The sequence below is a fragment of the Pseudomonas sp. SF2 genome, assembly GCF_036858055.1.
In the GTDB taxonomy this organism is placed as follows: domain Bacteria; phylum Pseudomonadota; class Gammaproteobacteria; order Pseudomonadales; family Pseudomonadaceae; genus Aquipseudomonas.
The window spans coordinates 171026-227444 of the sequence record NZ_JAMBDI010000018.1 but is presented as its reverse complement, the minus strand read 5'-3'; the positions used below and the strand labels follow the sequence as shown (position 1 = coordinate 227444).

Sequence of the window (56419 nt, the reverse complement as noted above, 5' to 3'; positions counted from 1 at the left end):
ATGGAGCTGGACCAGACTGTTAGGGACCTACTTAATGACAATCAGCAGCACCTATGCCGAAGCGCCTGCCGCGCCGGTCAACTCGCCCGCGCGGGTAGCCACCGCCAGCTTCATCGGCACCGCCATCGAGTTCTACGATTTCTACGTCTACGCCACTGCCGCCGCACTGGTGATCGGCCCGGTGTTCTTCCCGTCCGGGTCGGGCACCGCGCAGATGCTGGCGGCCTTTCTTACCTTCGGCATCGCCTTCCTCGCCCGCCCGCTGGGCTCGGCACTGTTCGGCCACTTTGGCGACCGTATCGGCCGCAAGTCGACCCTGGTCGCCTCACTGCTGCTGATGGGCGTATCCACGACGGCCATCGGCGTGCTGCCGGGCTATGACAGCATTGGTGTATGGGCGCCGATCATCCTCTGCCTGCTGCGTTTTGGCCAAGGCCTGGGCCTGGGCGGCGAATGGGGTGGTGCGGCCTTGCTGGCCACCGAGAACGCGCCGGAAGGCAAGCGAGCCTGGTTCGGCATGTTCCCGCAGTTGGGCCCGTCGATCGGCTTTTTGGCCGCCAACGGCCTGTTCCTGACCCTGGCCCTGGTGCTCAGCGACGAGCAGTTCCGCGAGTGGGGCTGGCGCATTCCGTTCCTGCTCAGCGCCGCGCTGGTACTGGTGGGCCTGTATGTGCGCCTGAAGCTTGAAGAAAGCCCGGTGTTCGCCAAGGCCGTCGCCCGCCACGAGCGGGTGAAAATGCCGGTGGTCGACCTGTTTTCAAGATACTGGCTGCAGACCCTGCTGGGCGCAGCGGCGATGGTGGTGTGCTACGCGCTGTTCTACATCTCCACGGTATTCTCGCTGAGCTATGGCGTGACCACGCTGGGCTACAGCCGCGAGACGTTCCTTGGCCTGCTGTGCTTCGCGGTGGTGTTCATGGCCCTGGCCACACCACTGTCGGCCTGGCTCAGCGACCGCTACGGGCGCAAACCGGTGCTGATCGTCGGCGGCCTGCTGGCGGTAGCCTCGGGCTTTGCCATGGAACCGCTGCTGACTTCGGGGTCGACCGCAGGCGTGGCGCTGTTTCTGGCCATCGAGCTGTTCCTGATGGGCGTGACCTTTGCGCCGATGGGAGCACTGCTGCCTGAGCTGTTCCCGACCCACGTGCGTTATACCGGCGCTTCGGCGGCGTATAACCTGGGCGGCATCGTCGGGGCCTCGGCGGCACCGTTCTTTGCCCAGAAGCTGGTGAGCATGGGTGGGTTGAGCTGGGTGGGGGGATATGTATCGGCGGCGGCGGTGATCAGCTTGATTGCCGTACTGTGCCTGAAAGAGACCCGCAATACGCAGCTGTAAGTAATTGGGGCCGCGTTGCGGCCCTTCGCGGGCACGCCCGCTCCCACAGGGGTAGCGCCGAAACCTGTGGGAGCGGGCGTGCCCGCGAAGGGCTGCAACGCAGCCCCGATCGGATCAGAACTCGACCTTGACCGCCTGCGCAGCACGGGTCGCCTTGGCCCGCGCCAATTCGACCGACTCGTCACGCGCCAGGCACACGCCCATGCGGCGGGTACCGTTGATTTCCGGCTTGCCGAACAGGCGAATGGCGGTATCCGGCTCGCTCAAGGCAGCGCCCAGGTTGGCAAAGCTGGTCTGCTGCGACTGCCCCTCAGGCAAGATCACCGCCGACGCCGACGGGCCGAACTGGCGCACGGCCGGAATCGGCAGGCCAAGAATGGCACGGGCATGCAGGGCAAACTGCGACAGGTCCTGGGAAATCAGGGTCACCAGGCCGGTGTCATGCGGGCGTGGCGAGACTTCGCTGAACCACACCTGATCGCCCTTCACGAACAGTTCCACGCCAAACAGGCCACGACCGCCCAGGGCATCGGTGACCGCCTTGGCCACCCGCTGCGACTCGGCCAGTGCCTTCGGGCTCATGGCCTGCGGCTGCCACGACTCCTGGTAGTCACCCTTCTCCTGGCGGTGGCCGACTGGCTCGAGGAAGGTGGTACCGCCGACGTGGCGCACGGTCAGCAGGGTGATTTCGTATTCGAAATCGATGAAGCCCTCGACGATGACCCGGCCCTTGCCGGCGCGGCCGCCTTCCTGGGCGTAGTCCCACGACTTCTGCAGGTCGGCATCGCTGCGCAGCAGGCTCTGGCCCTTGCCCGACGAGCTCATCACCGGTTTGACCACGCACGGGTAGCCGACATCGGCCACGGCCTTGGCGTAGTCTTCGTAGGTGTCGGCGAAGTGGTATGGCGAGGTTGGCAGGTCCAGCTCTTCGGCGGCCAGGCGGCGGATGCCTTCGCGGTTCATGGTCAGCTGGGTGGCGCGGGCGGTCGGCACCACGTTGAAACCTTCGTTTTCCAGCTCGACCAGGGTGGCGGTGGCGATGGCTTCGATTTCAGGGACGATGTAGTGCGGTTTTTCGGCCTCGATCACGGCGCGCAGCGCCACGCCATCGAGCATGTTGACCACGTGGCTGCGGTGCGCCACCTGCATTGCCGGGGCATTGGCGTAGCGGTCGACGGCGATCACTTCGACGCCCAGGCGCTGCAGCTCGATCACCACTTCCTTGCCCAGCTCGCCACAGCCGCAGAGCAGTACACGGGTCGCGGTGGGCGACAAGGGGGTTCCGATACGGGTCATTTCAGGTCCTCGAAGGCGTCCGGGGCCGCACCAGGCTTGGCGCCGCCCGCTGAAAAAGGACCGCTATTCTACACCATCAACCCGCCACGGCGGCCCGCCGGGCGCGAAAAGCCATGGCCAGCCACACGGCGGTGACACCGGCGAATTTCGAGGCCATGGCGGTGCCGATCACGGCTGGGGTCAGGGCACCGATCATGCCGAAGAAGATGAAGGTGTCGACCGGGATGCTCAGTGCCGAGCTCAGCCACAGGCGGTCGCGCAGCGGTCGGCGGGTAATGCTGAACACCAACCAGTCGATCAGTTCGGAAATGAAGAACGCGGTGGCACTGGCCAGGGCGATGGCCGGTTCCGAGGTGACATAGGACAGCACCAGCGCCACCAGCATGGCGACCAGTGCACCATGGCCGAAACGGGTCTGCACCATGTCGCGCAGGATGAACACCAGGCCGCCCCATGCGGACCAGATGATGTCCAGGTGCGGCGCGCTGGAGAAAGCGTAGTTGATCAGCACTACGCTGCTGATGTAGGCAATCAGATAGAACATGGCGGGTAGTCTGTGGGCAAGCCGCACAGATTACCGCTGGCTTGTTCGTGGGTAAACCCGCGCCATCGGTACAACATCAGCTTCGAAGGCTGCGCAATGCCTGTGGGAGCGGGTTCACCCGCGAAGAATCCAACACGGTGGATGGCACCGGCTGCGCCGGTGTTCGCGGGTGAACCCGCTCCCACAGGGGGGGCGCGTCAGCCTACAGGATGAGGCCGGCCTCCACTGCCCTTTCATGGCAACGCCTGAGCACCGCGCGGCGCTCGTCGTTGTCCATCCGCCCCCAGCGGCTGATTTCCGCCACGCTACGCTGGCAACCGGTGCAGATATCCTGCTCGTCCAGTGCACAGATGCTCACGCACGGCGAGGCCACCGGCCGCTCTACGACATCACTCATCGTCAACCACCAACTCCCGTGCATAACGCTGGGCATTGTGCACGTAATGCGCAGCACTGGCTTCGAGCATGCGCTTTTGCTGTTCGGTCAGCTCACGCACCACCTTGCCCGGCGAGCCCATCACCAGTGAACCGTCGGGAATCTCCTTGCCTTCTGCAATCAACGCATTGGCGCCGATGATGCAGTGCTTGCCGATGCGCGCGCCATTGAGGATCACCGCGTTGATACCGACCAGGCTGTAGTCGCCCACCGTGCAGCCATGCAGCATGGCGTTGTGGCCAACGGTCACGCCCTTGCCCAAGGTCAGCGGCGACCCCATGTCGGTGTGCATCACCGTGCCATCCTGCACGTTGCTGCCCTCGCCAATGTCGATCAGCTCGTTGTCCCCGCGCAGCACCGCGCCAAACCACACGCTGGCATTGGCCTGCAGGCGCACCTTGCCGATCAGCGTGGCGTTGGGTGCGGCCCAACTGGTGGGGTGGCTCTCGACCCGCAGGTCGCCCAGGCGGTATTTCATGCTTGCTCCTCAGGCTGCAACGCAGACGACGGGGTTGGCCCCGCTCAGTTTTCGATGTGACGCTCAGGGGGCTGGTGCAGGCTGATGCCGGCATCGAACAGCAGGTTGACCAGTTCGACGATCATGATCGCCGACAACCCCCAGATCTTGTATTCACCATAGCGATAGCTGGGCACATACCAACTGCGCCCCTGGTAATCGATACGGTGGGTATGGTCGCGCGGGTCCTGGCGGAAGAACTCCAGCGGCACGGTGAATACTGCCGCGATCTCGGCATCATTGGCGCGGTATTCGACAAAATCGGGGATAAGCCCGACGAATGGCGTCACTTTCAGGCCATGCAGCGAAATCAGCGGGCTGAGCGGGCCGATCACTTCCACCAGGCCGGGCGGCAAGCCGATTTCCTCTTCAGCTTCACGTAGCGCGGTGAACACCAGGTCGGGGTCTTCCGGGTCGCGGCGGCCGCCGGGAAAGGCCACTTCGCCGCCATGGGTGGACAGGCCTTTGGCGCGCAGGGTCAGGACCAGTTCGGGCGCTTCGCTGCGGGTAATGGGCAAAAGAACCGCCGCTTCGGGGAACCGTCGGTCGGTTTCCAGTGATGCGGGTTGGTGGTTGCTCATTCGGCGAAGTAGCTCGTCCAGCATTGCGCACGCTCGTATCCAAGGCCTGTCTTGCATGATGCACCAAAGGCGCGAAGCACCCAAGCCCTGTGCGCTTGCGGCGGCCCGGCCGGCGCGCCAAGATAGCCCAGAGCAAAAGGAACGACACATGAAATTCTGCAGCGCGTGCGGCCAGCCGGTCACTCAGCGGATCCCCGAGGGCGACAGCCGCCTGCGGTATGTCTGCGAGTCTTGCCAGACCATCCACTACCAGAACCCCAACATCGTCGCCGGCGTGTTGCCGACCTGGCGCAGCCAGGTGCTGCTGTGCCGGCGCGCCATCGAGCCACGCCGCGGTTTCTGGACCCTGCCTGCCGGTTTCATGGAAAACGGCGAAACCCTCGACCAGGCCGCCCGTCGCGAAACCGTCGAGGAAGCCTGCGCCCGGGTCGGCAGCATGAGCCTGTACCAGCTGTTCGACCTGCCACACATCAACCAGGTGCACGTGTTCTTCCGCGCCGAGCTGGCAGACCTTGATTTCGCGGTCGGTGTCGAAAGCCTGGAAGTGCGGCTGTTCGAAGAACATGAGATTCCGTGGGGCGAGCTGGCTTTCCGCACCGTCACTCGCACACTAGAATGCTACTATCGCGACCGCATCGGGCAGCATTACCCCATAGGCCATGAATACCTGCCGCCGATGAACGTCTCGACCACTACCTAGAAGCCTTCAGGGATACCGTTACATGCGCTGGTTGTTTGCCCTTTTCTGCCTTTGCGTTACCTCGGTGTCCCAGGCGGCCTTCACCGAGACCATCCTCCGCAAGCCCCAGCCGGCAGTGCAAGCACCCTCGCCTTCGCAGCAGGCCATGCAGCCGCTGATCGACAAGGTGCTGGTGATCAAGTCCGAGCGCCGCCTGCAGTTGATCAGCCGTGGCGAGCCGCTGAAAACCTACCGCATCTCCCTGGGCAAGCAGCCCAAGGGCGCCAAGGAACGCGAGGGCGACAAGAAAACCCCCGAGGGCCTGTACTGGCTGGACTGGCGCAAGCAGAGCGACCGCTTCAACCTGGCCATACACATCAATTACCCGAACATCACCGATGCCGCCCGTGCCACCCGTGAAGGGGTGAGTGCCGGCAGCATGATCATGATTCATGGCACACCGATCAACGACGAGTACCCGGAGTGGTACTTCCATACCCTGGACTGGACCGATGGCTGCATTGCCATGCGTAACCGCGACATGCAGGAAGTGTGGGACCTGGTGCGGGATGGGACGTTGATCGAGATTCGGCCTTGAGGTTTGTCGGAGCATTTCCGGCGCCTGCACGATCGAGCGCCGCCACTCAAGACTCAAGCCGATCACCTCCCAGCCTCCATGCAATCTCCACGCATTTCCCCTTACCAGCGCAAGTCTCGCTGCCCTGCCAATGCCTGTGGCCCAAGCCACTGCGCCCCACGTAGCAAGGGTGTCAGCGCCGCCTCCGGCTGCAACTCGAACACTACCTGCGCCCGGCGCCCTGGCAGGTCGGCATCCACAGCCAGTTGATGCTGCCCCTGCTGCACCAACTGCCCGCGCAGGCGCCAGCCGCGCTGGCAGTCCATCTCCAGCCAGCCCTGCCCCAGGCCGAGCGACCAGGGCTCGCTCAGGGCAAGGTCGGTTACCGTTATGCGGCCTTCACTGGTAAGGCATTGGCGCCCTGCCCCCTGAATTCGCAATGCCCCCTGCCACTGACCCGCCAGGCGATAATCCGTCGGAACGGTCGCCTGGGCGCCCACCGCAGAGGCGTCGAGCCGCCAGCGCCAAGGCCAGCCCTCGGCACGCAACTGCCAGGCCTGGCCCTGAAAGCCCAACTGCGCATTCGCCTGCAAGCGCCAAGGCTGCACCGTCCAGTGCAAAGGCCCGACCGGGCCCAACTGTCGGGCCTGGCCTTGCCACAGGCTGCCACTGGCGTCACGCATTGGCAGGCCGAACGCACGCACCACCCAATTGGCCGGAAGCTCAACCACTACCGACAGCACGAATACCAGCACAACCCACGCCATGCCCTTGCGGCTCATGGCTGCACCACCAGGTTGAAGCGCAGGCCCTTGGCATCCTGCTCCAGCCCCCATTGCAGTAGCTGGGCACCTTCTGCACGCAGGCTTTGCAACCAGCCTTGCAGCACGCGCTCGTCGGCCACCTGCCCATGCAGTTGCCAGGTTTTGTCGTGCGCATCGACCTCGGCCAGTTCGATCTGCCGCGCCTGAGCCGACTGGCGTAGCCGCTCCAGGTTCAACCCCGGGCCGCGCTGCAGGCTGGCGGCCTGTTCGGCCAGCCCGCGCCACTGGCTGAGCTCGCGCCATTGCGCAAGGCCTGCGCGCAGGGCAAGGAAGGCCAGCAACAAAGCAATCAGTGCCCAGGCGAACTTCAGACGATGACGCTGTAGCCAGTCCCGGTTCATGAGGCCGCTCCCAGGTCGAACACCACTTGGCCATCTTGCACCTGGACGGAGGCCCCGGCAGCTGTAGCCATGTCGCTCCATGGCGGCGCACTGCCCTCGCCCTCCAGCCGCAGGTGCCAGCGCTGGCCATCGAAGCGCACCGCTTGCAGGCGCCAGCCGGGGTGCTCACGCAACCAAGCCTGCAACGTCGCCTGCAGGTCGTCGAGCTGGCGCGTGCGCAGTTGCTGCTGCAGTTCGGTTTCGCGCAGGCGCTTGAGGGCCTGCGCGGCGTGCCGCGGGCTGGCCTGCTCACCGGTCACGGCGATGACCTGACTGCGCCAGCGTTGCGCCTGGCCCCACTGCGTGCTCAACCACAGCCCGCCCCAGATGGCAGCCAGTACCAGGCAGGCAGCGAGCAGCCGTTGCTGCGGCCGGGAAACCGCCGGCAGCGGGCGCACCTTGCGGGTACGCTCGAACAGGCCGGGCAATGTATCGAGCGGTACCAACGTACTTGGCCAGTCGCCGCTCAGCGAGACCTTTTGCAGCGCCGCCCACGGTTGCCGTGGCACCTCGCCCAGTCCCTCCGGCCAGGCCAGCCAGTGCTCCTGCCCGTCTTCGGCCAGCCCTTTGTACAAGGACATGCCGGGTGTGCGCTGCCATTGCCAGGCATAGCCCGCCTCAGGGGGCGGCAGCAGCTGCAGCTCCGCCCAGCAGCGCGCCACCTGCAAGCCCCATTCGGCACACTGCCCGCGCCAGTCGTCCAGTTGCTGACGGGCCACCACCAGTAACCGCAGATGGCCAGGCTCGCGAGCCAGGCAGGCGCATGTCACCTCATCGATGGCCTGCAGCAGGCGGTCTTCGAGCAACAGCGGCCATTCTTCACGTTTGAGGCCGGGCGGTGCCGGCACGCGGAAATGGCTGCAGGCCTGGGCAGGCAGGACCAACGCCACACGGGCCGGCAGGTTCGCCGGGGGCTCGCCCTGGCCTTGGCGTTGCACAAGGTCGCCCTCGACCAGCGCCCAGTGCCAGACAACGCCCGGTCGCAGCAACAGCCATGTCTGGGCCGGGCTGCGCCGCCGCCATTCAAACTTCATGAGCGCCCCCACGGGAGGGCGAAGGTGCAGACATAGGGTGCTCCGTCACGCTGCAGCTCCAGACGCACGCCACGGCCGGGGTGCGCAGGTTGGTCGGAAGGCCAGGCCAGCCAGCGGCCGCCCTGGTAATAAAGAACATTCATGGCACTGACCCGATCGAGCCGTTCGCGCTGGACCCAACCTGGGGCGGCGGCGGCGTAAAGGTCGGCCGAACTTTCCAGCAGCAGGCGCTGCTCGCGTGCCTCGAAGCGCAGGCGCTGGCGTTGCAGGCGCGAGCCGCCTTCGGCTTCCGGCAGGCCGGTGGTGGCGACCCAGAGCAACTGGTTGCTTGCCGGTTGCCAGTCCAGCCAGCGGCTGGCCAGGGGCAGGCGCTGGTCGTAGACACGGCGCATCACCGGGCTGTCGAAGCGACGCTCCAGGGCCAGGCAGAAGTCCAGCACCGAGGTTTCCCGGGTGGTGACCTGCAGGCGTTCGCGGACCTTGAGCCAGCCGTTGACCAGGGCGGCGAGCATGATGCCGAGCACGGCGGTAAGGGCCAGGGCAACCATCAGCTCGATCAGGGTCAGGCCGGCCTGGCGGCGCTTCGTGGGCAGGATACCGGGCTGACGGGTATACGCCGTCCCTGTGGGAGCGGGTTCACCCGCGAACACCGGCGAAGCCGGTGCCACACACCGCGGTGCCTGCTTCGCGGGTAAACCCGCCCCCACAGGGACCGCACAAGCTTCAGGATTTCTGTAACTCATGGCCGCTCCAGGAATACGGTGTACTGGCCCAGCGGCAGGCGCTGGTCGCGGTCGGCGAACAGCAGCAGTTCGCCACGGCGCAGGTCGCGTACGCCGGTGCGGCGCAGTTGCAGTTGCCAGTGGCAGCGCTGGCCACCCTGGCTCAGTTCACCGCCAACCTGGTTTGCAGCTGGCCAGTACTGCTCGACGGCAAAGCGGGTTTGCAGTTCGCGCGCACACAGCAGGCCAAGGCGGTGCTGTTGCAGGTTGTCCTGCACCGCCAGGCGCTGGCGCAGAACCTGGCTGGTGATCACCGCCAGCACTGCGGCGATCGCCAGGGCCACGGTCACTTCCAGCAGGGTGAAGCCACGCTGATGCTGCTTCATGGGGCAACCACCACCTGCAAGCGGCCAGCGCGGCTCCAGGCCCATTGCTGGCTGCCATCGGCCCAGCGCCAGCGCACATTGCCCGGTTGCGCCCAGCCATGCGGGGTGAACAGCAGGCGCGGCTGCGGGCTGGCCGGCCAGTCCGGGTGCAGGCCCTTGGGCCAGTCGCCGAGGGCGACGGCTTCGACCACCCAGCCATTGCCCTCGCGCCGGACGAACTCCGGGCGCTGGCCATTCCAGCGCAGCCCGCGCAGTTGCCCGGCATGCCGAGCCAGCGCGGCCTGTGCCCGGGTCTCGGTCGCCAGCCGTTGCAGGGCCTGATCGACACTGGCCTGGCTGTTGCCGAACCCAGCCACCGCCAGCCCGGTCATCAGCCCGGCGATGGCCAGCACCACCAGCAACTCGATCAGGCTGAAGCCCCGCTGACAACGCACCCGTTACAGCTCCCAGTTACCCAGGTCGGCATCCTGGCCTTCGCCGCCCGGCTGGCCATCGGCGCCCAGCGAGTACACGTCGACCCGGCCATGTTCGCCGGGCATGCGGTACTGGTATGGGGTGCCCCACGGGTCTTCCGGCAGGCGGCGCACGTAGCCGTCACTGCGCCAGGCCCGTGGCAGCGGTTCCTGGGCCGGCTTTTTCACCAGCGCGGCCAGGCCCTGTTCGCTGCTGGGGAAACGCAGGTTGTCCAGGCGATACATGTCCAGCGCCTGCTCCAGGGTGGCCAGGTCGGCCATCACCTTCTGCTTCATGGCCTTGTCCTGGTTGCCCAGCACGCTGGGCGCAACCACGGCGATCAGCAAGCCGATGATGAAGATCACCACCATGATTTCCATGAGGGTGAAACCGCGCTGGCGGTTACGTCGATGCTGCATGGCAGTACTCCTTGTCGTCACAGTTGCAGGCCCTGGTTGAGTTGCATGATCGGCAGCAGCACCGCCAGCACGATGAACAGCACCACGGCGCCCATCACCAGGATCATCAGGGGTTCGAACAGCGCCATGGCGGTATCGACCTGGCGGGCAAAGCCGCGCTCCTGGTCGTCGGCCACGCGCTCGAGCATGTCGGCCAGGGTGCCGCTGGCCTCACCGCTGCCGACCATGTTCACCAGCAGCGGCGGGAATTGCTGGCTGGCATCCAGCGCGCGGTGCAGGCTGGTGCCGCCCTGCACCTGCTGGCGCACCTGCTCCATGGCCAGACGGATACGCCGGTTGCCGACAGTTTCAGTGGCCACTTGCAGGGCTTCGAGCAGGGCCACACCGCTGCCGCTGAGAATCGCCAGGCTGCGTGCCAGGCGCGCGCTTTCCAGCACCTGCAGCAGGCTGCCAATGTGTGGCAGGCGTAGCAGCAACTGGTCGCGGCGCAGGCACCAGTACGGCTTGCGCAACAACCAGCCGCCGAGCACTCCGAGCAGCAGGGCCAGCGCCAACAGCCAGGGCCCGGCCTGCACCAGCCCTTGGCTCAGACCGATCAGCAGCGATGTAATGAGCGGCAGGCTCTGCCCGGCGTGGGCGAACTGTTCGGTGAGCTTGGGCACGACGAAGGTCATCAGGCCTACTACCACGGCGAGTGATACCCCCATCAAAACGGTGGGGTAGATCAGCGCGGTACGTGCCTTGTGCTGTTGTCGTTGTACCTGCTCCAGGTGGTCGGCGAGGCGGGTCAGCACCTGGGCCAGGCGCCCGGAGCGCTCGCCGGCCTCGACCAGCGCGCAATACAGGCCGGTGAACGGTGCCCCCTGACGGGCCAGGCTGCGGGCCAGGCCCAGGCCTTCGGCCAACGAGCCGCGCAAGGCCACCAGCACACTGTGCAGGGCGGGCTGGCGCAGTTGCCGTTCCAGGGTAGCCAGGGCGTCGACCAGAGGGATGCCGGCACCGGTCAGGGTGGCCAGCTGACGAGTCAGTTCGCACAGCTGGGCGCGGCTCAGGCGCTGGCGCCGGGGTTGCCGGGTGCCGGCTTCGTGACGCTGCAACCGGCGAGCGAACAGGCCCTGCTCGCGCAACAACTGACGGGCATGACGTTCGCTGTCGGCCTGCAAGCTGGCCTTGTGGGGCTTGCCGGCGAGATCGACGGCCTGGTAGCGATAGGTCGGCATGGCTCAGCCCTGCACCACACGCAGTACTTCGGCAAAACTGGTCTCGCCACGGGCCAGGCAGCCGCTGGCCATCGCCACCAGGCTCTGCCGGCGTTCGGCCAGGTAGTCCTGCATGGCCAGTTCACTGGCGCCGTCGTACAGCAGGCCGATCAGCCCGGCGTCCAGTTCGATGAATTCATACAGGCCCAGGCGCCCGACATAACCGCTGCCCTGGCACTGCTCGCAGCCCACTGCGTGGTAGCTGCTGCCCAGTGCCGCCAGCTCGGGCCACAGGTCACGTTCCGCCGGTTGCAGTGGGTGCGCCACGGCGCAACTGCACAAGCGCCGCACCAGGCGCTGGGCCAGTACGCCGCGCAGGCACGAGGCGATCAGGAACGGCTCGACGCCCATGTCACGCAGGCGGGTCACCGCGCCCACCGCACTGTTGGTGTGCAGTGTGGATAACACCAGGTGGCCGGTGAGGCTGGCCTGCACGGCGATCTGCGCGGTCTCCTGGTCGCGGATTTCGCCGAGCATGATCACGTCCGGGTCCTGGCGCAGGATGGCGCGCAGGCCACTGGCGAAGGTCAGCCCGGCACGCGGGTTGATGGCGGTCTGGCCGATGCCGGCGATGGCGTATTCCACCGGGTCCTCGACGGTGAGGATATTGCGGCTGCCGTCGTTGAGGCTGTTGAGGCTGGCGTACAAGGTAGTGGTCTTGCCCGAACCGGTCGGCCCCGTGGATAGCACGATACCGTTGGGCCGCGCCAGGCAGCTGCGCAGGCCCTGCAACACCGCTGCCGGCATGCCCAGGTTGCCTAGCGCCAAAAGGCTGGCCTGCTTGTCGAGCACACGCATCACCACCCGCTCGCCATGGATGCCGGGCAGGGTCGAAACGCGCACATCCACTTCACGTCCCGCCGCACGCAGGGTGATACGGCCATCCTGGGGCTGGCGCTTTTCGGCGATGTCCAGGCGCGCCATGACCTTGATCCGCGACACCAGCATGGCCGACAGTGCACGCGGTGGGCGCAACACTTCGCGCAGGTGACCATCGATCCGCAGGCGCACCACCAGGCTCTGCTCGAAGGTTTCTATATGAATGTCCGAGGCGCGCAGGCGCAGGGCCTGGCCGAACAGGCCGTTGATCAGGCGGATTACCGGAGCTTCGTCGTCGCTTTCCAGCAGGTCCTCGATGCGCGGCATTTCGCTCATCAGGCTGTCCAGGTCGACATGGTCACCAATGCCTTCGATCAGCGCCTCGGTGGCGGCATCACCGGCCTGGTACAGCTGGCCAAGGCGTTCGTCGAACAGCGCAGGCTCCAGGTATTCGAGCAGGCTGGGCTGGCCGTGCACGCGCAACAGCTCCTGCAACTGGGCACTGTCGGCGTCGCGCCGCAGCCACAGCTGCCAGCCCTGCTCCGCCGGGGCCATGGCCACCCCGCTCTGCCGTGCCTGGCGATAAGGCAGCATCACCAGGTACCGCCTTCCAGCCGTGCGCGGCTGGAGGGAAACACTTGCAGCAGCGGCGTAGCGCCTTGTGCATCAGCCAGGTCAGGCAATTGCAGCGGCGTGGTCTGCTGCAAGGTGCGGTACTTGGCTTCGCTGAGCCCGGCCAGGCTCGGCCCGTCACGCAGGATGCGCGGGCGAATGAACACCATCAGGTTCTGCTTGGTGTTCTTGGTGGCGTCGGAGCGGAACAGCCGGCCCAGGTAAGGGATATCGCCTAGCAGCGGCACGCGCTGGTCGCTGGTGCTCAGTTCGTCGCTGATCAGGCCGCCGAGGATCACCAGGCCGTTGTCCTCGACCATGACCTTGGTCTTGATCTCGCGCTTGTTGGTGATCACGTCGCTGGCAGCGGTTGACTCGGCAATCGATGACACCTCCTGGACAATATCCAGGCGCACGCTGTTGTCGATGTTGATCTGCGGCTTGATGCGCAGCTTCACCCCGACCTCCTTGCGCTCGATGGTCTGGTACGGGTTGGCGTTGCTCTGCGTCACCGAACCGGTGACGAAGGGCACCTCCTGGCCAACCAGGATCGACGCCTCGGCGTTGTCCAGGGTCAGCAGGGTGGGCGTGGACAGCAGGTTGAAGCCGCTCTTGCCCTTCAGCGCATTGACCAGCATGGCGAAGTTGAAACCGCCACCGAAATGGCCGATACCCGCCATGGCGCCGGTGGTGCTGGACAACAGGTCGCTCAGGGCCTCGTTGTCGCCACTGGCGGCGGCCCCGGCGATGTTGGCGATGTTCACCCCGTTGCTGCCGAAATTGACAATGCCGGCACCGAACTTCTCGTCGGCGAACAGCCACTGCACACCCAGTTCCTGGGCGCTGCTGTCGGACACCTCGGCGATGATCGCTTCCACCACGACCTGGGCACGGCGAATGTCCAGCTGCTCGACGATGGCGCGGTAGGCGGCCAGCTCGCTGTCGGGGCCGACCATGACCACGGCGTTGGTGCCTTCTTCGTATTCCAGGCGGATGCCCGAGCCGCCGGCAGCAGCCACCACGGGCCGGTCCTTGCCCTCGCCTTCGCCCGCACCTTCAGCGGGCGCCATGCCTTCCTGGCTGAGCCCGCGCAACACCTTGACCACTTCGCCAGCATTGGCATGCCGCAGGTAGATGACCTGAGTACTGCCGTTGCCGGGTGTCTCCTGGGGGCGGTCGAGCTGGCGCAGCAAGCTGGCGATACGTTCCAGGTTGCTGCGCCAGTCGGTAACGACCAACTGGTGCGCCGCCGGGTAAGGTGTGATAACACCGACCCGAGGGTCGATCAGAGGCTTGAGAATGCCCAGCACCTGCTCGCTGGCGGCGTTGCGCACATTGAATACCCGAGTAGCCACGCTGTCGCTGCCTTCCCCCTGCTGCCCTCCGGCCTCCACCGGCACGGGTTCCAGGCGAGCGGCCTGGTCGGGAACGATCTTCACGCTGCCGTTGGGCAGGTCGACAGTGGCGTAGCCCTGGGCGCGCAACTGGGCCAGGAAGATGTCGTAGATGGCATCGGCGTCGTGCAGGTCGACGGTGCGCACGGTGACCTTGCCTTTGACTCGGGGGTCGACAATGAAGGTGGTCCCGGTGATGCGCGACACGCTATCGATGAACTCGCCCAGTTCGGTGTCGACGAAGTTGACCTCGTACAGGGGCGTGCCGTTGTCATCGAACACCGGCTCTTCGGCACAGGCCATGGACAGGGTCAGGCTCAGCACGGTCGCCACGCAATATCTAACAAGCATCGTTCATCCTTGCCGCTTGAAGCCGGTCACGGCGGGGCGTGGCGGCCAGGGCAGGCGCTCACGCCGCCCCTGGTTGTTGAAAATCAGGCCATCGCTGTCGATGTCCTGCAGCACGATCCCTGGCGCCAGGCGCTGGCCGCGGGCCAAAGTGCGCACCTGCTCGCCATAGCGCAGCACTACCACGCTGGAGGCCAGCGGCTGGGCCTTGAGGCCGCCGAGGTATTGCAGCGGCAAGTGGGTGATGGCGATGGCACCGTCGTCGACGGGTACCTGCCAATGGCCGACCATCAAGCCAGGCAGCGGCCTGTTGGCCGCTGCGGGCGCAGTGGCCGGTTGCGGCTGGCGGCCCAGTTGCAGCACGCACTGGGCGGCCAGCCAGCCGGCCAGGGTCAGGCCGGCGCCAGTCAGCAGGCGCGAGGCGAGCATCACGAGGCCAGCTGCCTTGGGTGCCAGCCCGGGTGCCCCTGTACGTAGCGCACTTCGGGCAGTTGCAGCGGCACCAGTTGCCAGTCGGCCGGCTGCCGGGCGAGCCAGGCTTCGACCCGTTGCCACAGCGGCTCGCCAGCCTGGGTTTCGAATTGCAGGCCAAAGGTGCGGCACAGGCCCTGCACCGGCTCCAGGCCACTGATGCGCTTGCCTTGCGGGCTGTAGCTGACACGCCAGGCCTGGCCCTGCCAGCGCGGCAGGTCCTGGCTGTTGTCCAGCAGCAGCGGGTCGCCGAACAGTTGCTCCGCGGCGTTTTCCAGCACTTGCTCGACCTGCCGGGCCGGCGCTTCGACCACCGGTGCCGGGTAGCCACCGGTGAGACTGATCAGGTGTTCACGGGTGATGGCCGCCCCGGCGGGCAGCGGGTAGTCATAACGCAGGCCCGGCAGCAGCACTGGCATGCTGCTGTCGTCGGCCAGGGCCTGATGCAGCAGGCGGTCCCAACTGCCGCCGCGGGTGTCGCGGCGCCACAGCGCCTGGGGCGCGCGGGCCAGCGGTTGGTCGAGCCAGGCCGCATGGCCGGCGCGCTGCTGGCGCAGTTCTGCCTGCAATGCCCCGACACGCTGCTGTGCGGCGGGTGCCAGCTGTTGTTCAAAGGCCGGGAAGAAACGCCCGTCGAACTGCCACAGCCCGGCCACGCGCTGGCAGCGCAGGCGAAAGGCGCCGCTGCCCCGGCACCCGGCGAACAGCACCGGCACGCGGCGGCCGCTGGCCTGGCTCACCTCGACCGGCGCCGGCCACAGGTCCTGGCCACGAGCGCACAGCAGCACGTCGATCTGCGGCACCCGCTCGGCCAGCCACAGGCCCGGCCCGGTACCGACATCGGCCATGGCCACCACCAGGTCGGCCTCGCGCCGGGCCTGTTCGAACACTGGCTGCAATGACTGGTACCACTGTTTAAGAGAGGCCTTCTGGTCCTGGGCGTAGGGGTCGGTCACGCCGACCACGGCAATACGTGCGCCGCCGCGTTCGAAGATGTGCAAGGCTTCCAGGCCCAACGCCTGACGTTGCGTGTCCGCCAGCCCGGCGCCCAGGGTAACGGCGGTAGCCTGGCGATACAGCGCCGGGCTGCGCTGTGGCCACAGCACGCGCTCGTCGCTGCTGACCCGTGCTTCGATGCCCAGCAGCTGGCTGCCCTGCAGGCCGCTTTCGCCCTGGGTCAGGTAAGCCAGGCCACTGCCATTCCAGCCTTGGCCGTTTTCCAGGGTCAGGCTGTTGCCCGCCCCAGCCTCGCCGCGCAATTGCTCCAGCAACGCCGCCAGCACCGCGTAGCCGCCCAGTTGGGCAGATGCAGCCTGGCTGGCATCGAGCAGTGGCGCCAGTCGCGGGTAGGCGATACTGGCGCTGCTGCCGGTCATCCAGGGGGCGCGGCCCAGGTGGCTGACCGGCCCCAGGCGGGTGGCCGGCACCACGGCCTGGCCAGGCTGGCGGGCATCGAGGGTATCGGCCACGTACAGCAGGTCGAGGCGGGCGTTGCCGCCCTGCTGGCCAGGGAAGGCGGAGCAGGCGCCGAGCAACGGTGCCAAGGCACCGACACCCATCCAGCCAATCACTTCGCGCCTGTGCACACTGCTTGCCATCGAACCTGCCATCCTTATCCATGTTCATTCAGGGACCCGGATGTTGCGGCGTTGGCATTACAGTTTGATGGCAGAAATCCGACAGTCATTCCAAATGGATCTGTAGGCCATGCTTCTAAGAGCGAGTTGTTTTAAAACCCCCTTAACATTTCTGCCAATGAATCATCATATTTGCGCACTAAAGTCGCGGTTTCCTCTAACTCAGCCAACATAAGGACACCCTGATGAGTCGAGATACCGGCGACAACCTGGACCGGAACCAAAGCGGCAACCTGCCGATGGCCAACGTCATGGATGCTTACCTGAGCCGCCGCAGTGTGATGCGCGGCAGCCTGGGCGCCGCCATCGCCATGATTGCCGGTACCGGCCTGACAGGCTGCTTCGACGGTGGTGGCTCCGATCACGATGATCCGGTCACCGAGCCACCCGTGACTGAGCCGGAAGTGCCGAAACTGGCACTGGGCTTCCAGTCCATCCCGGGCTCGCGCACCGACGCCTGCGTGGTTGCCGCCGGCTACAGCGCCTACGTGCTGGCGCCCTGGGGCACGCCGATCAACAGCAACGGCAACCCGTGGAAGCCCGACGGCAGCAACACCTCGACCGACCAGGCCAACGCCATGGGCATGCACCATGACGGCATGCACTTCTTCCCCATCAACGGCAGCTCCGAAGACGGCCTGCTGGCGATCAACTTCGAGTACATCGACACCGCCGCCCTGCACCCTGCCGGCCCGACCACCGATGTCAACGGCAAGCGCCCGGCCGAGGAGGTGCGCAAGGAAATCAACGCCCACGGCGCCGGCGTGGTGCGCCTGCAGAAAATCGGTGGCCGCTGGCAGGTGGTCGACAACGACCCGCTCAACCGCCGCTTCACTACCGCTTCGCGCATGGAAATCACCGGCCCGCTGCGGGGTACCGACCATGTCAAGACCAAGTATTCCACCGCCGGTACCCACTGCCGCGGCACCAACAACAACTGCGGCAACGGCTACACCCCGTGGGGCACCTACCTGACCTGTGAAGAGAACTGGCCAGGCATCTTCGTCAACAAGGGCACCCGCCCCGAAGACCAGCGCCGCATTGGCGTGGGCACTTCCAGCGGCCAGTACAAGTGGGAAACCGCAGCCGGTGACAGCAGCGAGGTGGCCGACGAGTTCGCCCGTTTCGATGTCACCGTCAAAGGCGCCAGCGCCACCGACGACTACCGCAACGAAGCCAGCACCTACGGCTACATCGTTGAAATCGACCCGTACAACAGCAGCACCCTGGCCACCAAGCGCACCGCACTGGGCCGCTTCCGCCACGAAGGCTGCGCCCCAGGCCTGCCCATCGCCGGCAAGCCGCTGGTGTGGTACATGGGTGACGACTCGAACAACGAGTACCTGTACAAGTGGGTGTCCACCGCCGTGTGGGACGCCGCCGACGCCAACCCGGCCGACCGCCTGGCCACCGGCGCCAAGTACCTCGACCAGGGCAAGCTGTACGTGGCCCGCTTCAATGCCGACGGCACTGGCGCATGGCTGCTGCTGGACGTGGCCACCGCCACCACTGGCGGTAGCACCCTGGGCGCGCTGTTTGGCGACCTGCCGGGCATCATCCTCAACACCCGTGGTGCCGCCGATGCCGTGGGCGCAACGCCGATGGACCGCCCGGAGTGGACCACGGTCAACCCGCTCAACGGCGACGTGTACCTGACCCTGACCAACAACAGCGCGCGCACGCCAGAAAAGGCCGATGCAGCCAACCCGCGCGGCCCGAACCGTCATGGCCACATCATCCGCTGGCACGACAGCGACGACCAGCTGAGCTTCACCTGGGACATCTTCGTGTTCGGCGCCAACGCTGCCGGCACCGCCGACATCAACCGCTCCGGCCTGACCGAACTGAACCAGTTCGCCAGCCCGGACGGCATGAGCTTCGATAGCCGTGGCGTGCTGTGGTTCGAGACCGACAACGGCGAGAGCACCGTGACCGACTACACCAACGACCAATTGCTGGCGGTGATCCCTACCCAACTGGTGGATGCCAGCGGCAAGCAGGTGCCGGTGAACGCGCAGAACCAGGTGGACCTGCGCCGCTTCTTCGTCGGGCCGAACGAGTGCGAAGTGACCGGGATTACCTTTACCCCGGACAACAAGACACTGTTCGTCAACATCCAGCACCCGGGTAACTGGCCGTATACCGACAAGGCCACCGATGCCACCCCGGCAGGCACCACGGTAAGGCCGCGGGCTGCGACGGTGGTGATTCAGCGTATCGATGGTGGGGAAATCGGGACTGTCTGACCGATCTTCCCACAAGAGTCGCTTTGCGGCCCTATCGCGACATAAGGCTGTTCCTATAGAGGTTATGCAATCCTTTGTAGGAACGGCCACCTGATAATTCTGCCAGTAGACAGCCGCCAGTCTGTAGAAAATCATTCCACCACCTACGACTCCGCGGCCCAAGCATATGCAACTAACAACGCTCCAGCCAAAAAGGAAAAACTTTTTCTTTCAAGGTGACCAATTGGTTTGCCAAGCAAGTGACAGCACACGTCACCTGCTCTGGGCCAATGGTATTGCATTAGCAGAACTGGATACAAAAAGAACAACCAGTCAAATCTTGCAATCTGACAATGCAAACACCGCATTGCGCGGTATTCCTGGCAGCACGCAGCAGAACTATTCACCCTATGGTTTCCTGCACACAGCTCCATCAGCACATCTTGTTGCCTTCAGTGGGCAGCGGCTTGATAGAATGCTGGACTGTTATGCACTCGGCAATGGACACCGATTCTACAGCCCCAGATCAGGGCGATTTCTCCAACCTGATACTCAGTCTCCGTTTCGCAAGGGCGGGCCTAACGGCTACTGCTATTGCCAGAACGATCCCATCAACCGGAATGACCCAAGTGGACAATGGTGGGAATGGCTGAAGCGGGGAGTAAATTGGCTGACCGGTCAGCTTCCAACTCTTTCTGTAGATAGACCACAGCTACGTATCGGAGGCAGCAACTGGCAAAGCTCAAGTTTACGAATAAACTTACATAGAACCGGACAAACACCAGCACCGGACTCACCTCATATTTCTCTACACATTGATGACCTCGAGTTTGCTGCAACGATAGGAAACAATATCATTAATAGCCCCGAAGTGCTGGAGCCCTTATCAACCACAGTGGTTAACCGCGTCGAAAATTTTGCCGCCGGCGTTACAGCTGCTTATGTAACACACCATGCGACAAATAGCATCGGCCTCGCTTTGGCCGCCCAAATCTCAACCCAGCTTTATCTCGAAAGAGGAGCCTTCGAAGCATCTATATCGACCATTCGAGGCAGACCGCCTGAAGATCTCTTTCATATGATTAACCGTAATTAGACTTGATTCTACAGTCCAGAGGGGCTGTCGCGTCCCCTTGGTATACCGGTGGCAAGCAGATGCCGGTAAACGCAAGACCAGATAGCGGGGAGATTAGATCGGCGTACAGGGGCCGCTTTGCGGCCCCGGCTATTTAAAGCTTTACCAGGCCATCGGCTCGCGGCTGCGCACCCGCACCTGCTGCGCCGGCACCCGGGCATGCCATTGCACCACCCCCAGCGCCTCCACCTGGAACTCGCTGCGTATCACCCGCCCTTCCTCCGCGAACGACAGCTGCAACAGGAAATACCCACTGTTCAACAGCAGCCCTTCGCTCAACCGTTCGAAGGTTTCGTCATCCACTGCCCCCAGCGCCTGGCGTAACGCAGCTGCATCCACATACCCCGACGCCGGCCGGCCGCCGATAATGCGGCTGAGCAACGAGCGCGGATAACGCCCTTCATACAGCGCCTCCAGCAACGGCAGATGCTCCAGCCCCAGGGCATTGGCATTCAGCCGCCAACCAGTGGTCTGCGGCAAGGCACACAGCATCGGGTAACGGCTCTGGCGGCTGGCGTCCGGCTCGAGTAGCAGGTTCAGCTCGCTGGTATCGAGCATCGGCTGGTTGGCCGCCAGGCGCGGTGGTTGCTGGCGCAAATACTGGGCGCTTTCGGCGCCCTGCAGGCGGGCATCGCTGTCGGCATCGAGCCAGTCAGCCAAGGCATCGACCAGGCGCTCGGCAGCCATGTCGTCACCCAGCAGATAACGCAACTGGCGCGCGGCACGCTCGCCATCAGCGCCGAGCAGCGCATTGACGTTGAAGCAGGTGTGCTGGTCGCGCACCCGCAACTGCGCCTGGCCAGCGCCAAAATCATAGTTCAGCGGCTGCCCGCGCAAGGCCTGCCAGAACAGCGGGCTAAGCCGCCAGCTGGGGTCACGCAGGGCCTGCCCGGCATAGGCCAGGCCGGCCTGTTCCATCGCCCGCGCTTGCACCCGCTGGTGCAACAGGCGCACGTCTTCGACCTGGCGCCGGCCATCTTCCACCAGCCAGGCCATGCCCGCCGCCAGCATCGCCAGCACCACCATCACCATCAGCAGGGCCACGCCCCGCTGTTGCCTGCCACCCATCCTTGCCTGCCTCTGTCGCCAAATAAAGACGCCAGTCAACACGCCAGGTGTTGCAGGTAGATGGCAGTGACCGTTCGTCATGTGCACGTCATCTACGCGAGGCAGGATTGCCCTTCCTTTTCATGACCTTACAGGAGTGGTCGCAATGGGTGGCATTGGAATCTGGCAACTGGTGATCGTACTGCTGATCGTATTCCTGCTGTTTGGTACCAGGCGCCTCAAGGGCCTGGGTAGCGATGTGGGCGAGGCGATCCAGGGCTTTCGCAAGTCCATGGGCGGCGACAATGACGCCAACGCCCCTGGCCAGGCGCACGTACAGAAGCAGGCCCCGCTGGCTGGCCAGGCCACGCAACAGCCTCAAGCGGATCGTCAGGCCTGATGTTCGAGGTAGGCTTCAGCGAGTTGCTGCTGGTCGGCATCGTCGCGCTGTTGGTGCTGGGCCCGGAACGTCTGCCGGTGGCGGCGCGCACGCTTGGCCGTGGCCTGGGCCAGGCGCGCCGGGCCATGCACGCCTTGCGCACGCAGGTGGAGCGGGAGATCGACCTGCGCGCTGTCGAGCTACCCAATCTCGACAGTGCGCCTTTGCAGCGCCTGGAACAGGAGATCCGCCAGGGCATCACCCTGAACGCGGAGCCGGCCAATGATGCGGCTACGGTTACTTCCCCCAAGGAAAACGCTTCATGAGTATTGCCATTGACCCGGCGGCGAGCATGCCGCTGACCGAACACCTGCGCGACCTGCGCAAACGACTGGTGCGTTGCCTGGCACTGGTGGCGCTGGTGTTCGCCGGGCTGTTCCCCTTCGCCCAGACGTTGTACACGCTGATTTCCGAACCGCTGCGGCGCTTCTTGCCGGAAGGCGCGAGCATGATCGCCACCAGCGTCACTTCGCCGTTCCTGACGCCGTTCAAGCTGACCGCGATGTGCGCACTGTTCGTGGCCATGCCGCTGCTGCTGCACCAGGCCTGGGGCTTTCTGGCGCCGGGGCTGTACCGCCGCGAACGGCGCATTGCCCTTCCGCTACTGGTGTCGAGCATCGTGCTGTTCTATGCCGGCATGGCCTTCGCGTTCTTCCTGGTGTTCCCGATGATGTTCGGCTTCTTTGCCAGCGTGACACCGGAGGGCGTGGCGATGATGACCGATATCAGCCAGTACCTGGACTTTATCCTGGCGCTGTTCCTGGCGTTCGGGCTGGCGTTCGAGATCCCGGTGGCGACGTTTATCGTGGTCTGGGTGGGGTTGGCCGATGTGGCTATGTTGCGGCGCAGCAGGCCCTACGTGATCGTCGGCTGCTTTGTGGTGGGGATGATCCTGACGCCGCCGGATGTGTTTTCGCAGACGATGCTGGCGGTGCCGATGTGGGTGCTGTTCGAGGTGGGGTTGCTGGCTTGTGGGTGGCTGAAGCGGCCCGGGCAGGGCAAGGAGATTGTGCCTGGATTGTAAGGCCTCTTCGCGGGTGAACCCGCTCCCACAGGGATCGCACAATATCCGAGGGTTGTGCGATCCCTGTGGGAGCGGGTTTACCCGCGAATTGCCTTGATGCGGTCTAGAACTCGGCGAGCCGCCAGACTTCGTAGGCTGGCGTCTCGTACGGGTGGCTCTGCTTGAGTGCAGCGACGGCCTGGACAATCAGCTCGTCAGCCACCACCAGCTCCACCTTCCACTCCTCCACCACCTCGACCTGGCCGGTTTGCCCGAGGAACGGCTGGCTGCCGTCCAACGGGCGAAACTGGCCCTGGCCCAGGGTCTGCCAGGCGCAGTGGTCATAGTCACCGATGCGCCCGCCACCAGCAGCGAACACAGCGGCCTTGACCACTTCGACGTGGCTGGCGGGGACGAAGAAGGCGAGCTTGTACACGCCTTAGTTCACCCACACCCGTGCGTTGCGGAACATACGCATCAGCGCGGCATCTTCCTGCCACTCATCCGGGCGCCAGGAGTTCTGCACGGCACGGAACATACGCTCCGGGTGCGGCATCATGATGGTCACGCGGCCGTCGCGGCTGGTGAGGCCGGTGATACCACGCGGCGAGCCGTTCGGGTTGGCCGGGTAGGCTTCGGTGACCTTGCCGTGGTTGTCGACGTAGCGCAGGGCCACGCAACCGGACAGGTCGGCTGCCAGCAGTGCTTCTTCGCTGGCGAACTCGGCATGGCCTTCACCGTGGGCGATGGCGATCGGCATGCGCGAACCGGCCATGCCCTGCAGGAAGATCGAGTTGGACTTCTGCACTTCGACCATGGCCACACGCGCCTCGAACTGCTCCGAGCGGTTGCGCACGAAGTGCGGCCAGTGCTCGGTGCCCGGGATCAGCTCGTGCAGGTTGGACATCATCTGGCAACCGTTGCACACGCCCAGGGCGAAGCTGTCGGTACGCTCGAAGAAGGCCTGGAAGGCATCACGGGCGCGGCTGTTGAACAGGGCCGACTTGGCCCAGCCTTCACCGGCACCCAGCACGTCACCGTAGGAGAAGCCACCGCAGGCGACCAGGCCCTTGAAGGCTTCGAAGTCGACACGGCCGGCGAGGATATCGCTCATGTGCACGTCGATGGCAGCGAAGCCGGCGCGGTCGAAGGCGGCAGCCATCTCGACCTGGCCGTTGACGCCCTGCTCGCGCAGGATGGCCACTTGCGGGCGCACACCCTTCTTGATGTACGGCGCGGCGATGTCGTCGTTGACGTCGAAGCCCAGCTTGACCGACAGGCCCGGGTTGTCCTCTTCGAGCAGCAGGTCGAATTCCTGGTCGGCGCAGTCGGCGTTGTCACGCAGGCGCTGGATCTGGTAGCTGGTCTCGGCCCACTGGCGCTGCAGCATGCGGCGGTCGTCGTCGAACAGCACTTCGCCGTTCAGGCTGATGGACACTTCACCGTTGTTGATCGGCTTGCCGATCACCGCGACGCACTCACCCAGGCCAGCGGCGCTGAACTGTGCCAGCACGTCCGGAGTGGCATCCTGGCGAACCTGGATGACCGCGCCCAGCTCTTCGTTGAAGAGGATGGCCGGTACGTCGCCACGGCTGTCGGTCAGCGGGTCGAGGTGCAGGTCGAGACCGCAGTGGCCGGCGAAGGCCATTTCCAGCACGGTGGTAACCAGGCCGCCGTCGGAACGGTCGTGGTAGGCCAGCAGGTGACCGTCGGCGTTCAGGCCCTGGATCACGGCGAAGAAGGCCTTGAGGTCTTCGGCATCGTCGACGTCCGGTGCCTGGGCAGCGATCTTGCCGTAGGTCTGGGCCAGGATCGAGGCGCCCATGCGGTTCTTGCCACGGCCCAGGTCGATCAGGATCAGGTCGGTTTCACCCTTGTCCATGCGCAGTTGCGGGGTCAGGGTCTTGCGGATGTCGGTGACCGGGGCGAAGCCGGTGATGATCAGCGACATTGGCGAGGTGACGCTCTTCTCGACGCCCTCGTCGCTCCACTTGGTCTTCATCGACATCGAGTCTTTGCCGACCGGAATGGTGATGCCCAGCTCCGGGCACAGCTCCATGCCGACAGCCTTGACGGTGTCGTACAGGCGGGCGTCTTCACCTGGGTGGCCGGCGGCGGACATCCAGTTGGCCGACAGTTTGATGTCGGACAGCTTCTCGATGCGTGCAGCGGCCAGGTTGGTCAGTGTCTCGCCAATGGCCATGCGGCCGGACGCCGGGGCATCCAGCAGCGCCAGCGGGGTACGCTCGCCCATGGCCATGGCTTCACCGGTGTAGACGTCGAAGCTGGTGGCGGTGACGGCGCAGTCGGCCACCGGTACCTGCCACGGGCCGACCATCTGGTCACGAGCGACCAGGCCAGTGATGGTGCGGTCGCCGATGGTGATCAGGAAGCTCTTGCTGGCCACGGCCGGGTGGCTGAGGACGCGCTGAACGGCGTTGTCCAGGTCCAGCTTGCTCGGGTCGAAGTCATCGCCCAGCTCGGCTTCGCGGGTAACCGAACGGTGCATGCGTGGTGGCTTGCCCAGCAGCACATCGAGCGGCATGTCTACCGGCGTGTTGCCGAAGTGGCTGTCGCTTACGGTCAGGTGTTGCTCTTCAGTCGCTTCACCCACTACGGCAAACGGGCAACGCTCACGTTCGCAGATGGCCTTGAAGCGCTCGAAGTCGACGGCGCTGACGGCCAGCACGTAACGTTCTTGCGATTCGTTGCTCCAGATTTCGTGCGGGGCCATGCCCGGCTCGTCATTGGGCACGTTGCGCAGCTCGAAGCGGCCACCACGGCCACCGTCGTTGACCAGCTCAGGGAAGGCGTTGGAGATACCGCCGGCGCCGACGTCGTGGATGAAGGCGATCGGGTTCTTGTCGCCCAGCTGCCAGCAGCGGTCGATGACCTCCTGGCAACGGCGCTCCATTTCCGGGTTTTCGCGCTGTACCGAAGCAAAGTCCAGGTCAGCCGAGCTGGCACCGGTCGCCACCGACGAAGCGGCGCCGCCGCCCAGGCCGATCAGCATGGCCGGGCCACCGAGCACGATCAGCTTGGCGCCGACAGTGATCTCACCCTTCTGCACGTGGTCTTCACGGATGTTGCCCATGCCACCGGCCAGCATGATAGGCTTGTGGTAGCCGCGCACTTCTTCACCGTGCGGGGTGTTGATGGCCTGCTCGAAGGTACGGAAGTAACCGGTCAGGGCCGGGCGACCGAATTCGTTGTTGAACGCAGCGCCACCCAGCGGGCCTTCGATCATGATGTCGAGGGCGTCGACGATGCGCTCAGGCTTGCCGTAGGCCTGCTCCCACGGCTGTTCGAAGCCCGGGATACGCAGGTTGGACACGGTGAAGCCGGTCAGGCCGGCCTTGGGCTTGGCACCACGGCCGGTCGCGCCTTCGTCGCGGATTTCGCCGCCGGAGCCGGTGGAGGCGCCGGAGAACGGGGCAATGGCGGTCGGGTGGTTGTGGGTTTCCACCTTCATCAGGATGTGCACCGGCTCCTGTACCGCACCGTACTGGCGGGTTTCAGGGTTCGGGAAGAAACGGCCGGCAACGTTGCCGACGATCACCGAGGCGTTGTCCTTGTACGCAGACAGCACACCTTCGTTGTGCATCTGGTAGGTGTTCTTGATCATGCCGAACAGGCTCTTTTCCTGAGCCTGGCCGTCGATGTCCCAACTGGCGTTGAAGATCTTGTGGCGGCAGTGCTCGGAGTTGGCCTGGGCGAACATCATCAGTTCGATGTCGTTCGGGTTGCGCTTGAGACCCTGGAAGGCGTTGACCAGGTAGTCGATCTCGTCTTCGGCCAGGGCCAGGCCCAGGTCGATGTTGGCCTTGGCCAGGGCGTCACGGCCACCGGCGAGGATGTCCACCGAGGTCATCGGCTTTGGCTGGGCATGGCTGAACAGGTCAGCGGCCTGCTCCAGCTGGCCGAGCACGCGCTGGGTCATGCGGTCGTGCAGCTCGGCGGCGATCAGTTCGGCGTCGGCTTCGCTCAGGCTGCCGGCAACGTAGTAGGCGATACCGCGCTCCAGGCGCTGGATCGACTGCAGGCCGCAGTTGTGGGCAATGTCGCTGGCCTTGCTGGCCCAGGGCGAAATGGTGCCCAGGCGCGGCACGACCAGGAACAGGCGGCCGCTCGGCTCCTGTACCGGCACGCTCGGGCCGTACTTGAGCAGACGGCCCAGCACCTGCTGCTGGTCGGCGGTCAGCTCGCCGTCGACATCGGCGAAGTGGGCGAATTCGGCATACAAACCAGTAACAGCGGGAACTTTCTGGCTCAGTTGCTCGAGTAATTTACCGTGGCGAAAGGCAGAAAGGGCAGGAGCGCCGCGCAGGATCAACATCGTCGGGACAGCCTCAGGAAGGGGTGTGCTTAGAGGCCGTGCATTCTAGCCTAATTCAAAGGGTTTCGGCACCCGCTCTAAGCCACGGCTGCCGGGCGGCGGAACCGGACTTTCGGGTCAGAAATTCAGGTGTTCGTCGTTGCCGGTCCGGCGCCTGTGAGATCGAGCGNNCGCTCGATCTCACAGGCGCCAAACCTCCATAGGCAGGCACCCACACCACAGAACCCGCTACCAGACAAGCTAACAGTTGTCGAGATATGGTTGGGCCAGTCCTTTGCGTATACTGCAACCTATGTTCGCCCACACTGCTTTGCGCCAGCGTTGCGCCAGATGGCTTTTCGCAACCGGACTCTTTCTGTTGCTCGGTGCCTGCGTTGAAAAACCCAGCACTCTCGAGCGCGTGAAGGAGGATGGCGTGCTGCGCGTGATCACCCGCAACAGCCCGGCCACCTATTTCCAGGACCGCAACGGCGAAACCGGCTTCGAGTACGAGCTGGTCCAGCATTTCGCCGAGGATCTCGGCGTGAAGCTGCAGATCGAGACCGCCGATAACCTCGACGAGTTGTACGATAGCCTCGGCAAACCCTCCGGCCCGGTGCTGGCGGCGGCCGGCCTGGTCACCAGCGAACGGCGCAAGGCCCAGGTGAAGTACTCCCACCCTTACCTGGAAGTGACCCCACAGGTCATCTACCGCAACGGCCGCACGCGGCCCACCGATGCCAAGGGCCTGGTCGGCAAGAAGATCATGGTGCTCAAGGGCAGCAGCCACGCCGACCAGCTGGCCGAGCTGAAAAAGCAGTACCCGGGCCTGGAATACGAAGAATCCGACGCCGTCGAGGTGGTCGACCTGCTGCGCATGGTCGACGAAGGGCAGATCGACCTGACCCTGGTCGACTCCAACGAGCTGGCGATGAACCAGGTGTACTTCCCCAACGTGCGGGTTGCCTTCGACCTGGGCGACACCCGCGACCAACGCTGGGCGGTGGCGGCCGGTGATGACAACAGCCTGCTCAACGAGGTCAACGAGTTCCTCGACAAGGCGCAGAAGAACGGCACCCTGCAACGCCTGAAGGACCGCTACTACGGCCATGTCGACGTACTGGGCTATGTGGGTGCCTATACCTTTGCCCAGCACCTGCAGCAGCGCCTGCCCAAGTACGAGAAGCACTTCAAGAGCTACGCCAAGGTCGAGCAGGTGGACTGGCGCCTGCTGGCCGCCATCGGCTACCAGGAATCGATGTGGCAGCCCGAGGTCACCTCCAAGACCGGTGTGCGCGGCCTGATGATGCTGACCCAGCGCACCGCCCAGGCCATGGGCGTGTCCAACCGCCTGGACCCGAAGCAGAGCATCCAGGGCGGCGCCAAATACTTCATGAAGATCAAGGAAGAGCTCGACGACAGCATCCAGGAACCGGACCGCACCTGGTTCGCCCTGGCCGCCTACAACGTCGGCACCGGCCACCTGGAAGACGCCCGCACCCTGGCCAGGCGCGAGAAGCTCAACCCGAACAAGTGGCTGGACGTGAAGAAGATGCTGCCGCGGCTATCGCAGAAGCAGTGGTATCGGCAGACCAAGTATGGGTATGCCCGGGGCGGCGAACCGGTGCATTTCGTGGCCAACATCCGCCGCTACTACGACATCCTCACCTGGGTGACCCAACCGCAGCTCGAAGGCCAGGTGGCCGAGGGCAGCCTGCATGTGCCCGGGGTGAACAAGGACAAGCCGGCGGAGCAGTCGCCGCCGATGTAGGCCTGTACCGGCCTCTTCGCGGGTAAACCCGCTCCCACAGGTACATCACTGGTTTTGAAGATAGTGGTATTCCTGTAGGAGCGGGTTTACCCGCGAAGGGGCCGGTACAGGTCAAGACTTGGCCCGGCGAGCCTTGAAGAAGTCACTGAGGATCTGCCCGCACTCCTCCGCCAGTACCCCGCCCTCCGCCATCACCCGGTGGTTGAGGAAGCCCTGCCCGAAGAACTGCCCCTGGCTCTGCACGATCCCCGCCTTGGGCTCCAGCGCGCCGTACACCACCCGCATCACCCGCGAATGCACGATCAACCCCGCACACATGCTGCACGGCTCCAGGGTCACGTACAGGGTGCTGCCGGGCAGCCGGTAGTTACTGGCGGATTTCGCTGCCGCGCGAATGGCCACCATCTCGGCATGCGCACTGGGGTCACTGTCGATGATCGGCCGGTTGAAGCCCTGCCCGATCACCTGCCCATGCTGCACCAGCACCGCGCCCACTGGCACCTCCCCCATTGCCGCGCCTTCGGCGGCAAGGGTCAGGGCCAGGCGCATGAATTCCTGATCACGGCTGCGATCGATGATCTGCGGGCGCATCAGACCACCGCGATCGCGGCCATCAGGCCGGTTTCCATGTGGTCGATGACGTGGCAGTGGAACATCCAGGTGCCCGGGTTATCCGCCACCAGCGCCACCTGGGCGCGCTCGTTCTTGCCCAGCAGGTAGGTGTCGGTGAACCACGGTTCCTTGATGTCATGGCGGTTGGAGCCGATCACCTTGAAGCTCATGCCGTGCAGGTGGATCGGGTGCTGGTACTGGGTCATGTTCTTCAGCTCGAAGATGTAGCTCTTGCCCTGCTTCAGCGTGGCGATCGGCCGCTCGGCGCAGGTCTTGTCGGTGATATCCCAGGCCTGGCCGTTGATCTGCCACATGCTCGACGGCCTGTCCTGGTCCGAAGTGACCGAGACTTTCGCCGCCCACTCGAAATTGAAGTTCAGCTTCTCGGCATTCTCCAGGTCCGGCTCGGCGATCGGGTTGGGCGGCAGCGCCGGTGGCCAGTCGCTCGGCGCGTCGTTGCTGGCCACCGAACGCAAGGTGCCCAGGCGCACAAAGCCGTCGCGCAGGGAGACTTCCTCGCCCGCCTCGGGAATACGGATAGCCAGGCAGATGCGCATGCCTGGGCCGAGCCAGTAGTCATCGTCCAATGGGCGCGGGGTTACCGGGTTGCCGTCCAGGGCATAGATTCTTGCCTCGCAGTTGCCCTTGAGGTTGATGCGGTAGGTCCAGGTGTTGTCCAGGTTCAGCAGGCGCACTCGCACCACCTGGCCGGCTGGCAGTTCGGTGACCGAATCGGCCTGGCCATTGATGGTGATCAGGCGCCCGGCGGTGCCGTTGCGCGCGGCCTCACGCGGAATGCTGAAAGGCAACCAGGCGCCCTGCTCGTCCACGTGCCAGTTCTTCAGGCTGAGCGTGCGCTCATGCTGAAAGCCGGTCGGCTCGCGCTCCTCGACAATCAGCGGGCCGACCAGGCCCCGCCCCAGTTCCTCGGAGCTGCTGACGTGCGGGTGGTACCAGTAGCTGCCGGCGTCCGGCACGCGGAACTTGTAGTCGAAGTACTCGCCCGGCTTGACCGGCAGCTGCGACACATAAGGCACGCCGTCCATTTCCAGCGGCAGGCGGATGCCGTGCCAGTGGATGGTGGTTTCGACCGGCAGGTGGTTGATGAAGCGCACCCGCAGCCAGGTGCCCTGGCGTACGCGCAGTTCGGTACCCGGTGCCGACGGGCCGAAGGCCCAGGCCTCGGTCTTGTGCCCAGGCACCAACTCGACGTCCAGAGGGGCGGCGATGAGCTCGTAGTCGTGGCCGGCGTTGTCGTCTTCGACCTTGCCCAGCCAGTAACGCGCTGCGCCACCGGCGCCCAGGCCAACCACAACCAGGCCGGTCAGGCCCTTGAGCATTTGTCGACGGGTGAAGGACATCGGTGCGGGTACCTCGTGTTCTGCGCAATCAAGCTGCCAGCATGGCTGGCGATGAAGGGCGAATACGATACACCTGCAAATGGGAAAGATTAAGTGAAGTCTCGTTTTTGCCTGCGCTGGCCTCTTCGCGGGCAAGCCCGCTCCCACAAGGACACCACAGCATTTGAAAGCTGCGCTTTACCTGTGGGAGCGGGCGCGCCCGCGAACAGGCCGATACAGAGGGCAGATACAACAAGGGCGCCGTGCGGCGCCCTTGTGGCTCAACTTATTCCCACTCGATAGTGGCCGGCGGCTTGCTCGACACGTCGTAGGTCACGCGCGAGATACCGTCGATTTCGTTGATGATACGGCCGCTGACGGTTTCCAGCAGTTCGTACGGCAGGTGCGCCCAGCGCGCGGTCATGAAGTCCACGGTCTCGACGGCACGCAGGGCCACGACCCAGGCGTAGCGACGGCCGTCGCCAACGACACCCACCGACTTGACCGGCTGGAACACCACGAATGCCTGGCTGGTCTTGTGGTACCAGTCGGCCTTGCGCAGCTCTTCGATGAAGATGTGGTCGGCGCGACGCAGGATGTCGGCGTATTCCTTCTTCACTTCACCGAGGATGCGCACGCCCAGGCCCGGCCCCGGGAACGGGTGGCGGTAGACCATGTCGTACGGCAGGCCCAGCTCCAGGCCGATCTTGCGCACTTCGTCCTTGAACAGTTCACGCAGCGGCTCGACCAGCTTGAGGTTCATTTCCTCCGGCAGGCCACCGACGTTGTGGTGCGACTTGATCACGTGGGCCTTGCCGCTCTTGGCGCCAGCCGACTCGATCACGTCCGGGTAGATGGTGCCCTGGGCGAGGAACTGGATGTTTTCCAGTTTGCTGGCTTCGGCATCGAACACGTCGATGAAGGTGCGGCCGATGATCTTGCGTTTCTTCTCCGGGTCGGCTTCGCCGGCCAGGTTGTCGAGGAACTGCTTTTCAGCGTCGGCACGGATGACCTTGACGCCCATGTTCTCCTTGAACATGGCCATCACCTGGTCGCCTTCGTGCAGGCGCAGCAGGCCGTTGTCGACGAATACGCAGGTCAGCTGGTCGCCGATGGCGCGGTGCAGCAGCGCAGCAACCACCGAGCTGTCGACGCCGCCGGACAGGCCCAGCAGGACGTTGGCCGAACCGACCTGCTCACGCACCTGGGCAATGGCGTCTTCGACGATGTTGGACGGGGTCCACAGGGCTTCACAGCCGCAGATGTCCTGCACGAAGCGGGACAGGATGCGACCGCCCTGCTTGGTGTGGGTCACTTCCGGGTGGAACTGCACGCCGTAGTAGCCGCGCGCGTCGTCGAACATGCCGGCGATCGGGCAGCTCGGGGTGCTGGCCAGCACGTGGAAGTTGCCCGGCATCTGGGTGACCTTGTCGCCGTGGCTCATCCACACGTCCAGGCCCAGCACGCCGTCGGCGTCGATGTGGTCTTCGATGCCATCGAGCAGGCGGCTCTTGCCGACCACGTCAACGCGGGCATAACCGAACTCACGCAGGTCGGAACCTTCGACCTTGCCGCCCATCTGTTCGGCCATGGTCTGCATGCCGTAGCAGATGCCCAGTACCGGTACGTTCAGGTCGAACACCGCCTGCGGGGCGCGTGGGCTGTTGGCTTCGTGGACCGACTCGGGGCCGCCGGCGAGGATGATGCCACGCGGGTTGAATTCGCGGATCGCTTCATCGTCCATGTCGAACGGATGCAGCTCGCAGTACACGCCGATTTCGCGCACACGGCGGGCGATCAGCTGGGTGTACTGGGAACCGAAATCGAGGATCAGGATGCGGTGAGCGTGAATGTCGAGGGCCATGACTCAATCTCGTCAGTGGAAATCGGAAACGACGCGGGGCTGTCGTGACAGCCCCGCTTTCTGTTGTAGCTGGAAGCCTCAGCCTACGCGGTAGTTAGGGGCTTCTTTGGTGATCTGCACGTCATGCACGTGGGACTCGGCCATGCCGGCACCGGTGATGCGTACGAACTCCGGCTTGGTGCGCATCTCTTCGATGGTTGCGCTGCCGGTATAGCCCATGGACGAACGCAGGCCGCCCATCAGCTGGTGGATGATCGCGGCCAGGGCGCCCTTGTAGGGAACACGGCCTTCGATGCCTTCCGGTACCAGCTTCTCGGCGCCGGCCGAGGAGTCCTGGAAGTAGCGGTCGGACGAGCCTTGCGCCTGTGCCATGGCACCCAGCGAGCCCATGCCGCGGTAAGCCTTGTAGGAACGGCCCTGGAACAGTTCGACTTCACCCGGAGCCTCTTCGGTACCGGCGAACATCGAACCCATCATCACGCAGGAAGCACCGGCAACGATGGCCTTGGACAGGTCACCCGAGAAGCGGATGCCGCCGTCGGCGATCAGCGGCACGCCAGTGCCTTCCAGTGCAGCGGCAACGTTGGCGATGGCGCTGATTTGCGGCACGCCGACACCGGCAACGATACGGGTGGTGCAGATCGAGCCTGGGCCGATACCGACCTTGACCGCGTCAGCGCCAGCTTCGGCCAGAGCCTTGGCGGCAGCGCCGGTGGCGATGTTGCCGCCGATCACCTGTACTTGCGGGTAGGTTTCCTTGACCCAGCGAACGCGGTCGATCACGCCTTTGGAGTGACCGTGAGCGGTGTCGACCACCACGACGTCAACGCCAGCAGCCACCAGGGCGGCAACGCGCTCGCCGGTGTCCTTGCCGGTGCCGACTGCGGCGCCGACGCGCAGGCGACCCTGGTCGTCCTTGCTGGCCAGCGGGTAGGCCTTGGCCTTTTCGATGTCCTTGACGGTCATCATGCCCTTGAGGTTGAACTTGTCGTCAACGATCAGGACTTTTTCCAGGCGGTGCTTGTGCAGCAGCTCGCGGACTTCGTTCTTGTTGGCGCCTTCGCGGACGGTGACCAGACGCTCTTTGGGGGTCATCACGTCGCGGACCTTGGCGTCCAGGCGGCTTTCGAAGCGCACGTCACGGGAGGTGACGATGCCGACCAGGTCGCCGTTCGCCAGCACCGGAACGCCGGAGATGTTGTTCAGGCGGGTCAGGTCGAACAGGTCGCGCACGGTGGCGTCGGCGTCGATGGTGATCGGGTCCTTGACCACGCCAGCCTCGAACTTCTTGACCTTGCGGACTTCGCTGGCCTGCTGCTCGATGGTCATGTTCTTGTGGATGATGCCGATGCCGCCTTCCTGGGCCATGGCAATGGCCAGGCGCGCTTCGGTCACGGTATCCATGGCGGCGGAAACCAGCGGAATGTTCAGCTCGATGCCACGGGTCAAACGGGTCTTGAGACTGACTTCATTAGGCAGTACCTCGGAATAGCCAGGTACAAGGAGGATATCGTCGAAGGTCAGGGCTTCTTGGCTGATACGCAGCATCGCGGGGGCTCCCGGGCGGGAAAAATGGAAGCGCGCCATTATACTCATGCACGGCGCGCCGCTCAACGCAAAAAAAGGGCCTTCGGTCAGCCTTGTGGCAGTTTTACCTGTACCACGGCCACTGGCTGGTCGAGCCAGTCGGCGAAGCTGTCGAGAAAGGCCTGGGTGAACCCGGCCTCGCCCCAGTTGTTGAAGATGAACCCCAGGTTGGAAAAGGCACATGGCTGAAGGTAAATGAAGCCATTGATGTCATCTTCGAAGCCGCACAGCGGGCAGGTAAAGTTGTCGCTCACCGCCGGCATCCATTCTTCGAGGCTTTCGAACAGCGGCTCGCCCACCTCACGCCGGCACTCGGGGCAACCGGCCTCTTCGAGGAAACCTTCGGTAGGGGTATAGATGCAGCGCTTGAGCATCACCTCCAGGCCGTTGACCTGCTCGCCGAAGGGCAGTTTCTCCGGGTGCAGGGCCACTTTGCGGGCACCTTCGGCCAAGGCATGGGCCATGCGGTTGCCGGTGCGGCCACAGGTGGTCAGCTGTTCCTCGACGACTTTCTCGCGCACCAGCCAGCGCAGGATGGCGCGGGCACGGGCTTCATGCACCGGGACGGTAGACAGCTTGGGAACGATGATGCTCTGGGTGTTCATGAACGGGGCAAGCCTGAAAAACTGCGGTAATGACGCAATTCTACCGCCTGCTCAGGCGCTCAGATAGCGACCGATCAGCGCCAGCCCGCTGGCCAGCACCAGCCAGGTGACCAGGCGCACGAACGCTTCGCGGGACAGCCGGTGGGTCAGCCTGCGCCCTGCCCAGAGACCAGCAAGCATGACCGGCAACAGGCAGGCGGCGAGCAGCAGCAGGCTTTGATCGGCATAGACGCCAGCGGTCAGGAACAGCATCAGGCGCACCACTGTACTGCAACTGATCAGTGCGCTCTGGGTAGCGCGCACCTGTTCCTTTACCTCCAGCCGCGCACTCAGGTACAGGGCATATAGAAAGCCACCGCTGCCGAACAAGGCACCGAACAGCCCGCCTGCCGTGCCCATCGGCACCGCCCAGAAACCGGACAGACTGGCCGGCCGCACCTTCACCGCCAGCCCGTACACGGCATATGCCGTGACGAACAAGCCCATCAGCAGCAGCAACAGGTCGGACTTCAGCTGTAGCAGGAATACCACGCCCAGCGTGCAACCTACGGCCATGAACGGCAACAGCCGCAGCAGCTCGCCCCGCACGACATCGCGGCGCGATGGCAGCAGGTTGCCGAAGGCGGCGACGAAGTCCAGCAGTACCAGCAGCGGTATGATCCGCGACAGCGGCATGAAGTGGATCAGCACTGGGCCGGCCACCAGCGCAGTGCCGAAACCGGCGATACCGAAGACGATGTAGGCAACGCCAACACCCAGCAGGATGGGCAGCCAGTCGAGGCCGGAAAACGACAGTTGAGCGAGCATGGCAGCAGTTCCTGGGAAGACAGGCAAAGGTTAGCCAGCCATGAGCCATGCCGACTAATATGCATTTTCCGCCACAACCATCTCGAAAAGGCATGACATGACGTCGATCCGCCAGTTGCGTTACTTCGTGGAAATCGCCGAATGCGGCAGCTTCAGCGGTGCCGCCGAGCGACTGTACATTGCCCAGTCGGCGCTGAGCCGGCAGATCAAGGAGCTGGAACAGCAACTGGGCACGCCGCTGTTCGAACGCACCGCGCGCCTGCCGCGCCTGACACTGGCTGGCCAGGCCTTTCTGGAGCGGGCGCGGCGCTTGCTGGCCGACCTGGCGCAGGCCGAGCGAGTGACCCGCGACATTGGTGAAGGGCTGCAGGGCAGCCTGCGCCTGAACCACTCCAGTACAGTGCCGCTGACCGGCCCATTGCTGGCTCGCCTGGGCGGCTACTTGCGCGACAACCCGGGGGTTTCGCTGGAAATTGCCCAGCAGTCGTCGGAGGCGCAGCTGGAGGATATTGCTAATGGACGCCTGGATATCGGCCTGCTGCGTTTGCCTGTGTTGCGCCAGCATGAAGGCGTGGTGCTGCATGCGCTGTTCAGTGAGCCATTGCTGCTGGCGGTTGCCGCTGGGCATCCGCTGGCTGACGCACCACAGGTGAAGCTTGAACAGTTGCGCGAGGAGCGCTTCATTTCCATTCCGCATCGGGATCGTGGCGGGCTGAGCTACCTGTCGGCCTCGTTGTGCATGGAGGCAGGCTTTTTTCCGCGCGCGGCGCAGGTGCTGTCGCGCAAGACCACCCAGTTGCAGCTGATTCAGGCGGGGTTTGGGGTGGCGTTGCTGCCGGCGTGCATGCGCGAGATTGCGCCAGCCTCAGTCAGCTTCGTGGCGCTGGAGGGAGGGTGTGAGAGTACTGTGGCGATGGCTTGCAGGCGGGATGCGGGGCAGATGGTCAGGCAATTCGTGGCTGCGATGCAGGGTTGATGGCACCGGCGATGCCGGTGTTCGCGGGTAAACCCGCTCCCACAGGTACAGCGTCAACTCGAAGCCAGCGCAGCCTCTGTGGGAGCGGGCGTGCCCGCGAAACAGGCAGCGCCGTTGATGGCACCGGCTTCGCCGGTGTTCGCGGGCTCGCCCGCTCCCACTGAGATCGCGACAGGGCCGGGACAGACAACCGGGGCCGATGTCCTTTATGATGCCCGCCATGATCAGAGACCCTTTCGAACGACTCGGCCTGGACCGCGAGGTCCTTACCGTCAGCCAACTCAACGGTCGCGCCCGCGTGCTGCTGGAGGACGTGTTCCGCAGCGTGTGGGTGGAAGGCGAGATTTCCAACCTCGCCCGCCCAGCCTCCGGCCACATGTACTTCACCCTCAAGGACAGCGGCGCGCAGGTGCGCTGCGCGCTGTTCCGGCAGAACGCCACGCGGGTGCGCCAGGCCTTGCGCGACGGCCTGGCGGTGCGGGTGCGCGGTAAGGTTTCGCTGTTCGAGGGGCGTGGCGACTACCAGCTGATTATCGACACCGTCGAGCCGGCCGGCGACGGCGCCTTGCGCCTGGCCTTCGAGGCCCTGAAGGAAAAGCTCGGCGCCGAGGGGCTGTTCAGCGCCGAACGCAAGCAGCCGCTACCGGCCCACCCGCAGCGCATCGGCATCATCACCTCGCCCACCGGCGCGGTGATCCGCGACATCATCAGCGTGTTCGGCCGCCGCGCCCCGCAGGTGGAACTGAACCTCATCCCCACCGCAGTACAGGGCCGCGAAGCCGTTGCACAGATCGTGCGCGCCATCCGCCTGGCCGACAGCCTCGGTTTCGATGCGCTGATCCTGGCCCGGGGCGGCGGCTCGCTGGAGGACCTGTGGTGCTTCAACGAAGAAGCCGTGGCACGGGCCGTGGCCGCCTGTGTAACACCAATTGTCAGCGCCGTGGGCCATGAGACCGATGTCTCGATCAGCGACTTCGTCGCCGACGTGCGCGCACCCACACCGTCTGCCGCCGCCGAGCTGCTGGCACCCGACAACAGCGGCCTGCAGCAACGCCTGGACGGCCTGCAACGGCGCCTGCTGCTGCGCATGCAGAACCGCCTGACCCACGACCGCCTGCGCCTGGAGTCGCTGACCCGGCGCCTGCGCCACCCGGGCGAGCGCTTGCGCCAGCAGGCCCAGCGCCTGGACGACCTGGACATGCGCCTGCGCCGTGCATTCATGCTCAACCTCAACCAGCGCCGCGAACGCCTGGCACGCCTGGATACCCGCCTCGCCGCGCAGCACCCTGGGCGTACCCTGAAACTGCTGGGCCAACGCCTGGACAGCCTCGCCGAACGCCTGCCGCGGGCGATGCGCGAAGTGCTCAAGGACCGCCGCCAGCGCTTCCAGGCCCAGTTGCAGACGCTGCAGGTGGTCAGCCCGCTGGCCACCCTCGCCCGCGGCTACAGCATCCTGCTGGACGAACAGGGCCAGGCCATCCGCAGCGCCGAACAGACCCGCAATGGCCAACGCCTGACCGCCCGCCTGAACGAAGGCGAGCTGTTGGTGCGGGTCGAAGACAACCACCTGACCCCGGTCACCCTCTCACTTCTGGACTGACACATGCCTCGCCTGCTCGCGCCCCTGCTTGCCCTTTCCCTCCTGCTGCTGGCCGGCGGCGCCCAGGCCAGCTACATCACCCGCACACTGAACAAGCCGGTACCCGGCGGCGTGGCGGTGGTCGACCTCGGCCCCGCCGCCAGTGCACCCACCGCCAGCTTCGACGGCAAACCGGTGCTGGTGGTGAAGGAGCAGGACAACTGGCTGGCCATCGTCGGCATCCCGCTGACCCAGAAGCCCGGCACCGCTGTGCTGAACCAAGGTGGCCGTACCCTGCCCTTCACGGTCGGCAGCAAGAAGTACCCCGAGCAGCGCATCACCCTGAAGAACACCCGCCAGGTCAACCCGAACCCGGCCGACCTCAAGCGCATCGACCGCGAGCTGGCCGAGCAGATCAAGGCTTACCGCAGCTTCAGCCCGACCCTGCCGAGCAACCTGATCCTCGACAAGCCGGTCAGTGGCCCGCTGTCGAGCAAGTTCGGCGTGCGCCGCTTCTTCAATGGTGAAGAACGCAACCCACACGCCGGGCTGGACTTCGCGGTACCGGCCGGCACGCCGATCAAGACCCCGGCCAATGGCAAGGTGATCCTGGTGGGGGATTACTTCTTCAATGGCCGCACGGTGTTCGTCGACCACGGGCAGGGCTTTATCAGCATGTTCTGCCATATGTCGAAGATCGATGTGCAGGTGGGGCAGCAGCTGCGCCGGGGCGAGGTGGTCGGGCGCGTGGGCTCGACCGGGCGGGCTACCGGGCCGCACATGCACTGGAACGTCAGCCTGAATGATGCGCGGGTGGATCCGGCGATTTTCATTGGCGCGTTCCAGCCCTGAGACCGGGGCGCCTGCTTCGCGGGCATGCCCGCTCCCACAGGTATTGCGCCGCGCCTGAAGGCTGTGCTGTACCTGTGGGAGCGGGCGCGCCCGCGAAGAGGCCAGCACATGAGACATCATGTTCAACCGCGTTGCGCCATCGAAAAAGACTGCGCAAAAATCGAGAAGCACTCAGAAAAATATAGCGATAAAATCTCGCCTATCAGCTTTTTTTAAGCATTCCTCTCAATTTTTGCTGAACGCTTGCCATCCCCCACCCCACTGTTTAAGTTTGAAGGCATGAAAACCTTCAGCACCCTCATCCTGCTCCGACAACATCGCAGCCTCTGCCTGGTCAGCGCCCGACTACCAGGCTGAATCGCGTCGCCTCGCCTTTTCATCTCGTTATCGCTCGGCAGGCCCGATTTCGGCCGCACACAAAAGGATTGCTTCCATGACCATGCTCAAAGACCCTTCGAAGAAATACCGCGCTTTCCCGACCATCGACCTGCCTGACCGTACCTGGCCGTCGAAGACCATCACCGCCGCGCCGATCTGGTGCAGCTCCGACCTGCGTGATGGCAACCAGTCGCTGATCGAGCCGATGGATTCGGAGAAGAAGCTGCGCTTCTGGAAGACCTTGGTGCAGGTTGGCGTGAAGGAAATCGAAGCCTCGTTCCCGTCCGCATCGCAGACCGATTTCGACTTCGTGCGCATGCTGATCGAAGAAGGCCACATCCCGGACGACACCACCATCCAGGTGCTCACCCAGGCCCGTGAAGACCTCATCGCCCGCACCTTCGAATCGCTGCGCGGGGCGAAGAAGGCCATCGTCCACCTGTACAACGCCACCAGCCCGTCGTTCCGCCGCATTGTCTTCAACCAGGACAAGCAAGGCGTGAAGGACATCGCGGTGAACGCGGCCAAGCTGTTCGTCAAGTACGCCGCCCAGCAGCCGGAAACCCAGTGGACCTTCCAGTACTCGCCGGAAACCTTCAGCGCCACCGAGATGGAGTTCGCCAAGGAAGTCTGCGACGCGGTGATCGAGGTGTGGAACCCGACCCCCGAGCACAAGATCATCCTCAACCTGCCGGCCACCGTGGAAGTGTCTACGCCGAACATCTACGCCGACCAGATCGAGTGGTTCTGCCGCAACGTCAGCCGTCGCGACAGCGTCATCATCAGCCTGCACTGCCACAACGACCGCGGCACCGGCATCGCCGCCACCGAACTGGGCCTGATGGCCGGTGCCGACCGCGCCGAAGGCTGCCTGTTCGGCAACGGCGAGCGTACCGGTAACGTCGACCTGGTGACCCTGGCGTTGAACCTCTACACCCAGGGCATCGACCCGCTGCTGGACTTCTCCGACATCGACGGCGTGCGCAAGGTGGTCGAAGAGTGCAACCAGCTGCCGGTGCACCCGCGTCACCCGTACGTGGGCGACCTGGTCCACACCGCGTTCTCCGGCTCGCACCAGGACGCCATCCGCAAGGGCTTCGCCAAGCAGCAGGAAGGCGAGCTGTGGGAAGTGCCTTACCTGCCGATCGACCCGGCCGACATCGGCCGCAGCTACGAGGCGGTGATCCGCGTCAACAGCCAGTCGGGCAAAGGCGGCATCACCTACCTGCTCGAGCAGGAATACGGCATCAGCCTGCCGCGCCGCATGCAGATCGAGTTCAGCCAGGTAGTACAGAGTGAAACCGACCGTCTGGGCCTGGAAATGACTGCCCAGCAGATCTACAGCCTGCTGCACAAGGAATACCTCCAGGCCAACACCCCGTACGCGCTGGTCAGTCACCGCCTGCAGGAAGAGAACGGCCACAGCGCCGTGGAAGTGGAAGTCGCCAGTGAAGGCGAAACCACCCTGCACTGGCGCGGCAAGGGCAACGGCGCGCTGGAAGCGCTGGTGGCCGGCCTGCCGATTGCCGTGGAGATCATGGACTACAACGAGCACGCCATTGGCGCCGGTACCAATGCCAAGGCTGCGGCCTATATCGAACTGCGCGTGGCCGGTGGCCGCCCGGTGCATGGTGTGGGTATCGATGAAAACTTCACCACGGCCAGCTTCAAGGCACTGTTCAGCGCGCTGAACCGCTCGCTGAGCCAGCAGGAAGCCAAGGCGGCCTGAACTGTAGCGTGATGAATGCAAAAGCCCGCATCGTTTGATGCGGGCTTTTTTGTCTGCCTGTGCCGGCCTCTTCGCGGGTGAACCCGCTCCCACAGGGATCGCGCTGCACTCAGCAACTGTACAGTACCTGTGGGAGCGGGTTCACCCGCGAAAGGGCCGGTACAGGCACTGCAAGATCTCCAGGCAAAAAAAAGGGGCGCCGACCAAGCGCCCCATAAGCCGTAAAGCACACAACAAATTCAGTTGGCGTCCAGCAGCGCCATTGCCTCCGCACTGCACGCTTCGATCCGCGCCCAGTCGCCGTTCTTGATCCAGCCACTGTCGAGCATCCAGGTGCCACCCACGCACATCACATTGGGCAACGCCATGTAGTTGCGCACGTTGGCCGGGTTCACCCCGCCGGTCGGGCAGAAGCGAATATCGCCGAACGGGCCACCAAAGGCCTTGATCGCCGCGACGCCGCCGCTGATTTCCGCCGGGAACAGCTTGAAGCGGCGGTAGCCCAGGGCATAGCCCATCATGATTTCGGACGGCGTGCTGATGCCTGGCAGCAGCGGGATCTCACTGTCCACACCGGCTTCGAGAATGTCCTGGGTAATGCCCGGGGTAACGACGAATTGCGCCCCCGCAGCTTCAACGGCCGCGAACATGCCGCGATCGAGCACGGTGCCGGCACCGACACAAAGTTCCGGGCGCTGCTCGCGCAGCACCTGGATGGCCTTCAGGCCATACTGCGAGCGCAAGGTCACTTCCAGGGTACGGATACCGCCGGCCGCCAGGGCATCAGCCAGCGGCAGGATGTCTTCCTCACGGGCGATGGTGATCACCGGCAGGATGCGCGCCTTTTTGCAAATGGCGTCGATCCGTGCGGCTTTGTCGGCCATCGAGAGCTTGGGCTGTGGGCGTTCGAGGGTGGTCATGACTGTGGATCCTTGGCTCATGGGCACCAGTAGATGTCCAGGGGGGCGTGAAGAAAAGCGCGAATCGGCATTTCGGTAAGGTCGTTGCCAGCCAGCGCGGCGCGCAGGGTAGCGAGTTTGCCCTGCCCTTGTACGGACAGCGCGGTAAAGGCGGCACCGGCCAGCAGCGAGCGGGTCATCGACAGGCGCTGGTGCGGCACGCTCGGTGCCAGCAAGGGCAGGCAGCGGCGTGGGCTGGCCAGGTCGAGGCCTGCTTCCAGGTTGGGACTGGCGGGGAACAGCGAGGCGGTATGGCCATCATCACCCATGCCCAGCACCAGCACGTCGATTGGCGGCAGCTCGGCCAGGGCCTGATCGGCCTTGCCCGCAGCAGCATCGAGGTTATCCGCCTGCTGGTACAGGCCAACGAAGCGGGCCTTGGCCGCCGCGCCCTTGAACAGGTGGCGGGCCAGCAGGCCGGCGTTGCTGTCGGCGTGCTCCACCGGCACCCAGCGCTCATCGGCCAGGCTGACGGTAACCTTGGCCCAGTCGAGGTTTTCGCTGGCCAGCTTTTCGAGGAACGGCACCGGGCTGCGGCCACCGGACAGCACCAGGCAGGCCTGGCCCTTGGCGGCAATGGCCGCGCGCAGGCGCTCAGCCACGTCATGGGCCTGGGTTGCGGCCAGCGCCTTGGCATCCGCCAGCTCATGCACCTTCACAACCGCTGGCAGTTTCAGTTCAGATATCCCCATACCACGCCCTCCCATCGCGCGTGATCAGTGCAATCGAGCTCATCGGCCCCCAGGAGCCTGCCGCGTATGGCTTGGGTGCATCACCCGCGTTACGCCAGCCGGCGATCAGCTGGTCGCACCACTTCCAGGCATATTCGATTTCGTCCTTGCGCACGAACAGGTTCTGGTTGCCGCGCATCACTTCGAGCAACAGCCGCTCGTAGGCATCCGGAATCCTTGCACTGCGCCAGGTGTCGGAGAAATTCAGCTGCAACGGGCCGCTGCGCAGTTGCATGCCTTTGTCCAGGCCCTGCTCCTTGGTCATCACCCGCAAAGAAATGCCTTCGTCCGGTTGCAGGCGGATGATCAGCTTGTTACCGATCTGCAAACGCTGTTCCGGGGCGAAGATGTAGTGCGGCGTTTCCTTGAAATGGATGACGATCTGCGACAGCTTCTGCGGCATGCGCTTGCCGGTACGCAGGTAGAACGGCACGCCCGACCAGCGCCAGTTGCGGATGTCGGCACGCAGGGCGACGAAGGTTTCGGTGTCGCTCTGGGCGTTGGCGTTGTCTTCTTCCAGGTAACCGGGCACCGGCTTGCCTTCGCTGTAGCCGGCGATGTACTGGCCGCGCACCACACGGGTGCTCAGCCCTTCGCCGGTGATCGGTGCCAGGGCCTTGAGTACCTTGACCTTTTCGTCACGGATGGCATCGGCGGACAGTTCGCTGGGCGGGTCCATGGCGATCAGGCACAGCAGCTGCAGCAGGTGGTTCTGGATCATGTCGCGCAGCTGGCCGGCCTTGTCGAAGTAGCCCCAGCGGCCTTCGATGCCGACCTTCTCGGCGACGGTGATCTCCACATGGGAGATGGAATTCTGGTTCCACTGGGTTTCGAACAGGCTGTTGGCGAAGCGCAGGGCGATCAGGTTCTGCACCGTTTCCTTGCCCAGGTAGTGGTCGATACGGTAGACCCGGCTCTCGGGGAAGAACCGCGCCACGGCATCGTTGACCCGGCGCGACGACTCCAGGTCGTGGCCAATGGGCTTCTCCAGCACCACCCGGGTGCGCGCGGCCAGCCCGGCCTTGTCGAGGTTTTCGCAGATGGCCCCGTACACCGCCGCTGCGGTGGCGAAGTAGGCGATCAGCGGCAGCTCGCCCGGCAACTGCTCGGCCAGGGCCTGGTAGCCCTCGGGCTGGAGGAAGTCCAGGTGCTGGTAGCTCAGCCGGGCGAGGAAGCGGCCCAGCGCAGCGGGCTCGATATCGGCCTCGGGCACATGCCGGCGCAGGTGCGCTTCGATGCTGTCCAGGTGGTCCTGCGCGCTACCGGCCTCGCGGGCCAGCGCCAGCAGGCGGGTATCCGGGTGCAACAGGTTGGCCCGGTCGAGCTGGTAAAGCGCAGGAAACAGCTTGCGCAATGCCAGGTCGCCGAGGGCGCCAAACAGGGCAAAGGTGCAAGGTTCGACACTGATCGCAGCCATGATGTTGGTTCTTTCCTAAAGTTGGTCTAGGAATACCGCTTTCACATACGGTTTTCAAGGGATAATGTAGTAAAAACCACAACATTACACACAAGTGTTACAGACAAGTGGTACGTCAACCGCGCCGACAGTACGATAGACGACCGTGCAAAAAGCCTGCTGCTCCCACAGCCGGCTGTCTTCCCGACCCAAGGACACACCCATGGACCGCGTGCGAAACCTCCTGGAACAGATCCAGGGCCGCCTCGACGAGCTGAACAAGGCCGAACGCAAAGTCGCCGAAGTCATCCTGCTCAACCCGCAACAAGCCACCCGTTTCAGCATCGCTGCGCTGGCCCAGGCGGCCAAGGTCAGCGAACCGACCGTCAACCGCTTCTGCCGCTCGTTCGGCGTCAGCGGCTACCCCGAGCTCAAGCTGCAGCTGGCGCAGAGCCTGGCCAGCGGCGCCGCCTACGTCAGCCGCGCGGTAGAGGCTGACGATGACCCGGCAGCCTACACCCAGAAGATCTTCGCCAGCGCCATCGCCTCGCTCGACAGCGCCTGCCAGCAGCTCGACCCGCAGCAGGTCAGCCGTGCCGTGGACATGATGATCCAGGCCCGGCAGATCCACTTCTTCGGCCTGGGCGCCTCGGCCCCGGTGGCGCTGGACGCCCAGCACAAGTTCTTCCGCTTCAACCTCGCAGTATCGGCCCACGCCGACGTGCTGATGCAGCGCATGCTGGCCTCGGTGGCGCACACTGGCGACCTGTTCGTGATCATTTCCTACACCGGGCGCACCCGCGAACTGGTCGAAGTGGCCCGCCTGGCCCGCGAGAACGGCGCCTCGGTGCTGGGCCTGACCGCCGCCGGTTCGCCGCTGGCCAATGCCTGCAGCCTGAGCCTGCACATTCCGCTGCCGGAAGACACCGACATCTATATGCCAATGACCTCGCGGATCATCCAGCTGACCGTGCTCGATGTACTGGCCACCGGCATGACCCTGCGCCGTGGCGTGGACTTCCAGCCGCACCTGCGCAAGATCAAGGAAAGCCTCAACGCCAGCCGCTACCCGATCGAGGACGACGAGCTCAACTGAGCCGGTGCGCCTGCAGGCGCAGGTGGGCACGCTGCCCCGGCGCCAGGCTCAGGCCCTCACCACTGCCGCTGGCGGCCTCGACACAGACGAAGTGCTGGCATTCACGCCCGGTCACGCCCATCAGCGGGCGGTTGCCCGGGTGCCAGACCACCGTGTCGTCGCTGTCACCGGTATCGATGCACAGCTCGCGCTGCCAGGCCGGGTCCTGCAGTTGCACCCGCGGCGTGCCGGGGTAGACCTTCTGGCAGCCGCCCTTGAGCTTCAGCGCGCCATCCTCACGGCAGACCTGGCGGTTGAGGCGGTCGTAGCCTTCGATATCCTCGAGCCCGGACAGCGCTATCTCAGCCACGTCACTGATACGCCAGTAGGCCAGCAGGGCATGGCTCAATTGGCAGGGTTCGCTGTCCTGGTGCTCGGTGCTCAGGCTCAGCTCCATGCGGCTGCCCAACCGGGCATGCAGGTCGACCTGCCAGTCGCACAGGTCCAGCCGCCACTTCAGGGTTACGCCCTCCTCGTCCTCGCGGCTGTCCACCAGCTTCCAGTCCAGCAAGCGCGCCCAGCCATGGGCCGGCCACAAGTCCTCGCTGGGGTGGCGGCCATACCACGGCCAGCACACCGGTACGCCACCGCGTATCGCTCCCACCTGCGGCCACTGCTCGGCGCACCACAACCAGGGCCGTTCACCCGCCGGTTGAAAATGCAGCAGTTGCGCACCCTGGCGGCTGAACACCGCCTGGCAACGGGGGTGATCGATGATCAGCACATCGCGCTGCTGGTAACGCTCCCACTCGAATGTCGGCCGGGGCCGCTGCGAGGCAAAGAAGCGATGGAGCGGATGTTCGGGCATGGTTCAGAGCTCTTGTTGTTTGAGATAGCGCTGTCTCGGCCTATCCCCGGCACCCACTGCAGGGCAGTGGGTGCCGACTATCGAAATAGTACCGAAAATGAATTGGCGTAAATTTACAACAATCGCCCTCAGAATGACGACTGAATCTTCAACCCTGCGACCAGCGCGTTGTCCACCTCATCCACCCCGCCGGGGCTCTTGATGTACTGCAGGTTGGGCCGCACGGTCAGCCAGTTGGTCACATGGAAGCCGTAGTAGAGCTCGGCGTTGTACTCGGTACGCTGCAGCGGCACGAAGCCTGGGTTGTCGTAATCGTTGATGCCGCTCTGGGCGTTGAGGAGTTCGGCGCGTTTCTTCACGTCGTCATTCACATGAATGCGCGCCACGCCGAAGCCGATGTCATCCTTGGGCCGGGCATCGAAGGCGCCTTTGTAGACCAGTCCTACCTGCTGGTAGTTGTCGACGACGTTGGTGGCCTGGTCGTGCACGGTGAAGTTGGCGAACAGGCTAAGGCCCCGGTTGACGTCGCCGCCATGGGCAGTGACCTGCTGCTGTGCCACTACCCACCAGCCATGCTTGCTGGAGTGCGACTTGAAGGCTTCGCCCGTCAGCGCCTGCGGGTTACCGTTGACGTCATCGAACACATCATCGGCCTTGGCCGTGCTGTAGTAGTAACCCAGGCGGTACTCGCCCGGCAGGCCGTTGACCTTGGGTGACCACACCGCTTCCACCGGCAGGATCGCGCCCTTGGTGCCGCTGCCACTGAGCTTGAAGCCGTTGCCGGTTTCCAGGTTGGAAGGGTTCTGCTCGAAGGCACCGACCTGGACGAAGAATTCCGGGGTGATGTTGTATTTCACCCGCAGCGCCCACTGGCTGACCGGCCAGTTGTACCAGATGCCGCCAACCCAGTTGCCGACCTGCGAGCCGCAGAAGGCCAGGTTCTGGAAGTCGCAGGGGAAGCTGTTGAAGTCCTCGCCCTCGCCGAAGCGGCCGAATTTCACGTCCAGCGCACCGTCGAAGTACTTCTGCTTGACCCACATCTGGGTCAGGCGCCAGGTCTGGCCACGGCCCCACACTTCCTGCACCGAGCTGAACTGCCCGGCGCGCGGATCGCTGATACGGTCGTTGGACAGGTTGCGGCCGCTACGCTCGGTGATCGCCAGCTTGAACTCGGCATCGTGCCAGCCGAAGATTTTCTGCAGATCCAGATGCGCGCCAAGGGCGAACTGGTCGCTATAGCGCGCGGTCTTGTCGTCGTTGTAGCCGCCGTGCAGGTTGCCAGCGACCTCACCGACATAATCGAGGGTGAAGTCGTAGCCCTTTTCCAATAGTTCGGTACGGGTGCCACCCCAGTCGCCGGTCATCCACTTCGATTCGCTGGAAAAGGCCTCGGCAGCCTGCGCGCCGCTGCTACCGGCCATTGCCAGTGGTGCGAGCAAGGCCAGCGAGCCCAATGTCCTGATGCGTTTGCGCTGTTCCATCCCTTTGCGTCCTCTTTTTCTTATTGATGGTGTAGACGAGTTATCGGCCTTTGAAGTGCGCCACGTTGTCCTTCATGGCTGCGGCAGTGGTGGCCAGGTGCAAACGCTCGCCGCTGGCGGCGTCGAACAGCAGCACCCGGGCCGGGTCGAATTGCAGGTTCAGGCTGTCGCCGACCCGGCACGCCACATCTGGCGCCAGGCGGCAGCAGACCTTGGTCTGGTTGAGGGTGACGAACACCAGCAGGTCTGGCCCGGTGGGCTCGGTCACCTGCACCTCGGCGCGAATGCCCGGCAGGCCATTGCCCTCCGCGGCCCCAAGGGCAATCTGCTCGGGGCGGATGCCAAGGATGATCTCGCGGCCATCCAGTTCGTCAGCGGCCACCCCCAAGGGCAGCTCGCAACGCGCCTGACCGCTGTCGAGCACGGCCAGCAGGCGCCCGTCCTGTTGCGTGAGGCGCACCGGGATGAAGTTCATCGGCGGCGAACCGATGAAGCTGGCGACGAACTGGTTGGCCGGATCGTTGTAGATCTGCTGCGGGGTGCCGAACTGCTGGATGATGCCGTCCTTCATCACCGCCACCTTGTCGCCCAGGGTCATGGCCTCGATCTGGTCATGGGTGACGTACACGGTGGTGGTCTTCAGGCGCTGGTGCATCAGTTTCATTTCGGTACGCATCTCGACGCGCAGCTTGGCATCGAGGTTGGACAGCGGTTCATCGAACAGGTAGATCTTCGGCCGCCGCGCCAGCGCCCGGCCCATGGCCACGCGCTGCTGCTGGCCACCGGACAGCTGCGCCGGCTTGCGCGCCAGCAGGTGCTCGATCTGCAACAGCTTGGCCACCCGCGCCACCTCCTCGTCGATGGCGGCCTGGGGCAGCTTGCGGATCTTCAGGCCGAACTCGATGTTCTCGCGCACGCTCATGGTCGGGTACAGCGCGTAGGACTGGAACACCATGGCGATGTCGCGGTCCTTGGGGCTCATGCCGCTGACGTCCTGCTGGTCGATGAGAATCGCGCCGCCGCTGATCTGCTCCAGCCCGGCGATGCAGTTCATCAAGGTCGACTTGCCGCAGCCCGACGGGCCGACCAGGATCAGGAACTCGCCATCCCTGATCGACAACTGGATGTCCTTGAGGGTGTCCGGCAAGCCGCTGCCGTAGGTCTTGTTCACGTTGCGAAGTTCGAGCGTTGCCATGACTTACCCCTTTACCGCGCCAGCAGTCAGCCCGCGGACGAAATATTTGCCTGCCACCACGTAGACCAGCAGGGTTGGCAGGCCAGCGATCATCGCCGCCGCCATGTCGACGTTGTATTCCTTGGCCCCGGTGCTGGTGTTGACCAGGTTGTTCAGGGCCACGGTAATCGGTTGCGAATCGCCGCTGGAGAACACCACGCCGAACAGGAAGTCGTTCCAGATCTGGGTGAACTGCCAGATCAGGCAGACCATGATGATCGGCGTGGACATCGGCAGGATGATGCGGCGGAAGATGGTGAAGAACCCGGCACCGTCCAGGCGCGCAGCCTTGACCAGGGCATCGGGGATGCTCACGTAGAAGTTGCGGAAGAACAGCGTGGTGAAGGCCAGGCCGTAGACCACGTGCACCAGCACCAGGCCGGTCGTGGTGCTGGCCAGGCCGAGCTTGCCGAGGGTGAACGAGGCCGGCAGCAGCACGGTCTGGAACGGCAGGAAGCAGCCGAACAGCAGCAGGCCGAAGAACAGCTGCGAGCCACGGAAGCGCCACATCGACAGCACATAGCCGTTCAGCGCGCCGATGGCGGTGGAGATCAGCACCGCTGGCACGGTGATCATGATCGAGTTCCAGAAGTAACCGCTGACCGTGCTCCAGGCCTTGACCCAGCCGATACCGGTAATTGCCACCGGCCAGCTCAGCAGGTTGCCGGTGCTGATGTCGTCCGGGGTCTTGAAGCTGGTCAGCAGCATTACCACCAGCGGCACCAGGTACAGCAGCACTGCCAGCAACAGCACCGCGTGGATGGCGATGCGGCTCGGGCTCAGCGCTGGCTTGTCGAGAGGGCTATGCATGGCGTTTGCTCCGCAGCTCCGAGTACAGGTAAGGCACGAGGATCGCCAGGATCGCCCCGAGCATGAGGATGGCGCTGGCCGAGCCCATGCCCATCTGGCCGCGACTGAAGGTGAACGAATACATGAACATCGCCGGCAGGTCGGACGAGTAGCCCGGGCCGCCGGCAGTCATCGCCGCCACCAGGTCGAAGCTCTTGATGGCAATGTGTGCGAGGATCATCAGCGAGCTGAAGAACACCGGGCGCAGGCTGGGCAGTACCACGCGCCAGTAGATGCGCGGCAGGCTGGCGCCGTCGATCTGCGCGGCGCGGATGATCGACGGGTCGACACCACGCAGGCCGGCGAGGAACATCGCCATGATGAAGCCCGAGGCTTGCCACACGGCGGCAATCACCAGGCAGTACACCACCCGGTCGGGATCGATCAGCCAGTCCAGGCGAAAGCCCTCCCAGCCCCAGTCGCGCAGCAGCTTGTCCAGGCCCATGCCGGGGTTGAGCAGCCACTTCCAGGCGGTGCCGGTGACGATCATCGACAGCGCCATGGGGTACAGGTAGATGGTGCGGATGAAACCTTCGCGCCGGATGCGTTGGTCCAGCAAGACCGCCAGCACTACGCCGATGGCCAGGCTGATGGCGATGAACAGGCCGCCGAACAGCAGCAGGTTCTTGCTTGCCACCCACCAGCGGTCGTTGTCGAACAGCCGGGCGTACTGCGCCAGGCCGGCCCACTTGTAGGTGGGCAGGAAGGTCGAGGTGGTGAAGGACAGGACAAAGGTCCAGAGGATGTAGCCGTAGAAACCCACCAGGACGATGAACATGCTCGGCGCCAGCACCAGCTTGGGCAGCCAGCGCTGTAGCGCGTCCAGGGGTGAGGCCCGCAGTTGGGCGGTTGCTGTGGTCATGGTTCACCTCAAAGGCACAACGGCCCGCTTTTGTGGGAGCGGCCTTGTGTCGCGAAAGGGCTGCGAAGCAGCCCCGGGGGCCTGATGAAGGAAGCTGTTCTGGAAGGACTGCGCTGCCTGGTTCTGGGACCGCTTTGCGGTCCTTTCGCGACGCAAGGCCGCTCCCACAGTCAGGCTGCGTTGGCCTCCGAGCCGCTTATTGGGCAGCCTTGATCGCCGCCGCCAGCTTCTTCGCCGCATCGGCCGGGTCGGCCTTGGGGTCGTTGATGTAGTTGGTCACCACATCGAAGAATGCGCCCTGCACGGCCAGCGTGGTGGCCATGTTGTGCGCCATGCTCGGCTGCAGGCCGCCGGTCTTGGCATCGGCGAGGAAGTCGTTGGCGGAGGTTTGCGCACAGGCATCGAAGCCATGCTTGCCCATGTCGGCGAGCATGTCGTTACGCACCGGGATCGACCCTTTGTTGCTGCTGAAGACCTTCTGGAAGTCCTCGCCCAGCACCTTGCGCGCAATGTCCTGCTGGCCGGCGGACGTGCCAGCGTCGTTCTGCTTGAACACCACCAGCGAGTCGATGTTGTACAGGAACGCCTTGTCGGTGCCGGGGAACGGCACGCACTGGTAATCCTTGCCGGCGGTTTTCTTCGCCAGGGTCCATTCGCTCTTGGCCCAGTCGCCCATGATCTGCATGCCGGCCTTGCCGTTGATCACCTTGGCCGCTTCCAGGTTCCAGTCCTGGCCCTTGCCGTCCGGGTCCATGTAGGTGGCGACCTTTTTCAGCTCGGTCAGCGCCTTGACCATCTGCGGGCCGGTCAAGGCTGTGCTGTCGAGATCGACCAGGGCCTTCTTGTAGCCATCGGCCCCCATCACCGCCAGCACCACGTTCTCGAACACGGTGCTGTCCTGCCACGGTTGGCCACCATGGGCGAGCGGGATGAAGCCGGCGGCCTTGAGCTTGTCGGCTGTGGCGTAGAATTCGTCGAGGGTGGCGGGTGCCTTGTCGATGCCGGCCTTCTTGAAGACGTCGGGGTTGATCCATAGCCAGTTGATGCGGTGGATGTTCACCGGCACGGCGACATAGTCACCGTCGTACTTGACGGTATCGGCGACTTTCTTGTCGAGCAGTGAGTCCCACTTTTCTTCCTTGGCCACACCCTTGAGCACATCGGCGTCGAGCAGCCCGGTGGCCGCCCAGTCCTGGATGTCCGGGCCCTTGATCTGCGCGACACCCGGCGGGTTGCCGGCCACGGCGCGGCTCTTGAGCACGGTCATGGCCGTGGCACCACCACCACCGGCGACGGCGCCGTCCTTCCAGGTGAAGCCATCGTTTTCGACCTGGGTCTTGAGTACATCAACCGCCGCTTTTTCACCCCCGGAAGTCCACCAGTGCACCACCTCGACACTGCCTTTGGAGTCGGCAGCCAGAGCACTGAACGGAAGTAAGGAAGCCAGGGAGATGGCGGCAGCGAGACGGAGCGTGGGATTCATTGGGGCACCTTTCTTGTTGTTATGCCGGGCAAGTCTTCGCTTGCATTGCATGAAGTCTAAACAGCGTGTCCGCCTCGCCAGGTAACGAAGCGACGCGCGAATGTCATCGTTTGGTTACATTACCGGCCAGGCCGCTGGCCAGGCTGGGTGCCAGTGGCAAGCCCGGCAGCAGCAGCGCCTGGTAGGCGTGGTAGAGGTCGGGCTTGCCTGGCCAGATGGTCGCGGCCGGGTGGTTGTGCGCATCGAGTTCGTGGTGCCAGCTGCCAGCGCCGTGGTCGATGAAATGGTTAGCGATGAAGTCCCAGCAACGACGGTACCACTGCTCGTAGTGCGCCTCGCCCGTGCGCTGCAACAGGGCTGCGGCGGCGGCGCAGGCTTCGGCATGCACCCAGTGCAGGCGTGCGCGCACCACCGGGCGATCGGCCCAGTCCAGGGTGTAGACGAAACCTGGCGCGCCATCGACGTTCCAGGCCAGCTGGCAGGCAGCGTCGAACAACGCGCGGGCGCTACCTGGCAGCCAGCCGGGTGCGTGCAGCCCGGCCCGTTCCAGGCTGGCCTCCAGGTGCAGCAGCAACCGCGCCCACTCCAGGGCATGCCCGGGCGTGGTGCCATAAGGCCGGAAGTGGTCGGCCGGGTGCGCCTGGTTGTAGTGCGGCAGTGGCTGCCAGAGGGCGTCGAAATGCTCGATGACCCGGTAGCCGTTGGCGGCGGCATGGGTGTGGATGATGCGTTCGGCGATACGCAAGCCGCGTTGCAGCCACAGGCTGTCGCCAGTGACATCCGCCAGGGCCAGGAAAGCCTCGACCGCATGCATGTTGCTGTTGGCGCCACGGTACGGCTCGGGCAACTGCCAGGTGCGGGAGAAGGCTTCCCGCAGGGCACCCTCCTCTTCACTCCAGAAATGCGCTTCAAGTACCTGCACCGCGTCTGCCAGCAGGGCTGTTGCATCCCCAGCACCGGCCATTACCGCCGAACTGGCAGCCAGGGCGACGAAGGCGTGCAGGTAAGCCGCCTTGCCACTGTCGTCATGGCCACCGGGGTGAGCGAACCAGCCGCCGTAGGTGGCATCCTGCAGCGCCCCGCGCAAGGCGGCCACACCGTGTTCGGCATAGGCCAGGCAACCGGGCACGCCCTGCAGGTGAGCCAGGGCGAAGCAGTGGGTCATGCGGGCGGTGTTCAGGGTTTCGGCGCGGGCACCAGGGGCAACCTGCCCCTTGGCATCCAGGTTGCCAAAACCGTCGGGCAGTTTCGCGGCCTTGGCGAAGGTCAGCAGGCGCTGCCCTTCGGCCATGCGCCAGGCGGTGTGGGCCGGGGCGTCGAACCAGCGGGTGGAAGGCAGGTTGGAGGTGTTCATGGGCCAGCTTGATCCTTGCCAGTCGTGTGCGAATTCTAGTGAGCGGGCCTGGATGGGAATGTCACCAAGGAAGGTGGATTTGTCACCAGCAAGTGACATTTGCGTTGCCTGTGCCGGCCTCTTCGCGGGTAAACCCGCTCCCACAAGTTTTTGCATTAGCCTCGGAATCTGTATGGACCTGTGAGGCCTCTGTGGGAGCGGGTTTACCCGCGAAGAGGCCGGCACAGGCAACACAACCCTTCAGTCCATGCTCCGCGGCAGATACAAGGTCACCCGCAACCCGCCCTCACGCAGGTTCAGCAAGCTCACCTCTCCCCCATGGCTATGGGCTATGTTGCGCGCGATCCCCAATCCCAGCCCGTACCCCTGCTGCTGCCCGGCCAGACGGAAGTGCGGCTCGAACACCTGCTCCATTTGCTGCTGCGGCACCCCCGGCCCCTGGTCATCCACCTGCAGCACGAACCCCTCGGCAGTGTCGATGATGCGCAGCCGCGCCCGCTCGCCGTACTTGATGGCGTTGTCGATCAGGTTGCCGATGCAGCGCCGCAACGCCAGCGGCTTGCCCGGGTACGGCGCCAGCGCCCGGCCTTCGAGCGTGATGCGGCCATCGCCCAGGTAAGGCTCGGCCAGGATTTCCAGCACCTGGTTGAGGTCGACCGGCTCGATGTTCTCGTGGATGTCGGTGTCCTTCACGCACTGCAACGCACCTTTGACCAGCAGCTCCAGCTCGTCCAGGTCCTGGCTGAACTTGGCCTGCAGGCGCTCGTCCTCCAGCAGCTCGACGCGCAGACGCAAGCGGGTGATCGGTGTGCGCAGGTCGTGGGAGATGGCACTGAACAGCTGGCTGCGCTCGGTCAGGTAGCGGCTGATGCGCTCGCGCATGCTGTTGAACGCGCGCCCCACCTCGACCACTTCACTGCCACCGCCTTCGGCCACTGGCGCCACATCAGCGCCCAGCGACATCTCCCGCGCAGCCCGCGCCAGGCGCTTGAGCGGCCAGCTCTGCCAGTGCACCAGCAAGCCGATGAACAACAGCAGCAACGCCGTGGTCAGCACGATGAAGCCTATCTGCTGGCGCGGCAGGCGCTCGGCTTCCAGGCTGGTGTAGGGCTCGGGCAGCAGCGAGGCGATGTACAGCCACTCGCCCTCGCCCAGGCGGATCTGCGTGACCAGCACCGGCGGGTTGAGCGGCTCCAGGGTCAGCGAGTAATGGGCCCAGGAACGTGGCAGCTCGTCGAGCTTGAGGCCACTGTTGAAGATGCGCAGGTCGTCTGGCGCGACGAACGCCACGGAAATTTCCATCTGCGAACCCAGGCGCTCATGCAGCACTTGCCGGAACACATCGATTACCGCCTGCTTGCGCGGGGTAACGGGCAATACCGGCATGTCCAGCGGCTTGGCATTGAGCGACACGAAGAAGCGCGTGCCGCCCATGCTGCGCAGCTGGTCGAGGACCATCGGCCGGTAGGCCACCGGCAGCGAGCGGAAGTAACTGACGCTGGCGCTCATCGAATGGGCCAGGCTGCTGGCGCTGGCACGCAGGCCCTGCAACTGGCTGGCGCGTAACTGGGCAACCCAGATGATGCTCGACAAACCCTGGGCCAGCAGCACTACCAGCAGGGTCAGCAGCAGCATGCGCCCCAGTAGCGAACGCGGCAGCAGGCGCCAGCGCCGTTCAGGGCGCACTGCAGACATGGGCAGCCAACAGGTAGCCGCTGCCGCGTACGGTGCGGATCAGCCGGGGTGGTTTGTCAGTATCGCGCAGACGCTGGCGCAGGCGGCTGACCGCCATGTCGACGATGCGGTCCAGCGGCATCGGCTCGCGGCCACGGGTGGCGTTGCCGATGGTGTCGCGATCGAGGATCTGCTGTGGGTGGTCGAGGAACAGCTTGAGCAGGGCGAAGTCGGCGCCGGAGAGAATCACCTCCTCACCGTCGCGATGGAACAGGCGGTGGCTGACCGTGTCCAGGCGCCAGTCGTCGAAGGCCAGCACCGCACTGCCCGGCGCCGCCTGGCCGAACTCGGCGCGGCGCAGCAGGGCCTTGATCCGCGCTTGCAGTTCGCGGGGGCTGAACGGCTTGCCCAGGTAGTCGTCGGCGCCCAGTTCCAGGCCAATGACCCGGTCGGTTTCGTCGGAGCTGGCGGTGAGCATGATGATCGGTACCCGTGCCTGGCGCGGGTGCTGGCGTACCCAGCGGCACAGGCTGAAACCGTCTTCGTCGGGCAGCATGACATCGAGGATGACCAGGTCGCAGGGGGTGGTTTCCAGGGCGCGGCGAAAGCCCTTGCCGTCGGCTTCGGCATGTACCTGGAAGCCGGAGCGGCTCAGGTAGGTTTGCAGCAGTTCGCGGATTTCCTGGTCGTCGTCGACCATCAGGATCGATTTTCCGGCAGTGCTCAAGGTGGTCCGTCCTCTTGTTAGTTACAGGTCTTTGTTGCCTGTTTTTTGGGGGCCGCTTTGCGGCCCCAGTCAGTGATCCAGCGCTTGCTGCAAGGCCACCCCGGCCCCCAGCAACCCGGAAAACTCCGCCGTCACCAGCCAAACGGGCACGCCAGCGAAATAGCCGCTCATGCAACCCTTGTCGGAAAAACTGGCGGCAAACCCGCTGCGCACGAACAGTTCGGCAAAGCGCGGGATCACGCCGCCGACAATATAGACCCCACCCCGTGCGCCCAGCGTCAGAACATTGTTACCCGCGACTCGGCCGAGGAACCGGCAGAACTGCTCGATCACCGCCAACGCCCTTGGCTCGCCGCCCAGCGCGGCATCGGTGATCTGCGCCGGGGTCTTGTGTCGGGGTGTGTCGCCGTCCAGCGCACAGATTGCCTGGTACAAACGCAGCAGGCCACCGCCACTGAGCACGGTCTCGGCGCTGACATGGCCGATCTGGTCATGAATCTGTTGGTGGATCGCAGCCTCGCGGGCATTGCCCACCGGCAGGTCGACGTGCCCGCCCTCCCCCGGCAGTGCCTGCCAGTGCTGTTCGCCCAGGCGCAGCAGCGCGCCCACGCCCAGCCCGGTGCCCGGGCCGATGACCAGGGCCGGCCGCGACAGGTCCGCCTGGCCCGGGCACACTTCGCGGAATTCGCCGGGGCGCAAGCGGGTCATGCCCAGCGCCATGGCGGTAAAATCGTTGAT

The 56419-nt window shown here is 64.7% G+C and carries 53 protein-coding genes (1 of these 53 only partly in view); 14 read left to right on the top strand and 39 right to left on the bottom strand.

What is annotated here, in order from left to right:
• The first annotated feature begins 34 nt into the window (after positions 1-34).
• Positions 35-1336, top strand: coding sequence for an MFS transporter (locus M2S36_RS12635; RefSeq protein WP_233687220.1), 1302 nt, complete (start codon positions 35-37; stop codon positions 1334-1336).
• 114 nt (positions 1337-1450) lie between these two features.
• Here M2S36_RS12635 and purT read toward each other — a convergent pair whose 3' ends face one another.
• The 5 genes from purT to M2S36_RS12610 form a co-directional block, all read right to left on the bottom strand.
• A complete protein-coding gene (purT, locus tag M2S36_RS12630; protein WP_063911450.1) occupies positions 1451-2632 on the bottom strand; it encodes a formate-dependent phosphoribosylglycinamide formyltransferase in 1182 nt (393 codons plus the stop codon).
• Positions 2633-2708: 76 nt separating this feature from the next.
• Positions 2709-3176, bottom strand: coding sequence for a VUT family protein (locus M2S36_RS12625; RefSeq protein ID WP_010952556.1), 468 nt, complete (start codon positions 3174-3176; stop codon positions 2709-2711).
• Between the two features lie 202 nt (positions 3177-3378).
• A complete protein-coding gene (locus tag M2S36_RS12620) occupies positions 3379-3573 on the bottom strand; it encodes a DUF1289 domain-containing protein (protein WP_207835678.1) in 195 nt (64 codons plus the stop codon).
• Positions 3566-4090, bottom strand: coding sequence for a gamma carbonic anhydrase family protein (locus M2S36_RS12615; RefSeq protein ID WP_112250926.1), 525 nt, complete (start codon positions 4088-4090; stop codon positions 3566-3568). The genes M2S36_RS12620 and M2S36_RS12615 overlap by 8 nt, the downstream gene beginning before the upstream one ends.
• Before the next feature lie 44 nt (positions 4091-4134).
• Positions 4135-4734, bottom strand: coding sequence for a CoA pyrophosphatase (locus M2S36_RS12610; RefSeq protein WP_020191180.1), 600 nt, complete (start codon positions 4732-4734; stop codon positions 4135-4137).
• A 124-nt stretch (positions 4735-4858) separates the two neighbouring features.
• Between M2S36_RS12610 and M2S36_RS12605 the strand changes: the two genes are divergently transcribed.
• Positions 4859-5410 (top strand): NUDIX hydrolase, encoded by a 552-nt coding sequence (locus tag M2S36_RS12605; RefSeq protein ID WP_063911448.1) that lies wholly within the window; start codon positions 4859-4861, stop codon positions 5408-5410.
• A 22-nt stretch (positions 5411-5432) separates the two neighbouring features.
• Positions 5433-5987 carry a L,D-transpeptidase family protein gene (locus M2S36_RS12600; RefSeq protein WP_207835680.1) on the top strand — a complete coding sequence of 185 codons (555 nt, stop codon included), beginning with the start codon at positions 5433-5435 and terminating at the stop codon, positions 5985-5987.
• Between the two features lie 101 nt (positions 5988-6088).
• On the opposite strand, the gene M2S36_RS12595 is transcribed toward M2S36_RS12600, so the two are convergent.
• The 12 genes from M2S36_RS12595 to M2S36_RS12540 form a co-directional block, all read right to left on the bottom strand.
• Complete coding sequence (locus M2S36_RS12595) at positions 6089-6748, bottom strand: general secretion pathway protein GspN (protein ID WP_207835682.1); 660 nt, start codon at positions 6746-6748, stop codon at positions 6089-6091.
• Entirely contained in the window at positions 6745-7131 is a 387-nt protein-coding gene (gene gspM, locus M2S36_RS12590; protein WP_063911445.1) for a type II secretion system protein GspM, read from the bottom strand. Before gspM ends, M2S36_RS12595 begins: the two co-directional genes overlap by 4 nt.
• Positions 7128-8204, bottom strand: coding sequence for a type II secretion system protein GspL (gene gspL / locus M2S36_RS12585; protein ID WP_207835696.1), 1077 nt, complete (start codon positions 8202-8204; stop codon positions 7128-7130). The genes gspM and gspL overlap by 4 nt, the downstream gene beginning before the upstream one ends.
• Entirely contained in the window at positions 8201-8797 is a 597-nt protein-coding gene (locus M2S36_RS12580; protein WP_267933469.1) for a type II secretion system protein, read from the bottom strand. The genes gspL and M2S36_RS12580 overlap by 4 nt, the downstream gene beginning before the upstream one ends.
• A 146-nt stretch (positions 8798-8943) precedes the next feature.
• The gene (locus tag M2S36_RS12575) at positions 8944-9312 is read right to left on the bottom strand and encodes a type II secretion system protein GspI (protein WP_207835703.1); all 369 of its coding nucleotides are present in this window, start codon (positions 9310-9312) and stop codon (positions 8944-8946) included.
• Positions 9309-9746 (bottom strand): type II secretion system minor pseudopilin GspH, encoded by a 438-nt coding sequence (gene gspH, locus M2S36_RS12570; RefSeq protein ID WP_207835719.1) that lies wholly within the window; start codon positions 9744-9746, stop codon positions 9309-9311. The genes M2S36_RS12575 and gspH overlap by 4 nt, the downstream gene beginning before the upstream one ends.
• A gap of 3 nt (positions 9747-9749) precedes the next feature.
• A complete protein-coding gene (gene gspG, locus M2S36_RS12565) occupies positions 9750-10184 on the bottom strand; it encodes a type II secretion system major pseudopilin GspG (protein ID WP_063911442.1) in 435 nt (144 codons plus the stop codon).
• A 17-nt stretch (positions 10185-10201) separates the two neighbouring features.
• Positions 10202-11404, bottom strand: coding sequence for a type II secretion system inner membrane protein GspF (gene gspF, locus M2S36_RS12560; RefSeq protein ID WP_063911441.1), 1203 nt, complete (start codon positions 11402-11404; stop codon positions 10202-10204).
• Between the two features lie 3 nt (positions 11405-11407).
• The gene (locus M2S36_RS12555; protein WP_333957232.1) at positions 11408-12856 is read right to left on the bottom strand and encodes a GspE/PulE family protein; all 1449 of its coding nucleotides are present in this window, start codon (positions 12854-12856) and stop codon (positions 11408-11410) included.
• Positions 12856-14619, bottom strand: a complete 1764-nt coding sequence (gspD, locus tag M2S36_RS12550) for a type II secretion system secretin GspD (RefSeq protein ID WP_233693912.1) — start codon at positions 14617-14619, stop codon at positions 12856-12858. The genes M2S36_RS12555 and gspD overlap by 1 nt, the downstream gene beginning before the upstream one ends.
• A 3-nt stretch (positions 14620-14622) precedes the next feature.
• Positions 14623-15048, bottom strand: a complete 426-nt coding sequence (locus M2S36_RS12545) for a pilus assembly protein PilZ (protein WP_333957224.1) — start codon at positions 15046-15048, stop codon at positions 14623-14625.
• Positions 15045-16685 carry a lipoprotein UxpA gene (locus M2S36_RS12540; RefSeq protein WP_207835753.1) on the bottom strand — a complete coding sequence of 547 codons (1641 nt, stop codon included), beginning with the start codon at positions 16683-16685 and terminating at the stop codon, positions 15045-15047. The genes M2S36_RS12545 and M2S36_RS12540 overlap by 4 nt, the downstream gene beginning before the upstream one ends.
• 224 nt (positions 16686-16909) lie before the next feature.
• On the opposite strand from M2S36_RS12540, the gene M2S36_RS12535 reads away from it, so the two are divergent.
• Both M2S36_RS12535 and M2S36_RS12530 read left to right on the top strand, forming a co-directional pair.
• On the top strand, positions 16910-18970 hold the full coding sequence (locus tag M2S36_RS12535) for a PhoX family protein (protein WP_333957223.1): 2061 nt from the start codon (positions 16910-16912) through the stop codon (positions 18968-18970).
• A gap of 166 nt (positions 18971-19136) precedes the next feature.
• The gene (locus M2S36_RS12530) at positions 19137-20045 is read left to right on the top strand and encodes an RHS repeat-associated core domain-containing protein (RefSeq protein ID WP_233687227.1); all 909 of its coding nucleotides are present in this window, start codon (positions 19137-19139) and stop codon (positions 20043-20045) included.
• Positions 20046-20186: 141 nt separating this feature from the next.
• Here the strand turns inward: M2S36_RS12530 and gspK are convergent, their stop codons facing one another.
• On the bottom strand, positions 20187-21152 hold the full coding sequence (gene gspK, locus M2S36_RS12525) for a type II secretion system minor pseudopilin GspK (RefSeq protein WP_233687228.1): 966 nt from the start codon (positions 21150-21152) through the stop codon (positions 20187-20189).
• Positions 21153-21297: 145 nt separating this feature from the next.
• On the opposite strand from gspK, the gene tatA reads away from it, so the two are divergent.
• From tatA to tatC, 3 genes are read left to right on the top strand one after another with little or no spacing between them, the layout of a single operon-like run.
• Complete coding sequence (tatA, locus tag M2S36_RS12520; RefSeq protein ID WP_333957222.1) at positions 21298-21531, top strand: twin-arginine translocase TatA/TatE family subunit; 234 nt, start codon at positions 21298-21300, stop codon at positions 21529-21531.
• Positions 21531-21836 (top strand): Sec-independent protein translocase protein TatB, encoded by a 306-nt coding sequence (gene tatB / locus M2S36_RS12515; RefSeq protein ID WP_241106316.1) that lies wholly within the window; start codon positions 21531-21533, stop codon positions 21834-21836. Before tatA ends, tatB begins: the two co-directional genes overlap by 1 nt.
• The gene (gene tatC / locus M2S36_RS12510; RefSeq protein WP_333957221.1) at positions 21833-22594 is read left to right on the top strand and encodes a twin-arginine translocase subunit TatC; all 762 of its coding nucleotides are present in this window, start codon (positions 21833-21835) and stop codon (positions 22592-22594) included. The genes tatB and tatC overlap by 4 nt, the downstream gene beginning before the upstream one ends.
• Before the next feature lie 103 nt (positions 22595-22697).
• On the opposite strand, the gene M2S36_RS12505 is transcribed toward tatC, so the two are convergent.
• Together M2S36_RS12505 and purL are read right to left on the bottom strand one after the other, a co-directional pair.
• A complete protein-coding gene (locus tag M2S36_RS12505; RefSeq protein ID WP_207835807.1) occupies positions 22698-23009 on the bottom strand; it encodes an NGG1p interacting factor NIF3 in 312 nt (103 codons plus the stop codon).
• Positions 23010-23012: 3 nt separating this feature from the next.
• A complete protein-coding gene (gene purL, locus M2S36_RS12500) occupies positions 23013-26909 on the bottom strand; it encodes a phosphoribosylformylglycinamidine synthase (protein ID WP_063911430.1) in 3897 nt (1298 codons plus the stop codon).
• A 292-nt stretch (positions 26910-27201) separates the two neighbouring features.
• Between purL and mltF the strand changes: the two genes are divergently transcribed.
• Positions 27202-28659 carry a membrane-bound lytic murein transglycosylase MltF gene (gene mltF, locus M2S36_RS12495; protein ID WP_063911429.1) on the top strand — a complete coding sequence of 486 codons (1458 nt, stop codon included), beginning with the start codon at positions 27202-27204 and terminating at the stop codon, positions 28657-28659.
• Positions 28660-28770: 111 nt separating this feature from the next.
• Here the strand turns inward: mltF and tadA are convergent, their stop codons facing one another.
• From tadA to M2S36_RS12465, 6 genes are all read right to left on the bottom strand, one after another.
• Complete coding sequence (gene tadA / locus M2S36_RS12490; protein WP_333957220.1) at positions 28771-29250, bottom strand: tRNA adenosine(34) deaminase TadA; 480 nt, start codon at positions 29248-29250, stop codon at positions 28771-28773.
• Positions 29250-30632, bottom strand: coding sequence for a multicopper oxidase family protein (locus M2S36_RS12485; RefSeq protein ID WP_333957219.1), 1383 nt, complete (start codon positions 30630-30632; stop codon positions 29250-29252). Before M2S36_RS12485 ends, tadA begins: the two co-directional genes overlap by 1 nt.
• 265 nt (positions 30633-30897) lie before the next feature.
• Positions 30898-32475 (bottom strand): glutamine-hydrolyzing GMP synthase, encoded by a 1578-nt coding sequence (gene guaA, locus M2S36_RS12480; RefSeq protein ID WP_013971139.1) that lies wholly within the window; start codon positions 32473-32475, stop codon positions 30898-30900.
• A 78-nt stretch (positions 32476-32553) separates the two neighbouring features.
• Positions 32554-34023 (bottom strand): IMP dehydrogenase, encoded by a 1470-nt coding sequence (gene guaB / locus M2S36_RS12475; RefSeq protein WP_075043910.1) that lies wholly within the window; start codon positions 34021-34023, stop codon positions 32554-32556.
• Between the two features lie 86 nt (positions 34024-34109).
• Positions 34110-34667 (bottom strand): hypothetical protein, encoded by a 558-nt coding sequence (locus tag M2S36_RS12470; protein ID WP_063911423.1) that lies wholly within the window; start codon positions 34665-34667, stop codon positions 34110-34112.
• Positions 34668-34718: 51 nt separating this feature from the next.
• A complete protein-coding gene (locus tag M2S36_RS12465; protein WP_207835817.1) occupies positions 34719-35474 on the bottom strand; it encodes a sulfite exporter TauE/SafE family protein in 756 nt (251 codons plus the stop codon).
• 97 nt (positions 35475-35571) lie between these two features.
• Here M2S36_RS12465 and M2S36_RS12460 point away from each other — a divergent pair, with 97 nt between their 5' ends.
• The 4 genes from M2S36_RS12460 (at position 35572) to leuA (ending at position 40988) form a co-directional block, all read left to right on the top strand.
• On the top strand, positions 35572-36450 hold the full coding sequence (locus M2S36_RS12460; protein ID WP_207835820.1) for a LysR family transcriptional regulator: 879 nt from the start codon (positions 35572-35574) through the stop codon (positions 36448-36450).
• 220 nt (positions 36451-36670) lie between these two features.
• Positions 36671-38050, top strand: coding sequence for an exodeoxyribonuclease VII large subunit (xseA, locus tag M2S36_RS12455; protein ID WP_207835833.1), 1380 nt, complete (start codon positions 36671-36673; stop codon positions 38048-38050).
• 3 nt (positions 38051-38053) lie between these two features.
• Positions 38054-38881 (top strand): M23 family metallopeptidase, encoded by an 828-nt coding sequence (locus M2S36_RS12450; protein WP_233693905.1) that lies wholly within the window; start codon positions 38054-38056, stop codon positions 38879-38881.
• A gap of 433 nt (positions 38882-39314) precedes the next feature.
• Complete coding sequence (gene leuA, locus M2S36_RS12445; protein WP_207835846.1) at positions 39315-40988, top strand: 2-isopropylmalate synthase; 1674 nt, start codon at positions 39315-39317, stop codon at positions 40986-40988.
• 239 nt (positions 40989-41227) lie between these two features.
• On the opposite strand, the gene M2S36_RS12440 is transcribed toward leuA, so the two are convergent.
• The 3 genes from M2S36_RS12440 to zwf are packed head-to-tail and all read right to left on the bottom strand — an operon-like array spanning position 41228 to position 44095.
• Positions 41228-41908 carry a bifunctional 4-hydroxy-2-oxoglutarate aldolase/2-dehydro-3-deoxy-phosphogluconate aldolase gene (locus M2S36_RS12440; RefSeq protein ID WP_207835848.1) on the bottom strand — a complete coding sequence of 227 codons (681 nt, stop codon included), beginning with the start codon at positions 41906-41908 and terminating at the stop codon, positions 41228-41230.
• A 17-nt stretch (positions 41909-41925) separates the two neighbouring features.
• A complete protein-coding gene (gene pgl, locus M2S36_RS12435) occupies positions 41926-42639 on the bottom strand; it encodes a 6-phosphogluconolactonase (protein ID WP_333957218.1) in 714 nt (237 codons plus the stop codon).
• Positions 42626-44095 (bottom strand): glucose-6-phosphate dehydrogenase, encoded by a 1470-nt coding sequence (gene zwf / locus M2S36_RS12430; protein ID WP_063911416.1) that lies wholly within the window; start codon positions 44093-44095, stop codon positions 42626-42628. The genes pgl and zwf overlap by 14 nt, the downstream gene beginning before the upstream one ends.
• A 211-nt stretch (positions 44096-44306) precedes the next feature.
• Here zwf and hexR point away from each other — a divergent pair, with 211 nt between their 5' ends.
• Positions 44307-45170: a DNA-binding transcriptional regulator HexR gene (gene hexR, locus M2S36_RS12425; RefSeq protein ID WP_169774905.1), complete on the top strand. Its 864-nt coding sequence runs from the start codon at positions 44307-44309 to the stop codon at positions 45168-45170.
• Here hexR and M2S36_RS12420 read toward each other — a convergent pair.
• The 10 genes from M2S36_RS12420 to M2S36_RS12375 all read right to left on the bottom strand — a co-directional run.
• Positions 45163-46017, bottom strand: a complete 855-nt coding sequence (locus M2S36_RS12420; RefSeq protein WP_207835860.1) for a D-hexose-6-phosphate mutarotase — start codon at positions 46015-46017, stop codon at positions 45163-45165. The two genes, hexR and M2S36_RS12420, sit on opposite strands and share 8 nt — an antisense overlap.
• A gap of 128 nt (positions 46018-46145) precedes the next feature.
• Positions 46146-47438, bottom strand: a complete 1293-nt coding sequence (locus M2S36_RS12415; RefSeq protein ID WP_233687312.1) for a carbohydrate porin — start codon at positions 47436-47438, stop codon at positions 46146-46148.
• A gap of 100 nt (positions 47439-47538) precedes the next feature.
• On the bottom strand, positions 47539-48693 hold the full coding sequence (locus M2S36_RS12410; RefSeq protein WP_063911413.1) for an ABC transporter ATP-binding protein: 1155 nt from the start codon (positions 48691-48693) through the stop codon (positions 47539-47541).
• Between the two features lie 3 nt (positions 48694-48696).
• On the bottom strand, positions 48697-49542 hold the full coding sequence (locus tag M2S36_RS12405; RefSeq protein WP_207835867.1) for a carbohydrate ABC transporter permease: 846 nt from the start codon (positions 49540-49542) through the stop codon (positions 48697-48699).
• A complete protein-coding gene (locus tag M2S36_RS12400; RefSeq protein ID WP_207835869.1) occupies positions 49535-50443 on the bottom strand; it encodes a carbohydrate ABC transporter permease in 909 nt (302 codons plus the stop codon). The genes M2S36_RS12405 and M2S36_RS12400 overlap by 8 nt, the downstream gene beginning before the upstream one ends.
• 196 nt (positions 50444-50639) lie before the next feature.
• Entirely contained in the window at positions 50640-51926 is a 1287-nt protein-coding gene (locus tag M2S36_RS12395; protein WP_233687240.1) for an ABC transporter substrate-binding protein, read from the bottom strand.
• A gap of 103 nt (positions 51927-52029) precedes the next feature.
• Entirely contained in the window at positions 52030-53280 is a 1251-nt protein-coding gene (locus M2S36_RS12390) for a D-mannose isomerase (protein ID WP_333957217.1), read from the bottom strand.
• A gap of 240 nt (positions 53281-53520) precedes the next feature.
• Positions 53521-54975, bottom strand: a complete 1455-nt coding sequence (locus tag M2S36_RS12385) for an ATP-binding protein (RefSeq protein WP_207835911.1) — start codon at positions 54973-54975, stop codon at positions 53521-53523.
• Positions 54956-55681 (bottom strand): two-component system response regulator GltR, encoded by a 726-nt coding sequence (gltR, locus tag M2S36_RS12380; RefSeq protein WP_054573359.1) that lies wholly within the window; start codon positions 55679-55681, stop codon positions 54956-54958. The genes M2S36_RS12385 and gltR overlap by 20 nt, the downstream gene beginning before the upstream one ends.
• 69 nt (positions 55682-55750) lie before the next feature.
• On the bottom strand, positions 55751-56419 hold the 3' portion of the coding sequence (locus M2S36_RS12375) for a glucokinase (RefSeq protein ID WP_207835913.1). It continues 291 nt past the right edge of the window; 669 of the gene's 960 nt are visible here — the last part of the coding sequence; its start codon lies off the right edge, out of view; it ends in the stop codon at positions 55751-55753.

Bases quoted from the DNA above. Each gene is read 5' to 3' on its own strand.
- M2S36_RS12635 (WP_233687220.1), top strand. From the start codon at position 35: ATGACAATCAGCAGCACCTATGCCGAAGCGCCTGCCGCGCCGGTCAAC.
- purT (WP_063911450.1), bottom strand. From the start codon at position 2,632: ATGACCCGTATCGGAACCCCCTTGTCGCCCACCGCGACCCGTGTACTG.
- M2S36_RS12625 (WP_010952556.1), bottom strand. From the start codon at position 3,176: ATGTTCTATCTGATTGCCTACATCAGCAGCGTAGTGCTGATCAACTAC.
- M2S36_RS12620 (WP_207835678.1), bottom strand. From the start codon at position 3,573: ATGAGTGATGTCGTAGAGCGGCCGGTGGCCTCGCCGTGCGTGAGCATC.
- M2S36_RS12615 (WP_112250926.1), bottom strand. From the start codon at position 4,090: ATGAAATACCGCCTGGGCGACCTGCGGGTCGAGAGCCACCCCACCAGT.
- M2S36_RS12610 (WP_020191180.1), bottom strand. From the start codon at position 4,734: ATGCTGGACGAGCTACTTCGCCGAATGAGCAACCACCAACCCGCATCA.
- M2S36_RS12605 (WP_063911448.1), top strand. From the start codon at position 4,859: ATGAAATTCTGCAGCGCGTGCGGCCAGCCGGTCACTCAGCGGATCCCC.
- M2S36_RS12600 (WP_207835680.1), top strand. From the start codon at position 5,433: ATGCGCTGGTTGTTTGCCCTTTTCTGCCTTTGCGTTACCTCGGTGTCC.
- M2S36_RS12595 (WP_207835682.1), bottom strand. From the start codon at position 6,748: ATGAGCCGCAAGGGCATGGCGTGGGTTGTGCTGGTATTCGTGCTGTCG.
- gspM (WP_063911445.1), bottom strand. From the start codon at position 7,131: ATGAACCGGGACTGGCTACAGCGTCATCGTCTGAAGTTCGCCTGGGCA.
- gspL (WP_207835696.1), bottom strand. From the start codon at position 8,204: ATGAAGTTTGAATGGCGGCGGCGCAGCCCGGCCCAGACATGGCTGTTG.
- M2S36_RS12575 (WP_207835703.1), bottom strand. From the start codon at position 9,312: ATGAAGCAGCATCAGCGTGGCTTCACCCTGCTGGAAGTGACCGTGGCC.
- gspG (WP_063911442.1), bottom strand. From the start codon at position 10,184: ATGCAGCATCGACGTAACCGCCAGCGCGGTTTCACCCTCATGGAAATC.
- gspF (WP_063911441.1), bottom strand. From the start codon at position 11,404: ATGCCGACCTATCGCTACCAGGCCGTCGATCTCGCCGGCAAGCCCCAC.
- M2S36_RS12555 (WP_333957232.1), bottom strand. From the start codon at position 12,856: ATGCTGCCTTATCGCCAGGCACGGCAGAGCGGGGTGGCCATGGCCCCG.
- gspD (WP_233693912.1), bottom strand. From the start codon at position 14,619: ATGCTTGTTAGATATTGCGTGGCGACCGTGCTGAGCCTGACCCTGTCC.
- M2S36_RS12540 (WP_207835753.1), bottom strand. From the start codon at position 16,685: ATGGCAAGCAGTGTGCACAGGCGCGAAGTGATTGGCTGGATGGGTGTC.
- M2S36_RS12535 (WP_333957223.1), top strand. From the start codon at position 16,910: ATGAGTCGAGATACCGGCGACAACCTGGACCGGAACCAAAGCGGCAAC.
- M2S36_RS12530 (WP_233687227.1), top strand. From the start codon at position 19,137: ATGCAACTAACAACGCTCCAGCCAAAAAGGAAAAACTTTTTCTTTCAA.
- gspK (WP_233687228.1), bottom strand. From the start codon at position 21,152: ATGGGTGGCAGGCAACAGCGGGGCGTGGCCCTGCTGATGGTGATGGTG.
- tatA (WP_333957222.1), top strand. From the start codon at position 21,298: ATGGGTGGCATTGGAATCTGGCAACTGGTGATCGTACTGCTGATCGTA.
- tatB (WP_241106316.1), top strand. From the start codon at position 21,531: ATGTTCGAGGTAGGCTTCAGCGAGTTGCTGCTGGTCGGCATCGTCGCG.
- tatC (WP_333957221.1), top strand. From the start codon at position 21,833: ATGAGTATTGCCATTGACCCGGCGGCGAGCATGCCGCTGACCGAACAC.
- purL (WP_063911430.1), bottom strand. From the start codon at position 26,909: ATGTTGATCCTGCGCGGCGCTCCTGCCCTTTCTGCCTTTCGCCACGGT.
- mltF (WP_063911429.1), top strand. From the start codon at position 27,202: ATGTTCGCCCACACTGCTTTGCGCCAGCGTTGCGCCAGATGGCTTTTC.
- tadA (WP_333957220.1), bottom strand. From the start codon at position 29,250: ATGCGCCCGCAGATCATCGATCGCAGCCGTGATCAGGAATTCATGCGC.
- M2S36_RS12485 (WP_333957219.1), bottom strand. From the start codon at position 30,632: ATGTCCTTCACCCGTCGACAAATGCTCAAGGGCCTGACCGGCCTGGTT.
- guaA (WP_013971139.1), bottom strand. From the start codon at position 32,475: ATGGCCCTCGACATTCACGCTCACCGCATCCTGATCCTCGATTTCGGT.
- guaB (WP_075043910.1), bottom strand. From the start codon at position 34,023: ATGCTGCGTATCAGCCAAGAAGCCCTGACCTTCGACGATATCCTCCTT.
- M2S36_RS12470 (WP_063911423.1), bottom strand. From the start codon at position 34,667: ATGAACACCCAGAGCATCATCGTTCCCAAGCTGTCTACCGTCCCGGTG.
- M2S36_RS12465 (WP_207835817.1), bottom strand. From the start codon at position 35,474: ATGCTCGCTCAACTGTCGTTTTCCGGCCTCGACTGGCTGCCCATCCTG.
- M2S36_RS12460 (WP_207835820.1), top strand. From the start codon at position 35,572: ATGACGTCGATCCGCCAGTTGCGTTACTTCGTGGAAATCGCCGAATGC.
- xseA (WP_207835833.1), top strand. From the start codon at position 36,671: ATGATCAGAGACCCTTTCGAACGACTCGGCCTGGACCGCGAGGTCCTT.
- M2S36_RS12450 (WP_233693905.1), top strand. From the start codon at position 38,054: ATGCCTCGCCTGCTCGCGCCCCTGCTTGCCCTTTCCCTCCTGCTGCTG.
- leuA (WP_207835846.1), top strand. From the start codon at position 39,315: ATGACCATGCTCAAAGACCCTTCGAAGAAATACCGCGCTTTCCCGACC.
- M2S36_RS12440 (WP_207835848.1), bottom strand. From the start codon at position 41,908: ATGACCACCCTCGAACGCCCACAGCCCAAGCTCTCGATGGCCGACAAA.
- pgl (WP_333957218.1), bottom strand. From the start codon at position 42,639: ATGGGGATATCTGAACTGAAACTGCCAGCGGTTGTGAAGGTGCATGAG.
- zwf (WP_063911416.1), bottom strand. From the start codon at position 44,095: ATGGCTGCGATCAGTGTCGAACCTTGCACCTTTGCCCTGTTTGGCGCC.
- M2S36_RS12420 (WP_207835860.1), bottom strand. From the start codon at position 46,017: ATGCCCGAACATCCGCTCCATCGCTTCTTTGCCTCGCAGCGGCCCCGG.
- M2S36_RS12415 (WP_233687312.1), bottom strand. From the start codon at position 47,438: ATGGCCGGTAGCAGCGGCGCGCAGGCTGCCGAGGCCTTTTCCAGCGAA.
- M2S36_RS12410 (WP_063911413.1), bottom strand. From the start codon at position 48,693: ATGGCAACGCTCGAACTTCGCAACGTGAACAAGACCTACGGCAGCGGC.
- M2S36_RS12405 (WP_207835867.1), bottom strand. From the start codon at position 49,542: ATGCATAGCCCTCTCGACAAGCCAGCGCTGAGCCCGAGCCGCATCGCC.
- M2S36_RS12400 (WP_207835869.1), bottom strand. From the start codon at position 50,443: ATGACCACAGCAACCGCCCAACTGCGGGCCTCACCCCTGGACGCGCTA.
- M2S36_RS12395 (WP_233687240.1), bottom strand. From the start codon at position 51,926: ATGAATCCCACGCTCCGTCTCGCTGCCGCCATCTCCCTGGCTTCCTTA.
- M2S36_RS12390 (WP_333957217.1), bottom strand. From the start codon at position 53,280: ATGAACACCTCCAACCTGCCTTCCACCCGCTGGTTCGACGCCCCGGCC.
- M2S36_RS12385 (WP_207835911.1), bottom strand. From the start codon at position 54,975: ATGTCTGCAGTGCGCCCTGAACGGCGCTGGCGCCTGCTGCCGCGTTCG.